The following is a 57,671-nucleotide window of genomic DNA, read 5'->3' on the forward strand; positions in this document are numbered from 1 at the left end:
GGTGGATCGAGTTAACCAGCGCTTCGCCGGTTTTGGGAAACATGCCGGCCAGCGTCGAGCCTTTCGGGAAAACGATGGTATGGCGATGGCGGTCGTACAGGTCGTTCACATGCGAGGAGGCACCCTCGACGTCGGACGCGATATCCTGGTACAGCGTGCCGCCGAAGCCCACATTGATCAGCTGGCAGCCGCGGCAGATGCCCAGCACCGGCTTGCCGGCGTCGACAAATTCATGCAGCAGCTCAAGTTCGTACAGGTCGCGCGCGCGGTCACCGCTCCATTCTGGCCGCGTGGCCGTCTCGGAATAGGTCTGCGGCGAGACATCGGCACCACCCTGCAGCACCAGCCCATCGAGGTGGCGCGCATAGTGGCGCAGGGTGATATTGCTGGGGTGGAGCAGGCCATTGGTGTTGACCGTCGGGATCATAAACACCAGCACATCGCGCGACATCACCCACTGCGCAATCGACTCTTCCAGATACTGCAGATTCTTGCTGCGCAAGCCGGTCGAGCCAGGCTCGGGATGAAAGATACGCGCTGAAATGCCGATGCGCAGCGTACGGCGCATAAAGTCGCGCCCAGCCCTGTCGCGCATTGCACGGTAGCGCGAAGTGAGAACGCGCCAGGCCAGCGCAAACGGCGTATCGCCCTCCTTCAGATAGCGCGGCGCGGCGTCGCGTGAACGGCGATCACGCTCGTCGGCGTCCGGCGCGCGGCCAACACGGTCGGGGCGAACAGGCGGCACGGCGGTCTGCGCTGGAGGCGGCGTCACAGGCGGGTTGGAAGCAACAACGGGCGGCTCTTTTTCGTCTGACATGGTGAGATTGAGACTTGCTCGATGACGGGGACGGTTCAATATAAACCTCCGTTCCGGAAAGCACGATTCAATTTTGTAACAAAAACGTGTAAACGGGGCATGTCTGCAACAGCAGCTATTGCCATTGCCTAAGGCTTTGGGCAGCTGGATAGTCGCTAAATTACTGCGGAATCGGGGTCTAGCCTGTTTTCAAGCCGCGCCCTGGAAAGCGCAACGGCCTCATGCAGTTTTTGCTCCAATACCTGTCTTGACGGCAGGCCGACCAGATATTCTGCAACATGAATCCCGCTCTGGTCGAGTTCCAGCAGTTCAATCTGTTCGCGGTTCTTCCCCGTACAAAGGATAATGCCCAGCGGCGGTGCCTCACCTGGTTCCTGCTCATACTTGGCCAACCAGCGCAGATACAGTTCCATCTGCCCCTTGTCGGCGGCCTTGAATTCACCCAATTTAAGCTCGATCGCCACCAGACGGCGCAGACGACGGTTATAAAACAACAAGTCGATATAAAAATCGTTATTGTCAATTTGCAGCCGTTTTTGCCTGGCCACAAAGCTGAAGCCGGCACCCAGTTCTAACAGGAAGTGTTCCAATTCGCGCAGAATCGCGTCTTCCAGATCCTTTTCCAGATACCGGTCGCGTAGCCCAAGAAAGTCCAGTACATAAGGATCCTTCAACACCAGGTTTGGGCTCAGCACTCCCTGGTTGCGCAGCGTGGCAAGTTCGCTTGTCAATAACTCGTCTGGCTCGCGTGAAAGTGCTGTTCGTTCAAACAGCATGGAATCCAGGCGGCCCTGCAAGGTACGGGTACTCCAGCCTTCGCTACGGCACATTTCCAGATAAAACTCGCGTTTCAGCGGATCGTCGATATAAATCAGACTACGCAGATGAGTCCAGCTCAATTGTCTACTCACTGCGTAGACAATCTTCTCGTCCTCGAATACCTCGGCAAAGCGCAGCATGTGGCGCAGGTTCTTGGCACCGAATCCCCGCCCCTGATCGGCTTCCAGCTGATGCGCCAGGGATACAATAATCTGTTCACCGTAGCTGGCCCGCTCTCCTTGCAATATCTCGCTGCGGATACGCCGGCCAACTCGCCAATACAATATGGTCAGGGCTGAATTTACCGTTGCTGCCAAGCCGGCCTTCGCCTCGCTGATCAGCGCATGAATATCGCTGACCAAGCTGTTTGCTGTCGCCCCGGCATACACATTCTTCGGTTCCAAGTACTGCTCCTTGATTTCTCGGCCTGGTTATTCACTGACTCCGGTATTATGCAATACATTCACTTTTTGACTGTGCAAGTGATCAAGCAGATAACTCATCCGACAGGCAAAAGCAGCGGTGCACAATATACATAAGCAGCATGCGCGCCGGTCGAAGGGGAACCAGCGTCCTCGACCTTAACCAAGGCCGGCTCCCTTTTCAATCAAACAAGGGATGCTGGCTCCGGCCAACGTACCCTTCAGAATATCTTGCTGACCGTCAGCACCAGCGCCGTCTTGCCCAGGAACTTGCCGTTGGCGGGCGACGCATACGCGCTTTCACTGGCATTGGTGCCGATGACCGCCAGCGCGCCAGTGACCACGCCGAAGTCGCGCGTCACGCCCAGCTTCCAGTCGGTATAGCTGGCCGCATCGTTATTGCGCACCTTCTGGTGGCCGATATGCAGGTTGCCGGTCCAGCCGCCTGTCAGATCGATATTCGCGCCCAGGTCAAGGTAGCCGCTGTTCTTGCTGTCGACGATGCCGAACAGGTTCGAGACGGCATGCGAATACTTGATGTACGCCGGGCCGTACGACAGCTGGCCGTACACTTCCTGGGTATCGGCGTTGGCAAAGCCGGCCACGCTTTTCAGGCCGTTGTCGGCATAGACATAGGCCAGCACGCCCACGTCGTAACCAAGATCGGATGTCAGCTGGCCGCGCTTGCCCGCATACAGGTCGACTTCCACGTCGCCGCTGCCGCCCGCATCTTTCGTCCATTTGATGGTCGAGGCCCATGCACCCGCATACAGGCCGGTGGGATTGTTGGTGTAATCGGCGCCGCCCTGCAGCGCTGGCTGCAGGCGGGTTTGCGAGATGCCGCGGTAGCGGTAGTCGGAAACACCGGCAACGTTGAAGCTCACTTCATTGTCCGGCTTGGCTTCCTGCGCGTGCAGCAGGCCGGAGGCAAGAGTGGCGGCGATGACAAACAAGATTTTTTGCATAATGATTTTCATTGGTGGTTTGGGCCTTTGCCGAGATGGCGCAGCTGGCCCCTTGCTGCAGGAATTTTGGGCAAAGCCTCCCCCTGGCGCGCGCGGCGCCTGTATTCACAACAGGGAAAGCAGAGTCAGTTCACAGCGGCAGCAGCAGCCGGTAGCCCACTGCCGTTTCCGTCAGCAGGTAACGGGGCTGGGCCGGATCGGCTTCAAGCTTCTGGCGCAAATGGCCCATATAGATGCGCAGGTAGTGGCCGTTTTCACTGTTCGACGGCCCCCACACTTCGCGCAGCAGTTGCGGATTGGTGATCACCCTGCCGGCATTTTTCACCAGCACCGACAGCAGGCGAAATTCGGTCGGCGTGATATGCACCATCTGACCGGCGCGCATCACCAGGCGGTTTTTCAGGTCAACGCGCACGTCGCCGAACTGCACCACGCCGTCGTCAAGCGCGCCGGGCTGGCGCTGGCGGCGCAGGGTGGCGCGCACGCGCGCCAGCAGCTCGCCCACGCCGAACGGCTTGGCCAGGTAGTCATCGGCGCCGGCGTCCAGTGCGCGGATCTTGTCCTGCTCGTCCACCCGCGCCGACAGCACGATGATCGGTACCGGCGACCATTTGCGCACATCAAGGATAAAGTCGATGCCGTCGCCATCGGGCAATCCCAGGTCGAGCACGACCAGGTCGGGCCGGCGCGTGCCGGCGTCGATCAGGCCGCGCTGCATGGTGGCTGCCTCGAACACCTGCCAGCCCTCGCCCTCAAGCGCGGCGCGCACGAAGCGGCGGATATGCGGTTCATCCTCGACCAGCAAGGCGGTCGGCACGGGTTCAGTCATGTTGTTGTCCAGTCTGGTTCAAATCGATTTCCAATTCTTCGGGCAGCGCCGGCGGCACGCCCAGCGGCAGCATCAGCACGATCGCCGCGCCCCTGGCCGGCGCCGGCGTCTGGGCGGCAATCGTGCCGCCATGCGCCTCGACAATCGCGCGGCAGATCGCCAGCCCCAGGCCCACGCCCGGCAGGTTCGATTCGCGCTCGCCGCGCGTGAATTTTTCAAAGATGGCCGCCTCGCGCCCCGGCGGCAGGCCCGGGCCATCGTCAAACACCGTCACCTGCAGCCACTGTTCCTGCACGCTGGCAGCGATACCGATGCTGCTGCCCGGCGGCGTGTACTTGGCCGCGTTTTCCACCAGATTGCACAGCACGCGCTCGACCAGCACGGCGTCGTAGCGCACCAGCGGCAAGCCAGGCGCCAGCTGCGTGCAGACGTGATGGCCCTGCAACTGGGTGGCGCTGGCGCGCAGCGCGCTGCCCACCACTTCTTCCAACGCCTGCCACTGCAAATTGAGCTGTACATGGCCGCTCTCGATGCGCGCCATATCGAGCAGGTTGGCCACCATGGCGCTCATGCGCACCGTTTCGGATTGCAGCAGGCGCGCCATCTCGAGCTGGTTGTCCGACAGCGCAGGCTTCGACAGCGCCAGCGATTCGGCCAGCCCGACCAGCGACGTCAAGGGCGTACGCAGGTCGTGCGACAGCGCCGCCAGCAGCGAATTGCGCAGCCGCTCGGACTCCATCTGCACCAGCGCGCCCTGCGCCACGTCGATATAGTGCACGCGCTCGAGCGCAATCGCGGCCAGCGCGGCAAAGGTGTCGAGCTGCTGGCGCTGTTCGGGCACCAGCAGCCAGCGCCGGTGTCCCGCCCCTTCCTGCGGCAGCAGCGCCAGCAGGCCGCGCGTGCGCATCGGCGCGACCAGTGGCAGGTAAAAAATGGCCGAGCCGGGCAAGGTATCGGTACCGGTGCCGGCTGCCTGCGCGCGGTCGAAGGCCCACTGCGCAATGCCGATATCGAGTTCGGCGGTGTCGATATCGCGCGTCTGCAAACGCCCGGCGTCATCGGGCAACAGCAAGGTGGCGCGCGCATGGAAAGCGCGTTCGATGGCGCTGCGCGTGATTTCAAAGACCTGCTCGGTCTGCAGCACGCCGGACAGCTCGCGTGCAAATTCATACAGTGCACGTGCGCGCTGTTCGCGGTGCGATGCCACGCGCGCCTGGAAGCGCAGCCCCGCCGTCAGGTGGCCGGTAATCAGGCCCACGGCCAGCATCACGCCAAACGTGATCACATACTGGAAGTCGCCGACGGCAAACGAATAGCGCGGCGGCACGAAGACAAAATCAAAACTGGCCACGCCCACCAGGCTGGCCAGCGCGGCTGGTCCACGGCCCAGGCGAACGGCCACCAGCACCACCGTCAGCAGGGAGAGCATGGCGATATTGGCCAGGTCGATATAGGGCGTCAGCGGCAGCGATACCAGCGCCGTGGCCAGGCTGGCGCCAGCGGCCAGCAGATAGCGCCAGTGGCGCGCCGGCCGCGCCGGCGCTTCGTCCAGCGGCGCCTTGTACCGGTCCCGCTCTTCACTGGCCTGGGCGATGGCAATCAGGTCGATATCGGGCGCCAGGCTGGCAATGCGTGCTGCCTGCGGCATATTGAACCACGGCCAGGAGCGCGACCAGCCGCTGCGCTCACTGCGTCCGACGATCAGCCTGGAAGTATTGGCCTCGCGCGCATGGCTGACCACGGCGGCGGCAATATCACTGGCAGCGACGATGGCCGTGCGTGCGCCCAGATCCTGCGCCAGCTTGAGTTCCTTCAGGATACGCTCGCGCTGCGAGGCTGGCAGGCGCTGCAGGCGCGGCGTTTCCACATACAGCGCATGCCAGTCGGCGTTGAGCTGGCTGGCCAGGCGCGCCGCGCTGCGGATCACCTGTTCGCCGCCGCGCGGTCCCACGCAGGCCAGCAGCGCAGCACCGGTCTTCCAGACCGGGTTGATCGACTTTTCCACCCGATAGGCCTGCACATCGTCCTGCACGCGGTCGGCTGTGCGGCGCAGCGCCAGCTCGCGCAGCGCGATCAGGTTACCCTTGCGGAAAAAATGCTGGGCGGCCCGCTGCGCCTGCTGCGCCTGATACACCTTGCCCTGTTTCAGGCGCAGCAGCAGTTCATCGGCAGGCAGGTCGACCAGCACCACCTCATCGGCGCGGTCAAACACGGTATCGGGCACGGTTTCAGCCACGCGCACGCCGGTAATGCCGCCCACCACATCGTTCAGGCTTTCCAGATGCTGCACATTGACGGTGGTAAGCACGTCGATGCCGGCCGAGAGCAGTTCCTCGACATCCTGCGAGCGCTTAGGGTGGCGCGAGCCGGCCACGTTGGAGTGCGCCAGCTCATCGATCAGTATCACGGCTGGCGCGCGCTCCAAGGCACCATCGAGGTCAAACTCGGGCAGGCTGCGGCCGCGATATTCGATATTGTGCAAAGGCAGCTGCGGCAGGCCGGCCAGCATGGCCGCTGTTTCCTCGCGGCCGTGGGTTTCCACCACGCCCACCAGCACATCGTGCCCTTCGCGTTCGAGCTTGCGCGCTTCGGCCAGCATGGTGTACGTCTTGCCGACGCCGGCCGAGGCGCCAAAATAGATGCGCAAACGCCCACGCGCGGCGTGCTGTTCCTGCGCCTGAAGCTGGGCCAGCAGGGTGTCGGGATTCGGACGGGACGGGTTCGGTGATGACATGGATATATTCTATTCTTACGGGACAGCGTAGGTCGGATTAGCGTGGCGAAGCCACGCGTAATCCGACACCATTGTTGGCGTCAGCCCGACAACTTTGTTGGCGTCAACGGTGTTGTCGGATTACGGCCCAAAGGGCCTAATCCGACCTACGCAATTATTTCTGCATCGCGTCAAGCGCCAGGTTCAGCTCCAGCACATTGACGCGTGCTTCGCCAAAGAAGCCAATATAGGCGGCCTTCTGCAGCTTGGCGATCAGATTTTCCACCTGGGCCAGCGGCACGCCACGCACGCGGGCGATGCGCGGCGCCTGGTACAGCGCGCCGGCCAGGCTGATTTCCGGGTCCAGGCCGCTGCCCGACGCAGTCACCAGGTCCACCGGAACAGCGCGCGTGTTGGCAGGATCAGCTTCTTTCAGGGCGGCGATGCGCGCTTTCACAGCGTCGACCAGCGCCGGATTGGTCGGCCCCTGGTTCGAGCCGCCCGAGCCGGCGCCGTTATTGGCCATCGGTGACGTGGCTGACGGGCGGCCCCAGAAGTATTTCGGCGACGTAAACGACTGGCCGATCAGCAGCGAGCCAACCGGCTTGCCGTCGCGCTCGACGATGCTGCCGGCGACTTCACCGGGAAAGGCCAGCTTACCGATGCCGGTGGTGGCCAGCGGATAGAGCACGCCGCAGATCACGGTCAGTGCGGCAAACATGACCAGTACGGGACGTATCAATGCATTCATGGTTTCTTCCTCAAGCCAGGTTAAGTGCCGACAGCAGCATGTCGATCAGTTTGATGCCGATAAAGGGCAGCACGATGCCGCCCAGGCCATATACGAGCAGGTTGCGACGCAACAGTGCGGCCGCACCCACGGCGCGGTAGGCCACGCCTTTCAAGGCCAGCGGAATCAGCACCACGATGATCAGCGCATTGAAGATCACGGCCGACATAATGGCCGACGAAGGGCTGGCCAGGTGCATGATGTCAAGCGCCTTCAGTTGCGGATAGGTGCCGACAAACGCTGCCGGGATGATCGCAAAGTACTTGGCGATATCGTTGGAGATCGAAAACGTCGTCAAGGAGCCGCGCGTCATCAGCATCTGCTTGCCGATCTCGACGATTTCCAGCAGCTTGGTCGGATTCGAGTCGAGATCGACCATATTGCCCGCTTCCTTGGCCGCCTGCGTGCCCGAGTTCATGGCCACGGCCACGTCGGCCTGCGCCAGCGCCGGCGCATCGTTGGTGCCGTCGCCCGTCATGGCCACCAGCCGGCCTTCTCCCTGGTAGCTGCGGATCAGCTTGAGCTTGTCTTCGGGCGTGGCTTCGGCCAGGAAATCGTCGACGCCCGCTTCGGCGGCAATCGCCGCAGCCGTCAGCTTGTTGTCGCCGGTGATCATCACGGTCTTGATGCCCATGCGACGCAGTTCGGCAAAGCGTTCGCGGATGCCGCCCTTGACGATATCTTTCAGTTCCACCGCACCGAGTACGCGCCCGGCGTCGACTACCACCAGCGGCGTGCTGCCGCGGCGCGCAATATCGTCGACCGCGCGCGCCACTTCTTCGGGATAAGCCTGGCCCAGCGCCTGTACATACTGGCGTACCGAGTCGGCCGCGCCCTTGCGCACCTGGCGTGTGCCATGGCCATCGACGATATCGACGCCGCTCATGCGCGTTTGCGCCGTAAAGGGCACGAACTCGGCCTGCAGGCTGACCAGGTCCTGCTCCTGCAGCTTGAACTGCTGGCGCGCCAGCGTGACGATGCTGCGTCCCTCCGGCGTTTCGTCGGCCAGCGAAGCGAGCTGCGCCACTGTGGCCAGCTGCAGCGGCGTCACGCCCGGCGCCGGTACAAAGGCGGCGGCCTGGCGGTTACCCAGCGTGATGGTGCCGGTCTTGTCGAGCAGCAGCACATCGACGTCGCCGGCCGCTTCAACGGCGCGGCCCGAGGTGGCAATCACATTGGCCTGCATCATGCGGCTCATGCCGGCCACGCCGATGGCCGACAGCAGGCCGCCGATGGTAGTAGGAATCAGGCACACCAGCAGCGCGATCAGCACCGTGATGGTGACCGGCGAGCCGCTGCCGGCGGCCGCCACCGAAAACAGCGAGAACGGCAGCAGCGTGACGGTCACGATCAGGAACACGATCGACAGCGCCACCAGCAGGATCGTCAGCGCGATCTCGTTGGGCGTCTTCTGGCGCTTGGCGCCTTCAACCATGGCGATCATGCGGTCGATGAACGCTTCGCCAGGGTTGACCGATACGCGCACCAGCAGCCAGTCCGACAGCACGCGGGTGCCGCCGGTAACAGCTGAAAAGTCGCCACCGGACTCGCGGATCACCGGCGCCGATTCGCCCGTAATGGCGCTTTCATCGACCGACGCCACGCCGGCGGTCACTTCACCGTCGGCCGGAATCACGTCGCCCGCCTCGACCAGCACCGTCATGCCTTTGCGCAGATCGGTCGCTGGCGTGGGCAGCCATGGCGTGCCGTATTTTGGCGTCTGCATTTTCTTGGCCATCACGGTCTGCTTGAGCGCGCGCAAGGATGCTGCCTGCGCCTTGCTGCGCCCTTCGGCCAGCGCTTCGGCAAAGTTGGCAAACAGCACCGTAAACCACAACCACACGGCGATGGCAGTAATAAAGCCGAACGGCGCCTCGCCCTGGCCGCCAAAGGCCTGGACCGCCAGCAGGGTGGTGATAATGCTGCCTACGTAGACCACGAACATCACGGGGCTGCGCCACTGGGTGCGCGGGTCGAGCTTTTTGAACGCATCGATGATCGCAGGGCCCAGCAGGGCCGGATCAAACAGCGTCAGGTTCTTGGTTTTCATGGTTGTGCGCTAAAGAGTTGGAGATGTTCGATAACAGGGCCCAGGGCCAGCGAAGGCACGTAGTTCAGGACGCCCACCAATACCACCACGCCGATCAGCAGGAAGATGAACATCGGTCCGTGCGTGGGCATGGTGCCGGCGTTGGCTGACAATCGCTGCTTGGCAGCCAGCGAACCGGCAATCGCCAGCACCGGCACGATCACGGCAAAGCGGCCAAACCACATGGCCACGGCCAGCATGGCGTTGTAGAACGGCGTATTGGCGGACAGGCCGGCAAAGGCGCTGCCGTTGTTGTTGGCTGCGGATGTAAAGGCGTACAGGATTTCGGAGAAGCCGTGTGCGCCCGGATTGGCCACGCCTGCCTTGCCCGGTTCAACCATGACGGCAATGGCCGTGCCGATCAGCACCAGCGCCGGCGTGACCAGGATCGCCAGCGAGACCATCTTCATCTCGTACGCCTGGATTTTCTTGCCCAGGTATTCCGGCGTGCGCCCGATCATCAGGCCGGCGATAAACACCGCCAGCATGGCGAACATCAGCATGCCGTACAGGCCCGTGCCGACGCCGCCAAAAATCACTTCGCCAAACTGCATCAGGAGCAGCGGCACCATGCCGCCCAGCGGCATATACGAGTCATGCATGGAATTGACCGCGCCGCACGATGCTGCCGTGGTGACGGCTGCAAACAGCGCCGACGAATTGATGCCAAAGCGCGTCTCCTTGCCTTCCATATTGCCACCGGCCTGCAGAGAACTGGCCTGCTGGTCCACGCCCAGCGCCTGCAGCGCTGGATTGGCCTGCTGCTCGGCCTGGAATACACCCGCCGTCATCAGCACGAAAATAAGCGTCATGGCGCCCAGCACCGCCCAGCCCTGGCGCAGGTCGCCCACCATGCGCCCGAAAGTGAAGCACAGGCCAGCGGGAATAATGAAGATGGCCAGCATCTGCAGGAAGTTCGACAGCACGCTGGGGTTCTCGTAGGGATGCGCCGAGTTGGCGTTAAAGAAGCCGCCGCCATTGGTGCCGAGCATCTTGATCGACTCTTGCGAGGCGACCGGGCCCATGGCAATCGTTTGCGTCTTGGCCACCTGCGCTTCCATCACCGGCTTGCCTGCAGCGTCCAACAAGGGCTGGCCGTCGGCGCCGGTCTTCGGCGTTTCATACGACACCTGATCGAGCAGCGCGACTTCCTTGTAGGGCGAAAAATTCTGCACCACGCCCTCGCCCATGAATACCACCGACAGCGCCAGCGACAGCGGCAGCAGGATATACAGCGTCGAGCGCACCAGGTCGACCCAGAAATTGCCGATCGATTTGTTTGATCGCGCGGCAAAGCCGCGCACCAGCGCAAAGATCACGGCAATGCCGGTGGCAGCCGAGAAGAAGTTCTGGCAGGCCAGGCCCAGCATCTGCGTCAGATAGCTCATGGTCTGCTCGCCGCTGTAGCCCTGCCAGTTGGTATTGGCGGCAAAGCTGATGGCCGTATTGAACGAGGAATCGGGGCTGACCGCGCCAAAGCCCTGCGGGTTGAACGGCAGGAAGCCCTGCAGGCGCTGCAGCGCATAGACAAACAGCGCGCCGACGGTGTTAAAAGCGATCAGCGCGATGGCGTAGCTTTTCCAGCCCATCGCCTTGTCAGCCGGCAGACCGGCCCAGCGATACAGTTGCTGTTCGCAGCGGTGCAGCCAGCCCAGGCCGCGTATCGGCGCGTCGCCCGCAACCCTGGCCATATACAGGCCCAGCGGATAGGCAACGGCCAGCAGTACCAGCAAAAAGGCGGCCAGCAGTAATCCGGCTTGCATCGTCATCACAGATCCTCCGCTTTCAGCAGCGCCACCAGCAGATACGCCAGCAGGCCGGCCGACACCACGGCGCCCAGCACATAAAATGCGTTCATTTGGCGCCTCCCAGCCCGAGCTTGTCGCAGGCGACCGCAAAGGCGGCCAGCACCACGAAAAACGCGGCAATCGCGCCGATATACACCATATCCATTACGAGATTCACTTCGCCCTCACTGCTGTTGTTATGACAGGATGAAGCTTAGAGAGTCGGGTCTAAAAAATTCGTAAAGACTCTGCGGGCCGGTGTAAACAAAGTGTAAAAATGCATGGAAGCGCCTGGCCGACGCCGTGTGCGGTGCACCATAGTTGCTCTGTAGTAGCGCTTTGTCATGCCGATCACGATAGAATGCGCAAGCGTCCGCACAAGGACGCCAGGCCTGCCATGCTGGCACGCACAGTGACGCCAGCGGCGAAATACTGTATATTCATACAGTTATCGTCGCTGCGCGCATTGCGCCGCACGCAGGCCTGGCGTTCCAACCCTTGTCTTTATTTAGCTTGAACACGTATGGCCACTAAAAAACCAGCATCCGACTACAGCGAATCATCCATCCGCGTCCTGAAGGGACTGGAACCGGTCAAGCAGCGTCCGGGGATGTATACCCGCACTGAAAATCCGCTGCATATCATCCAGGAAGTGATCGACAATGCTTCCGACGAAGCGCTGGGCGGGCATTGCACGCATATCGCCGTGACGCAAAATGTCGACGGCAGCATTACCGTCGAAGACAACGGGCGCGGCATTCCGGTCGGCCTGCACCCGGAAGAAGGCGTGCCGACGGTGGAAATCGTGTTTACGCGCCTGCACGCAGGCGGCAAGTTCGACAAGGGCTCGGGCGGCGCCTATGCGTTTTCGGGCGGCCTGCACGGCGTCGGCGTGTCGGTCACCAATGCGCTGTCGAAGCGTCTGGAAATTACCGTCTGGCGCAAGGAAAGCGACGGCAACGGCCTGCATCACCTGGTGTTTGAAAACGGCGATGTGGTCGAGCCTTTGAATTCGCGCCCGGCGCCGCGCGACGGCAAGAAGTCCGGTACGCGCGTGACCGCCTGGCCAGACCCCAAATACTTCGATACCCCGGCGATCTCGCAGCCCGAGCTGCAGCGCCTGCTGCGCTCGAAAGCTGTGCTGCTGCCGGGCGTGACCGTTACACTGACCAACGCCAAGACCGGCGACACGCAAACCTGGCTGTACGCCGAGGGCCTGCGCGGCTACCTGACCGAATCGCTGGCGCAGGTGTCGAACGGCGAAACCCTGATCCCCTTGTTCGAGGGCGCGCAGTACGCCACGTCCGAGTCGGAAGGCTTTGCCGAGGGCGAAGGCGCGGCGTGGGTGGTGGCGTGGACCGAAGAAGGCGCGGTGGTGCGCGAGTCCTACGTCAACCTGATTCCCACCTCGAACGGCGGCACCCATGAATCGGGGCTGCGCGAAGGGCTGTTTGGCGCGGTCAAGAACTTCGTCGAGATGCATTCGCTGCTGCCCAAGGGCGTGAAACTGCTACCCGAAGACGTGTTTGCACGCGCCTCGTTCGTGCTGTCGGCCAAAGTGCTCGACCCGCAGTTCCAGGGCCAGATCAAGGAGCGCCTGAATTCGCGCGACGCCGTCAAGCTGGTCTCGACCTACGCCAAGCCGCCGCTCGAACTGTGGCTGAACCAGCACGTCGACTACGGCAAGAAGCTGGCCGAACTGGTGATCAAACAGGCGCAGTCGCGTCAGCGCTCGCTGCAGAAAGTGGAAAAGAAAAAGTCGTCGGGCGTGGCGGTTTTGCCGGGCAAGCTGACCGACTGCGAATCGTCTGATATTTCGCGCAACGAATTGTTCCTGGTCGAGGGCGACTCGGCAGGCGGCTCGGCCAAGATGGGCCGCGACAAGGAGTTCCAGGCCATTTTGCCGCTGCGTGGCAAGGTGCTCAACTCCTGGGAAACCGACCGTGACCGCCTGTTTGCCAATAATGAAATCCACGATATTGCAGTAGCCATCGGCGTCGATCCGCACGGCGCCAACGATACACCCGACCTGTCGGGCCTGCGCTACGGCAAAGTGTGCATCCTGTCGGATGCGGACGTCGACGGCTCGCATATCCAGGTGCTGCTGCTGACGCTGTTCTTCCGCCACTTCCCGGCGCTGATCAAACGCGGCCATATCTGCATCGCGCGCCCGCCCTTGTACCGTGTCGATGCACCGGCGCGCGGCAAGAAGCCGATCCAGAAAATCTATGCGCTCGACGACGGCGAACTGGTCGCCATCGAAGACAAGCTGCGCAAGGACGGCGTCAAGCAAGGCGCCTGGTCGATCTCGCGCTTCAAGGGCCTGGGCGAGATGAATGCCGAGCAGCTGTGGGAAACGACCATGAATCCGGACACGCGCCGCCTGCTGCCCGTCACGCTCGGCGAGGTCGATCATGTCGATTCGTCGGCGCGCTTCAATATGCTGATGGGCAAAGGCGAAGCGGCCGGCCGGCGCGCCTGGATCGAAGAGCACGGCAACGAGGCAGAGGCGGATATCTGATGATCATCGGCATCGACCTTGGCACCACCAACAGCCTGGTTGCCGTCTGGCGCGACGGCCAGGCCTCGATCATTCCCAATGCGCTCGGCGAACACCTGACGCCGTCGTGCGTGAGCATCGACGACGATGGCACGGTGCTGGTCGGGCGCGCCGCGCGCGAGCGCCTGCAGACGCACCCGCAACTGACGGCGGCCGTCTTCAAGCGCTATATGGGCAGCGAAAAGAAGATCACGCTGGGCACGCAGCAGTTCCGTCCGGAAGAGCTGTCGTCGATGGTGCTGCGCGCACTCAAGGAAGACGCCGAAGCGTTCCTCGGCCAGCCGGTCGAGGAAGCCATTATTACCGTGCCCGCCTATTTCAGCGATGCCCAGCGCAAGGCCACGCGCGCCGCCGGCCAGCTGGCCGGGCTGCGCGTCGAGCGCCTGCTCAACGAGCCCACCGCTGCCGCACTGGCCTACGGCATCCGCGACAAGGAACAGGAAAGCAAATTCCTGGTGTTCGACCTTGGCGGCGGCACGTTCGACGTGTCGATCCTCGAACTGTTTGAAGGCGTAATGGAAGTGCGCGCTTCGGCCGGCGACAATTTCCTCGGCGGCGAAGATTTTGTTACCGTGCTGGTCGACGCCTTCATGCAGGAAAGCGGCCTGGCCGCGGCGCTGGGCAGCCGCCAGTTCGACGCGCGCCAGCAGCAACTGCTGCGCGACGAGGCCGAACGCGTCAAGCGGCTGCTGTCGAAGCAGTCGCCGGTGCGCATGAATATCCGCTTTGAAAACACCGAATACAACTGGGAGATCGGCGAAGAGCGCCTGGCGCAATTGTGCGAACCGCTGCTGGCGCGCCTGCGCCTGCCGGTCGAGCGCGCGCTGCGCGACGCCACCATCCGCGCCGCAGAATTGCACGAAGTAGTACTGGCCGGCGGCGCCACGCGCATGCCGCTGGTGCGCAAGCTGGTCTCGCGCATGTTCGGCCGCTTTCCGGCCACCCAGCTCGATCCCGATGAAGCGGTGGCGCTGGGCGCAGCCGTGCAGGCCGGCCTGAAAATGCGCGATGCGGCGCTCGACGAAGTGGTGATGACGGATGTGGCGCCCTACTCGCTGGGCATCGCCATTTCACGCCAGATCGGCCCGAACCAGTATGAAGGCGGCCATTATTTGCCCATCATCGAGCGCAATTCGGTGGTGCCGGTGTCGCGTACCGAGACCATCGTCACCATCCAGGACAACCAGAAGGAAATCAACGTGGCGATCTTCCAGGGCGAATCGCGCTTGGTGGCCGACAACGTTTTCCTGGGCAAGATCAACTTCCCGATCCCGGCAAAAAAAGCCGGCGAAATCGGCATCGACGTGCGCTTTACCTATGATGTCAGCGGCGTGCTGGAAGCCGAAGTGACGGTGCAGGCGACCCAGGAACGCCACAAGATGGTCATCAGCGACAACGCCGGCGTGATGACGACCGAACAGATCGAGCAGCGTTTCCTTGAACTGGCCGACCTGAAAATCCACCCGCGCGAACAGATGGAAAACCGCACCCTGGTCTCGCGCGCCGACCGCCTGTACGAACAGTCGCTGGGGGACGTGCGCCAGTTCCTGGCCGAACACACGGCGCAGTTCCAGGCCGCGCTGGAAACGCAGGACCAGTCGCTGATCCGCAAGGCGCGCCTGTCGTTTGAAAAGGTGTTGCACGACGTGGAAAGCGAGAGCTTCCTGTAAATGAGCGAGCGCGAACGCAGCCTGTGGGACATCCTCGGCACCGAGCCGACCGGCGACGAGCGCGCGCTCAAGCGCGCCTATGCAAAGCGCCTGAAAGTCACGCGCCCGGAAGACGATCCGGCCGCGTTCCAGGAGCTGCGCGACGCTTATGAGTATGCGCTGCGCAACGCTGCGGCAATCGCTGAATATGTGCAGCAGCAGGCCGAAGTACAGGGACCAGACGCTGAAGTACTGGGGTCAGACCCGGCGGCTCTGGCCCCAGCCATCACCAGCGTCCATGCCGACAGCGGCCCGGCAGAAGCCGTACCGCCAGAACCAGCAGAAGCCCCGTCAGCCGAACTATGGGGCGTGATCGCCCACGAAGAACTGCGCATGGTGCCGCCGCCTGCACGCGCGCCGGAGCTGTGGGGCGTGATCGATATCGATCCGGCTGAAGAAGCAGCAGACCTGTGGCAGGAGTGCCTGACACGCGCCAGCCGCTGCGATCCTGCAAAGCTGCTGACCGAACTGCTGCAGCGCGACGCGCTGCTCAAGTTCGATGTGCGTGAAGAGTTCGAACTGTGTGCGCTGCGCTATTGCGCCCAGCCCGGCTACGCGCTGCCGCTGCGCCATGCGCTGTTTGTGGCGCTGGGCTGGGACCATGACTTTGCCTACCTCGCGCGCAGCCATGGCGATCTGGTACGCGAGGCTGTACAGAGGCTGCGCGCCGACCGCTCGTTTGCGCATTTCAGCGAACAGCGCGACCAGTATCCGGGCCTCGATTGCATCATGTCGCAGCAGGAGCCGTCGGCCTATGCGCGCCAGCTGTTCGACAGGAAATTCACGCTGCAACTGCGCGCGCTGCTGCAGACCATCCGCTGGCAGCATGGCGAAATGCTGGCCTACAAGCTTGACGTGGCCCTGTTCGAACGCTGGGAACACGCCGTGTTTTCCAAGCGCTATTTCTCGCAGACGGCGCTCGTTTCCGCCGGCCTCGGCTTCGTGCTGCACTTTATGCTTTCCGGCGTGCTCGATGTGGCAGGCTGGCGCCTGGACGATATCGGCAGCAGCGCCAGCCTGCTGGGTTTCCAGGCGCTCGCTTTCGTGCTGCTGGCGCTGAACGCGTTCCAGCGGCCGGCGCCGGTATTTGCATGGTTTGCCTCGATACAGGAACGCGTGCAGCAGCGCTGGTCCGACCGCCCTGCACTGCCGCAACTTGGCTGGCTGGCGGCGTTTCTGGTGCTGGCCCTGTTGCTGTTCCTGCCCGCCCAATCTGAGGCGCTGCGCACGTCTCTTTCGGCAGGGCTGTGCATCACGGCCTTGATCGCAACTGCGGCCAACCATGCACTGCTGCGCGGCCGGCTGATCGGCTGCGTCATTACCGCCTTTGCCGTCACCATGCTGTTCGCGATCGACCAGCATGACAAGGGACTGGCGCTGATCGATGGCATGACGCTGGTGTACTGCGTGCAGGTGCTGGCGCTGCGCTCGATGGCCGGGATTTATGCCGATCTCGGTGGCAGCGAAACAGCCCTGCCGCGCTGGCGCGCCGGCTGGCTGATCGGCTGCCTCGCTGCGCTGCTGGCAGTGTATCTGCGTGCCGCGCCATTGCCGGTGCTCGGTGCCATCATGCTGCTACTGGCCGTCACCGGCATGCTGCTGTCGCCGTTCGAGCTGGCCTGGCGCGCTGCTTGGCCGCTGGTGGCCATGCCTGCGCTGTCCAGCGTTTTGCTGTCCAGCTGGCAAGGGGTGCCGACGGTGCCTGCGATGCTGCCACTGGTCAGGCTCGCTATCGTGCTGGCGCTGGCCGTGCTGTATTTCACCGTGCGTCATCTGTATCTGCTGCACCGCAGGTCTGCCAAACCCGATGGGCTGGCATAATCGGCCCCAAGAATTCAACCGCTATCACTCATAAAAGTCCGTACCATGTCCACACAATCGAATTTATTTGACGACGCCCAGCCCGAACCGATAACACCGGATCAACCGGACGAACCGGCATTTGACGGCGAAGCGCTGACTCTGTCCACCTTTGCCGAGCGCGCCTATCTCGATTACGCCATTTCGGTGGTCAAGGGCCGCGCCCTGCCCGATGTGTGCGACGGCCAAAAGCCGGTGCAGCGCCGCATCCTGTATGCGATGAATGAACTTGGCCTGAACGCCACGGCCAAGCCGCGCAAGTCGGCGGCGGTGGTCGGCGATGTGCTGGGCAAGCTGCACCCGCACGGCGATCAGTCGGTGTACGACGCGCTGGTGCGCATGGCGCAGGACTTTTCGCTGCGCTATCCGCTGATCGATGGCCAGGGCAACTTCGGCTCGCGCGACGGCGACGGCGCCGCCGCCATGCGTTACACCGAAGCGCGCCTGACGCCGATCGCCAAGCTGCTGATGGATGAAATCGGCATGGGCACGGTCGACTTCCAGGCCAACTACGACGGTTCAACCGAAGAACCCAAGCTGCTGCCGGCGCGCCTGCCAATGGTGCTGCTCAATGGCGCATCCGGCATTGCGGTCGGCCTGGCCACGGAAATCCCGTCGCACAACCTGGGCGAAGTGGCCAGGGCGGCCGTGGCCATGATCCGCGATCCGAAAATCTCGCACGCCGAACTGATGGCCATCGTGCCCGGCCCGGACTTCCCCGGCGGCGGCCAGATCATTACGCCAGCGGCGCAGATCCAGGACATGTATGCGAGCGGACGCGGCAGCATGAAGGTGCGCGCGCGCTGGAAGATCGAAGAGCTGGCGCGCGGCCAGTGGCAGGCAGTGGTGACCGAACTGCCGCCAGGCACCTCGTCGCAGAAGGTGCTCGAAGAGATCGAGGAACTGACCAATCCGAAAGTCAAGCTGGGCAAGAAAGCGCTGTCACCGGAACAGGTGGCTTTAAAAGCGCTGGTTCTCAATTCGCTCGACACCATCCGCGACGAATCGGGCCGCGCTGCACCGGTGCGCCTGGTGTTCGAGCCGAAATCGAAGAATCAGGATCAGACCGAATTCATGCTGATGCTGCTGGCCCATACGTCGCTCGAATCGTCGACTTCGATCAACCTGGTAATGATCGGCGGCGATGGCCGTCCGCGCCAGAAGGGCCTGAGCGATATCCTGAGCGAGTGGATCACTTTCCGCTTCGCTACCGTAACGCGCCGTACCGGCTACAAGCTGGGCAAGGTCAAGGACCGCATTCATATCCTGGAGGGCCGTGAAGCGATCCTGCTCAATATCGACAAGGTGATTCACATCATCCGCAACTCGGATGAACCGAAGGCGGCGCTGATCGAGGCCTTCAATCTGTCCGAACGCCAGGCCGACGATATCCTGGAAATCCGCCTGCGCCAGCTGGCGCGCCTGGAAACGATCAAGATCCAGCAGGAGTTGGCCGAGCTGCGCAAGGAGGAAAAGTCGTTGCAGGACCTGCTCGACAATCCCGGCTCGATGAAGCGCGCCATTATTCGTGAAATCGAAGCAGACGCCAAGCAGTTCGGCGACGCGCGCCGCACGCTGATCGAGGAAGCACAAAAAGCCGTGGCCGAGCAAAAAGTGGTCGATGAGCCGGTCACGGTCATCATCTCGGAAAAAGGCTGGGTGCGCGCGCGTACCGGCATCGGCCACGATGCCACGCAATTCACCTTCAAGGCCGGCGACAGCCTGCATGGCGCCTTTGAATGCCGCACGGTCGATACCTTGCTGGGCTTTGGCAACAATGGCCGTATTTACTCGGTGCCGGTGTCGGCGCTGCCTAACGCACGTGGCGACGGCGTGCCGATTACCACGCTGTGCGACCTCAGTGGCGGCACGCCCGGCAATGCCGTGCGCATCCTGCATTACTTTGCCGGCAATGGCGCCACCAATCTGCTGCTGGCCACCAGCGCCGGCTATGGCTTTATCGCCAATGCCGCCGACATGGTCAGCCGCTTGAAAGGCGGCAAGTCGTTTATCACGCTCGAAGCCGGCGACACGCCGCTCGAACCGAAAGTGATCCCGGCGCCCGCCAGCGCACTGGCCTGCCTGACCGACAGCGCACGCCTGCTGGTGTTCGGCCTCGATGAAATGAAGACCCTGACCAAGGGCGGCACCGGCGTCAAGCTGATTGAGCTTGAAGGCAAGGACAAGCTGCTGGCCGTGCAGCCGATTACCCAGCGCGGCGTGGTGGTGTCGGGCATCGGCCGCGCATCGAAGCCGCAGGAAGTGTCGCTGGGTGCTACTGCGCTGACCGAGCATTTCGGCAAGCGCGGTAGAAAAGGCAAGGCGCTGGCGTCAAAGGTCAAGCCGGTGTCGATGGCGGCGATAGCCTGAGGCTGAGGCATTGAGGCAGCGCAGGCCGGACGTAATCGGATAATGCTTTCATGCGCTAACCATGGTGTCGGATTACGCCGCTGCGCGGCCTGCGCGGCCCGGCTAATCCGACCTACGGAATAATTTTATTAATTCCCCGGCCTTCCACGTTATCCCTGCATATCATGCAAATAACCGGGAAGCGCCATGTCCAGTTTTACCGAAAATAATCCATCCTGCCAACGCCTGACGCCAGCCGAACGACAGGTCGCCTTGCTGGCGGCCGATGGCCTGCCCTACAAGATTATCGCCAGGCGGCTCGACAAGTCGCCCGCTACCGTGCGCAACCAACTCCATGCGGTGTACCAGAAGCTGGCCGTGGCCAACCGCGCGGCACTGGCGGGGTGCCTGCACCAATGCTGCTCAGCCAGTGACATCGTTAGCGGCGCACCAGTCTGAGAATGGCAGGAGTTGCTTCGATAATGTTGAAAGCCGGCGGCGCCACGGCGCGCGGGCGGTCGTCCGGGCCGCTTTGCAACGCAGTCACGGAAGCAATCTGGTCGTCGCCAACCGAAAACTGCAGTACGGTACGCCCCCTGCGGCTGGGCGGAAAGGCAAACGTGGCCGTCGGGCGGTAGACTTCGACGCCATCGATATCCTCTTCAAAAGAATGCGTCCAGCTGCCTTCGAGGCCGCCAGCGGCTTCAATCACGCTCATGCCGGTATCCCGTTCAAGGACACGCTGCTCCACCGGCCCATGCTGTCACGCGGGCCGTCGAGGCAGGCCTGCATGCGCGCCACCTGGCCGGTGCTGAACATGAACATGGCGGTGTCATCGACATAATCCATATAGTTCATGAACATGTCGCCATGCGGGCCGTTGTTGCACGACACCTGCGGAAATACCGGCTGGCCGGCATTCGGTCCACCCTGGTTGGGCGTATCGGCCACGTTGTCGGTGCCGCTGCAGCCGGTGCCGTCGTCGCCCCAGATATGATTGAGATTGAGCCAGTGCCCCACTTCATGGGTGGTGGTGCGGCCAAGGTGAAATGGCGGTGCGGCCGTGCCGACCGTGCCGAACGCCGACTGCAGTATCACTACGCCATCGGTCTCGGGCGGACCGCCGGGAAACTGCGCATAGCCGAGCAGTCCGTCGCCAAGCGGGCAGACCCAGATATTGAGATAGTCGTTCGCGGGCCAGGCGTCAAGGCCGCCGCTGGCGCGTGACTTGACGCCGTCATCGGAGCCAAACGATGACACCTCACTCTGGCGCCGCTCGATACCGCTGGTGGGTCGGCCTTGCGGATCGACGCTGGCCAAGACGAATTCAATATGCGCGTCGGCTGCCAGTGGGCGGAACGGCGCCGGTATCTGTTCGGCATCGGGATTGCTGCGCCGGAAATCCTGGTTGAGGACGGTAATCTGGCTGGCAATTTGCTCGTCCGCGATATTCTCGTGCGGCTCGTGCCAGAGCACATGCACCACCACCGCAATTTGCGTCACACCCGTCAAACCGGCCAGACCATGGTTGGCCTCGTACAGCATGGCCTGGTTTTCAATATCGTCGCGCAGGCGCGCATACGCCGGGTCGGTATTGAGCAGATGGCGATGTATCTGCATGGTGGCACAGGTGCGCGTTTGAGGGGTGCCCGCCTGCTGGCCCGTGGTGTCGATGCCCATCATGCCTCCTCGTCGTCTGCCAGAAAAGCACTATGGCACGGCAGGAAGGCGCGTATTTGAGGCACATCAAAGGTGCGGAAGGAATGGGGAAATACGGAAAAGGCGTAGGTCGGATTAGGCCGAAGGCCGTAATCCGACAAACACCTGCAGCGCCAACAATGTCGTCGGATTACGGCCTTCGGGGCCTAATCCGACCTACGCGACGCCAAAACAGCGGGAATTACTTGGCTGCAGCAGCTTTCACTTCAGCGTCAGCCTTGGCCTTGGCTTCTGCAGTTTTGGTTGCAGCCTGTGCCATGTCGGCGTTGGCTTCCACTTTTTCCTTGGCGACTTTCTCGTCGGCTTTTACAGCAGCTTTGTGGGCTTTGGCGTCAGCTTTGGCCGCTTTTTTGTCAGCCTTGGCTTGTTCCTTCATTTTGTCTTCTGGATCAGCCTTGACGACATCTTCATGTGCCTTGGCTTTGGTTTTGGCAGCTTTGTGCTGAGCGTCAGCTTTCTTTTCAGCAGCTTTGGCTTCGGCCTTGGCGACGTCTTCGTTGGCGTTGGCATCAACTTTGGCTTCCTTGTTGGCAGCCTTGTTCACATCTTTTTGTGCGGAAGCCTGGGCTTTCGCGACGTCGTTGGTGGTAGCGGTTTGTGCCATGGCGGCGGTAGCAAACACGGTAGCGATCAGAGCGGCGAGCAATTTGTTCATGATGTGGACCTTTCAATATGGTTTAGATTTATTGTTACTAAAGGCGGGCAAAATGTTCAAAATTTGCCAGGCATCGGGTTGTCTGTGTCAGCAACGCGATGGCATGACTTCATAGTAGCGATAAAGCCAAAACCACACTGTGCGGTATCGCACCCATGGAGAAAAAGCACTGCAAAAAGGAAATTGTTCTCCATGGGCGCGTATGTCGTCAGTGCATTACTCGGACACCGCCAGCGCCGCATGCCGGGCCGCTACCCATTCCTCATTGGCCGGCTCCACGCCTACCACGATGCGGCTGTCATGGCTGGAAATCACGCTGGCGTTGCGTGCATTGGCGTCGGCGTCGAGCTGCGGGCCGATAAAGCCCAGTTGCGCACAGATGCGCTGGCGCAGTTCGGCACTGTGCTCGCCGATACCGGCAGTAAACACCAGCAGATCGAGGCCGCCCAGCACCGCCGTCAGCGCGCCGATTTCGCGCACGATGCGCCGCACGTACAGCGCCAGCGCGGCGCGGATGCGCTCGCCGGTAGCGTCATCGCGCTCTTCCTGCGCCAGCAGCACCGGCGGGTCGGCCGAGACGCCCGACACGCCCAGCAGCCCCGATTCGTGATACAGCACATGCGCGACTTTTTCCAGCGACAGCTTTTCGATCTCCATCAGATAGATCACGGCCCCCGGATCGAGCGCGCCGCAGCGCGTACCCATCATCAGGCCATCGAGCGCGGAAAAACCCATGGTGGTGGCCACGCTGGCCAGGCCGTCCATCGCGCACAGGCTGGCGCCGCTGCCCAGATGCGCGACAATGACCTTGCCGCGCGCGACCGGGCCAAAGCGCTGCTCAAGCACCAGCGACTGGTATTCATACGACAGCCCATGAAAGCCATAGCGGCGCAAGCCGCGCTCCCAGGCGTCGTAGGGCAGCGCCAGCATCTGTTCGACCTGCGGCACGGTATGGTGAAAGGCCGTATCGAAACACGCCACCTGCGCAATATCGGGCCGCTCCTGCAGCAGCACCTCGATCGCTTCGAGTGCAAACGGCTGGTGCAAGGGCGCCAGCGGCACATAGGACTTGAGGTCGGCCAGCACATCGAAGTCGATGCGCACCGGCGCAAAATACTTGCTGCCGCCATGCACCACGCGGTGCGCCACGGCGAGAAGGTGGCGACCGGCCAGGTGTTCGACCACTTTTTCGCGAATATGCGCCAGCGCTGCATGATGCGCTTCCGCTGGGTCCAGCTGCAGCGTCTCGGCCGGCAGGCCGCCGGCGCGGTAAATGGTGCGCTCGCGACCGATGCCCTCGATCTTGCCGCTCCATTCGGCCTGCTGCGCCATACCATCGGGGCCGCCCTCAGCGTTTGCTTCAAACAGGGCGAACTTGATGCTCGACGAGCCGCAGTTAAGCACCAGAATCAGATTGCTGTCGTGATGGCTGGCGTTCATGGCGGCGCGCTCCGGTAGCGCGCCGCCAGCAGCACGGCCAGCGCGCACGAGGCGATACGGCTGGCGCGCGAATCGGCGCGGCTGGTCAGGATCACCGGCACTTTGGCGCCCAGCACGATGCCGGCACTGTGCGCGTCGCCCATGTATTCAAGCTGCTTGGCCAGCATATTGCCGCTTTCCAGGTCCGGCACCAGCAAAATGTCGGCGCGCCCTGCCACCTCGGACACGATGCCCTTGACGGCCACGGCCGCCATCGACACCGCATTGTCAAACGCCAGCGGACCGTCGAGGATGGCGCCGGTAATCTGGCCACGGTCGGCCATCTTGCACAGTGCCGCTGCATCCAGCGTGGCCGGCATGCTCGGGTTGACCGTTTCCACGGCCGCCAGGATGGCCACGCGCGGCTGCGCCACGCCGATCACGTGCGCCAGGTCGATCGCATTGCGCACGATATCGGCCTTGATCTCGAGGGTTGGCACGATATTGACGGCGGCATCGGTAATGATGAAGGGACGTGGATAGGCCGGCGTCTGCATCAGAAAGCAATGGCTGATACGACGCTTGGTGCGCAGGCCAGCGCTCGACGCCAGCACCGCCGACATCAGTTCGTCCGTGTGCAGGCTGCCTTTCATCAGCGCTTCGACTTCTCCTTTGCCGGCCAGTTCGGCGCCGCGCGCCGCCGCCGCATGGCTGTGCTCCACATCATCGATTTCAATGCCGTCGAGGGACAGGCCAGCCGCTTCGGCCACCGCTTCGAGGCGCGCGCGCGGCGCCACCAGCAGCGGGGTGATCAGGCCGGCCCGGTACGCATCGAGTGCACCGGACAGGCTCAGTTCATCGCATGGGTGTACGACTGCCACCCTGATCGGCCCCTTGCTGCGCGCCTGGTCCAGCAATTGCCACTGGCCTTCGCCCGTATGCAGCCGCACTTCGGGCAGCGTGGCGCGCACACGCTCTATGGACTGCTTGGGCGCAGTCACCTGCGCCTCGCCTTCGAGCACCACCGCGCCGTGCTGGTTGATGCAGCGGCAGGCCAGCGTCACCACGCCGCTGGCCGCATCGCGTTCGGTCACCGTCACGCTGATATCGAGCGTGTCGCCGACGCGAACCGGCTGCAAAAAGCGCAGCGTCTGGGCCTGGTAGACGGTACCGGCGCCAGGCAGGCGCGTGCCCAGCACGGCCGAAATCAGGGCAGCGCCCCACATGCCGTGCGCGATCACGCCCTGGTACTGGCTGGCCGCGCCGAATTCGGCGTCCAGGTGCTGCGGATTGTCGTCGCCGGACATCACGGCAAACAACGCGATATCGTCCATGGTCAGGGTGCGTACGATGCTGGCCGTGTCGCCGATGGCGATTTCATCGAAGATACGGTTACGCACCAGATTGATCTGTTCAGGTTTGTTCATGTGAGCTTATGCTTTGCTGGTGTTTTTCTTCGGTTTGGCCGCCTCGGCCGCCGGTGTGCCGGCCACCGGAACGCCGGCTGCCGGGATGCCGGCCGCCTTGTCGAACACGGCCAGCATTTGCTGCAGGCTGGCTTCTTCATCCGGGGTCGGTGCATCGGATGCATGCAGCAGCTGCTTGAGCGCTGCGCCCAGGGCGCGGATCTCGTCCGGCTTTGCGCGCGACAGCAGCTGCGGCATGGCGGCCATGGCAGCGTCGAAGTCATGCTGCAGCAGGCGCGACTGCTGGCGCACGATGGCGCGGAACTGCTCCATGTGCAGATCCTGGTCGAACAGCGGCTGCAGCAGTTTCAGGGTCAGGTTAACGCGGCGCTCGTCGGCCACCATGCGGAAGCGATGGATATAACACTGCGCGCGCACGCCCGCTTCAACCAGGCCGCCCTGATAAACGTCATCGTCCAGGCTGACTGATTCACGGCGCGCATCATCGCTGTGCCCGGGCGCCACGCCCGGATGGGGCCGCGGCGCCGTGCCTGTGCCCTGCCCCGTCAGCGCCTGCACCAGCGGCGAGCCGTAGATCAGGTCGAACATCTGCTCATCGGCGCGATCACGCCAGTCGCGCCAGCTATCCAGTCCTGCCGTCACCGCGCTTGAAAATGCCTGCTGCATGGCCAGGAAAGGATTGTCGGGCGCCACCGGCGCGCGCGCCGCGCGCACCTTGTCGGCCTCTTTCGCCACCAGCCGGGCCAGCGGATTATGATCGGTCCAGCGCTCGTACGACACGCGCAGCGGATGCATCAGCTGCAGCATGCGCGCCGACTGCGGCGTGACGACAGCGCGCACCCATGGCTGCATGAAGTTGCGGTACAGCGCCAGATTGGTTTCCGATACGCGCCGGGCGGCGGCAAACTTGCGGTCGTTTTCCTCGCTCGGCTGCACGATGGCGCGCACGTCGTCGAGCGTGCGGTGCTCGACCGACAGCACATAGTCGCCGCTGGCCAGGTCGGCATTGGGCGTCTCAAGCGTCTTGTCGACGATCAGCGCCTCGTACAGGCCAGCCGGCAGCAGGTTGATCAGGTCGATATTGCTGGCAAACTTCTGATGCTCCTTGTGGCCCACCTTGCCCGAGACGAAAATGCCCAGGTGGCCGATGCTGGCATGCACCGCATAGATGATGGTCTGGTCGTGCAGCAGCAGTTCGCTGTCGTCGCGGTACAGGTCGGTGATCCAGCCCAGCGCCTGCGGCGGCGGCGTGATATTGTCGCCGTTCGAGCAGAACACCACGATGGGCGAGCGGATATTGCGCAGGTCCAGCCGCACGCCGGTCGAGGTAATCAATTCGGCCGTGGCCAGGCGGTTGCCGATAAACAGATTGTCGACGATGTACTGCATTTCTACCGCGTTCAAAAATACATGGCCGCCCCAGTATTTTTCAAACTCCAGGTAGCGCGGCGCTTCCGTATCGATATTGGCGTACAGGTTGTACTGCTTGCTCCACAGCGTATTGGCCGGGTTGAGCTTTTCAAAGTTCTGCACCAGATTGGCGCCGTCGAAGCGGCCGTTGCCCAGGTCGCCGGCCAGCGCCGTGGCCCAGCTGCCGCCCATCAGGCCGCCGCCATAGCGCATCGGATTGCGGCCATGCCAGCCGGCCCAGTACGACACGGGCGCGCCAGCCACGATAATCGGGCCGAACAGGTCGGGGCGCATGGCGGCCGTCATCAAAATCTGCCAGCCCGCCTGGCAGTTGCCGATCACGGTCGGCTTGCCTTCGCTGTCGGGATGCAGCGCGATGACTTTTTCCAGGAACGCCACTTCGGCATGCATTACGTCTTCCACCGTCTGGCCTTCCACCGGATCGGGCAGGAAGCCGACGAAATAGCAGGGGTGGCCGGCGCGCAGCGCCACGCCGATTTCACTTTCGGCCTTGAAGCCGCCGATGCCCGGACCGTGGCCGGCGCGCGGATCGACCACCACGAACGGACGCTTCGACGCATCGGGCTCGGGCAGGTTGGGCGCCAGGATGCGCACCAGGCCGTAGTTGACGGGGCGCGGCAGGTCACGCCCGCTCATCACCAGTTCGGCCGGAAAATCAAGCACATTGGGCACTTCTTCGTGCAGATGCTGCTGGTACTGGTTGCCGCGGCGGCGCATCACGTCGGCGTACAGCACGATGCGCTGCCACGAGTCGCGCGCATAGTCGCCGAATGCACCGAGCGAAGGCACGCCACCAGTAGAGAAAAATGGTGCAGATTCTATTTTCATGACACTCCTTTGTTTCCGGGGAGGCGCGCGCATGGCGCGCCGGTGATCAGTTGAGGATGTTGTAGCCGCCGTCGACATACAGCGTGCCGCCGGTAATGGCGCGCGCGCCGTCGCCGGCGAGAAAAGCGCACAGGGCACCCACGTCGTCGATGCTGGCCAGGCGGCGCAGCGGCGAGCGTGTCTCGGCGTCGGCCAGCAGCCGGTCAAAATGGGCGATGCCGGAAGCGGCGCGGGTAGCCAGCGGCCCTGGCGAAATGGCATTGACGCGGATGCCGGCCGGTCCCAGCTCGGCGGCCAGGTAGCGCACCGACGCCTCCAGCGCCGCCTTCACAGGCCCCATCAGGCCATAGTCCGCGATTACCTCTTCGGCGCCCAGATAGGTCATGGCCATCAGGCTGCCGCCCTGCTTCATCAGCGGCTCGGCCAGCTTGGCCATGCGCATGAAAGAGTGACAGGAGATATCCATGGCCTGCGCGAAGCCGGCGGCCGAACTGTCCGTCACGCGCCCGTGCAGGTCCTGCTGCGGCGCATAGGCGATCGAATGCACCAGGAAGTCCAGACCGCCCCATTCTCGCTCGATGCGTGCAAACAGCGATTCGAGCTGGCCCGGCACCGATACGTCGAGCGGCGCCGTGATGGCAGCCTGCAGTTGCTGCGCCAGCGGCTCGACATGCGGGCGCGCCTTGTCGTTCAGCCAGGTCAGCGCCAGTTCGGCGCCAGCCGCGCTCAGGGCGCGCGCGCAGCCCCAGGCGATGCTCTGGTCATTGGCCACGCCAACCACCAGGCCGCGCTTGCCCTGCAGGCCGAACAAGGGCCGCGTCATGGGCACGCTCGCGGCAAGAGCGGTGTCAGAACGGGAATAGTGGGAAAAAAGCGGCCGGGTAAATCTGCTGCGCTGTCATGCATTGTCATGTCGGTGGTTCCGTCTGAATTCCAGGCCGGCGGCACAGCAGAGGGCCGCGCGGGCGATGACTCAGGCAACCAATAACACACGGTCAGGCTGCCTTGAAACGGGGCAACTATAAGGTGATTTGCGGCAATGCAACATTGATATGGATCAAATTCTACCGTAATCCTTCTGGATGCATGCCACTTCCTCTATCGTGTGCGCGGATCGGGAGATGAACATGAAACTAATGGCTCTGTCAGCGATAAATAGGGGAACGTGCCTGAACCGGGCAGGTCTAACGGTCTGAACCCACCGTCAGGAGCACATCATGTCCCCCTCGCAATGGCAGTCTTTTATCAGCCAGTTCGCCCAGCTGTCGCAACACCAGCGCAGTACCACCATGGAACTGCTCGGTGCAGCGGCGGGGACGGATGCCACCCTGGCCTTGATCGAGCAGGCGGCGCAGGCGCATCTGGCCTGTCCGACCTGCCGTTCGACGCATTTTCACCGGCATGGCCATGCACAGGGCCTGCAGCGTTATCGCTGCGTGGACTGTGGCAGAACCTTTAATGCTCTGTCCGGCACACCACTGGCGCATTTGCATTACAAGGCCCGATGGCTGACCTATGCCGGCTGCATGCTTGAATCATTTTCGGTGCGCAAGGCGGCACGGCAGCTCGCTATCCATCGCAATACCAGCTTTCGCTGGCGCCACCGCTTCCTCGAGCTCGCCAGAACTGATCGGCCACTGTGCCTGCACGGCATTGCCGAGGCCGACGAGATGTATCTGCTGGAGTCAGAAAAAGGTTCGCGTCACCTGACCCGGCCAGCGCGCCGACGTGGCGGACACGCGCACCAGCGCGGCATTTCCAGCGAGCAGGTCTGTATCCTGGTGGCGCGCGACCGTACCGGCCAGACGCGCGATTTTGTCACCGGCAAGGGGCAACTGACTGCTGCCAGACTACATACCTGGCTTGAACCGGTGATCGACCGCGATGTGCTGCTCGTTACCGATGGCCACCCGGCCTACCGTGCCTTCGCACGCGAAGCCGGCATCAGCCATCAGGCGGTCAACCTGCGTGCTGGCATCCGCGTCAGGGGCGCGATGCATGTGCAGAACGTCAATGCCTACCACAGCCGATTGCGGCAATGGCTGGCGCCGTTTCATGGCGTGGCCACGCGCTATCTGCCCAACTATCTGGGCTGGCGCTGGATACTCGATGCCAGGCGCATCCGTTCAGCGACCAGTCTGCTTAACGCTGCACTGGGGCAATTCCCACATTTGGCGGTGACATAGCCAAACTAATTAATAATGACATCAATATCTTCCGCCATGCGATGAAATATCTCGGGCTCGGGACCATTGCTGATGACCCACGGCGCCAACCGGCCATGTTCGATGATTTCCTTTTTTGAATACAGCAGGCTGAAATACTCGCTACGCTGGAACTGCTCATTTGGCACCGGCTGGTTTTTGTGCGCGGCAGGAAGCTCTTCAAAATAATAGCGCGATGTATTCAGGGCAGGATATTTCGCCTTCAGATAATCATTGAGCACATACGGTTCACTGTCCTTGCGATACAGGTCTTCACGCAGAATACCCGTCACGGCCAGGCTATTGATGGTTTTTTTCAGGGCCTGGTAGTCGTGTTCGGTGGTGGAAAAATCGGACTGCAATGGTTTTCCCGCCTCGCTCAATTGGCGCACCACCGATAAACGTACATGGTCGCCATTAATTTCGGTAACCTTGAAGATAAAGTATTTCCTGACCGTCGACTGGCTGCCATTGCTCGCCCGGTAATTGGCAAAGATCGTGCTGCCCGGTTTCAAGGCATGCTCAGGGCTCTTCATCGCCTTTTTCCACATGAACGGATCATAGGCCCAGATTTTAAACGCATATAAAGCCATCGCGGCCAGCACCACGATTAACAGCATCTTTTTCATTGAGGCTCCAGAAAAATGGCCGCGCAAGCGCAGCCATAGTTGATGCATCACGCAAGCTACGCGCTATTTAACGTTTTGCCGGCCCGGCATACAGGTCAATAATCGTGCTGATACCGTCCTGGCAGACCGAGCAGAAGGTATCGCTGCGGTCAAACATGATGCACTGCATCTCGGGACGATAATAGCCTTGCGATTCGTAGTTGGCGCCTTCAAAGGCGCCCACCGCGTGGCGCTGCGGCGCCTTGGAAAACAGCTGGGCATTGTAGGCCAGGTCGGACTCGAACAGCGCACTCATCTCGCTTTCCGGGCGATTGGCCGTGCGCAGGGCAGCGCGCTGCTGCTGGTACTCGCGCGCATGTGCGTCATACGCTTCCTTGGGCCAGGGCGTGGGCAGCGGTGTGCCGGGTTTCACGTGGTTCTTCCATTTCAGTTTGGCCGGGTCGCGCAGCGCCGTGGCGTTCGGCTCCCACGGCTCCTGGCGCTCGCCATTGGACTGGTAGGCTACGGGCGAAGTGTAGTATTCATCGGCCAGGCCGGCAAAATGGTGGCCGAATTCATGCACGAACAGGTAGTTGGCCCAGTCGTTATTGGCCGCCGCCGTGCTGAACTGGCCAAAGATGCCGCCACCGCCATAGGTGTCGTTATTGACCAGGATTTCGATGAATTCGTAAGGCGCGTACTGGGCCAGGTCGCGCAGTGCGCGGTTGTCGGTGGTCAGCACATAGCGTTCGCTGCCGAAGATATCGTAGCGCGTGCCCAGCGGCGAGGCATGGTGCACGCCGGTCGATGGGCGCGAGACGCCCGACTCCTGGGTCGGCGCGGCCATCGCCCAGACATTGAAATCGCTGGCGCGCTCGCGGAACGGCGAGACCGTAAACAAATGATCGGCCAGCTTGCGCGCAGTAGCCTCGAATTTACCCATTTCAGCAGCCGTGTAGCCGTCGCCGAGGATCAGCAGATCGACCTTGTCAGGCGACGGGCCGCTGACGCGAATCGGAATCGGCTTGACCGCGCCTGGTGGCTGCTTGCGGATCACATCCTGCGCATTGGGGTCGACGTCATGGCTCCAGACCACCGAAAACAGCCCCCGCTCATCACGCTTGAGGATGCGCACGCGTACCGGCTGCTCGGGCTGCGGGAAGCGCACCGACTCCTGGAAGGCACGCGAGCTGGTCCTGGCCTCGTCGGTACTGCTCCACTCGCCGAAGATGGTGGAAAAGCCGCGCGAATAGAGCACCTTGCCGGTCTTGATATCGACCACTTCCACCATATTGACGCCCCGGTTGCTGTCGTCGATGGTGCGCGCCATATTGCCCGGCCACGGCAAGGGCTCGACCAGCACGCGCTCGGCCGCGTAATGTTCGCCCAGCGCATTGCCGCTGTGCTGGTAGTCGAGGCGCATAGTGGCCGGCTGCGCGGCTGCAGCCTGCACAGCGGGAAAAAGGCAGGCGGCCAGCGCCAGCATACGAAAGAAAGAAGGAATGGCAGTAGACCGCATGGTAGTCCTGGAAACGGGGTTGGGCAAAAGCGAACAGACAGCGTTCGCTACGGTACATTGTAGCGACAAAGGCAGGTGTTTTGAGTGAAGAGCTTGCTACAATCGCATGGCACTGGCCGGTTGCAGGCCGTTTGAAACTGAAAGGTAATCACGTGACGCAAACGCACTGGTCAAACAAGGCGCCACCGGGTTTTCTGGCTGGCGGCGGCGAAATGGGCGCCCTGATGCGCGAACACGACTGGGCAACCCATCCGATGGGCGTTCCGGAACTCTGGCCATCGCTGCTGAAATCGACGCTGCGCCTGCTGCTGACCAGCAACCATCCGATGTTTATATGGTGGGGCGACGAGCTGTATCAGTTCTATAACGATGCCTACCGCCGCACCATGGGTGCCGAACGCCACCCGCATGCCCTGGGCCAGCGCGGCGAGGAATGCTGGGCAGAAGCCTGGCATATCATCGGCCCCGAGATCGCTGGCGTGATGGCCGGCCATGGCGCGACCTGGCATGAAAATGCGCTGGTGCCGGTGACCCGCCACGGCCAGCGCGAAGATGTGTACTGGACTTATGGCTGCAGTCCCATCGAGGACGAAGAAAAGGTACAGGGCGTGCTGGCCGTCTCTACCGACGTCACTGGTGAGATGCGCGTGCGTGAAAAACTCAGGCAGTCCTATGTGACGGTGATCGATTCCATGGACGAAGGCCTGGCCGTGATCCAGATCATCGTTGACGATAGCGGCAAGCCGGTCGACTACCTCTTCCTGGAAGTCAATCCCGCGTTCGAACGGCAGGCCGGACTGGTGGACCCCGTCGGCAAGACGGCACGCGAGCTGGTGCCGGACCTGGAAGAGCGCTGGTTCGATATCTACGGCAAAGTGGCATTGACGGGTGAACCGGTACGCCTTATCGAGGGCTCGGAAACGATGAAGCGCTGGTTCGATGTCTATGCGATCCGGGTTGACCAGCCCGAGGAAAAAAAGGTAGCACTGATGTTTCGCGACGTATCCGAGCGTATCCGCACCGAACAGGCGCTGCGCGATGCGGACCGGCGCAAGGATGAATTCCTGGCCATGCTGGCGCACGAACTGCGCAATCCGCTGGCGCCCATTTCGGCGGCAGCCAACCTGCTGCAATTGGCCGGCGCTGACCCGGCGCGGGTGCAGCAGGCCAGTGCCGTGATCGGGCGCCAGGTACGCCATATCAGCGGCCTGATCGACGACTTGCTCGATGTCTCGCGCGTCACGCGCGGCATGATACCGCTGGTGAAAGTGCGCACCGATGTCAAGCACGTGGTGACAGACGCGATCGAGCAGGTACGCCCGCTGATCGAGAGCCGAGGCCATCACCTGAACCTGCAGACACCCGTCACTTCTGCGCTGGTGCTGGGAGACTCGAAACGGCTGGTGCAGGTGGTGGCCAATCTGCTCAACAACGCCGCCAAGTACACGCCGCACGGCGGCCAGATCGACCTGCACCTGGACGTGGTGGACGGCCAGGTGCGGCTGGTGGTCATCGATAACGGCATTGGCATGACGGCCGAGGTGCTTGAACATGCTTTTGAACTGTTCGTGCAGGCCGAGCGCGAAGCCGACCGCGCCCAGGGTGGACTTGGCATCGGCCTGGCGCTGGTGAAAAGCCTGGTGGAACTGCATGGCGGCGAGGTGGCAGCCAGCAGCGCCGGCCTGGGCCTGGGCAGCCGCGTGAGCATCTGCCTGCCGCACTTTCACGAGGAAGTGGAACAAGTCCCGGCACCGGCGACCAGGCAGGCGCGCGGCGCCGGTTGCCGGGCGCTGCAGGTGATGGTTGTCGACGATAACGTCGATGCGGCGCAGATGCTGGCCATGTTTTTGGCCACCACGGGCCATCAGGTCACCACCGAGCACAAGGCACTGGACGTGGTCAAGCGCGCGCAAGGACTGTTGCCTGACGTGTTCCTGCTCGATATCGGCCTGCCCGACCTGGACGGCTATGCGCTGGCGCGCCAGATCCGCGCCGTGCCGGCCCTGGCGGGCGCGGTGCTGATCGCCGTCACCGGCTACGGCGACGAGCAGGCCAGGCAGCAGGCCATCGCCGCCGGCTTCGACCACCATTTCGTCAAGCCAATCGAGACAGCCCAGTTGCTGGCGCTGCTCGATACGCTTGGATAGCGGCGCTTATTTGTAGCGGTACAGCGGCTGGCGCAACTGGATCGGACGGATGTCGAGGCGAAGTTTCAGTACCGAATACGCTTCCGCTTCGGTCGAGCTGTAGCCCACGCTGTTGACCGTCTTGCTGAACCTGAATTCAAAGCCCAGATCCGGATACGGATCGCGCGGGTTACCAAAGGCGATGCCGATCGCTTCCTGCTGGGCGTTGTCGATCAGGTTGCCCATCAGGTCCAGTACCGCGTTATTGCCGAGGATATCGTTGGTAAATACCGGCTCGCGCATGTCGGGCTGGTTGGGATCGAGCTTGTTGTCGGCCTTGTCGGGCGACGGCGTAAAGGCGCGCGTGACGAGGTTGAACTTGTCGCCGCGATCAAGGTAGCTGATGGCCGCATTGCTGATATTGAAGTTCTTGATGCCGCGGTCGGTAATCGCACCGGACAGGTCGATCAACAGCGCACCGCTGTAGCCGATGACTTCCACGTCGCGCTTGGCGTCGACAATCATGGCGCTGTTCTCATCGATGCCGAGACCAATGTGGTAACCCTTTTTCAGCATCACCGGGATCATGCGCGCAAAGCGCCCGCGCACCAGCAAGTGCTGGTCGACAAACACGTCGCTGCCGATAAAGCCCAGGCCAGGGGCGATCTCGCGACCATCGGTCACGCCCATCTTGAGCATGTCGAGCACGGGCCGCGCATCGTAGAACATGGTGGTGCTCATAATGGCCGCGCCGGCGCTGGAGCCGGCAATCACGCCGCCGTTGCGGTACACCGACCAGATGGCTTCCAGCGCCGCCGTGCGGCTGCCGTCCGGGCGCAGCAGCGCCTGGGTAATGCGGCCCTGGTCGCCGCCGGCAAAGTAGATGCCGGTAGCGGCCTTGATCTGGGTCACGATGGCCGGATCTTCGGCCGCCTTGCGGTAGTCGCTATTGGCCAGCTTGACGCCGAGCGGCACGAAAAACGCGTCGGCGCCGTACTGATTGAGCTTGGCCATGATGCTGGCGCCCGATTTTTCCGGGTTGATCGAGGCCGAGGCCAGCACCGCAATGCGGGCGCCCTTGCCGCCGGACAGGTCGACGATGCGCTGCCAGACTTCGGCGTTATCGGCGCGCAGGCCGCCGCCGATAATCACCAGCGTGCCTTGCGGCGCGTTGGGGTTGACGGCGCTGGCCGTCGGCGCTGCATGCAGCGCGCTGCTGAACAGGGCCAATGCCACCAGGACCACCGTGGCGAAGGCGGCATACAATTTTTGAGGTGCGATTGCGTTCGATTTCATGGTGCCTTTCAAATACTGGAAAACCGGCGCACGGCTGGCGTGCGCCGCAGACAACACTTACTTGAAGCTGTAGTTAGCCGATGCGTAGAAGCGCCGGCCGCGTGGATCAGTGTAGCTCGGGTCGTAGCCCGAGATAAAGAAAAATGCCTGGTTCGAGTATGGCGGGCTGGTATTGAACAGATTCTGGATGCCGGCGCGCAGCTTGAACTGCTTGCTGACCGCATAGGCGCCCGACATATCCCACAGCGTATAGGCTTTCACGCGGTTGGCTGCCACCACGCTGCCATCGTCCACATTGATGGCCGAGTTCTGGTCCTGGTAGCTGCTCGAATAGGTGTTCGACAGGCTGGCCGAGTACGGCCCCTGATCCCAGTCAAAGGTGATGGTATGGCGCCAGCGCTGCACTACACCGTCGGTGACGAAGCGATTGAGGTTGCTGATGAAATCGTCGCCCGGGCTGGTCTGGATTTTCGAATTGAGCACATAGGTGCCGTTCAGTCGTGCGCCAAAGCGGCCCCACGCGGTTTTTACGCCATGCAGGTCGGCTGTCAGGTCGATGCCGGAGGCCTTTTGCGCGCCACGGTTTTCCTTGCGCAGCTCGATATAGTCGATCAGGCCGTCTTCGTCGCGGTGTACCAGGTCGCCGTATTTGTTCAGGTTGGCCAGGATAATATCATCGCCGATTTCGCTGATCAGGTTGGTGCGCTTGATGTTCCAGTAGTCGGCACTGAAGGTCCAGTGCTGGCTCGGCTCGAGCACCAGGCCGGCCGAGAACTGGCGGCTGCGCTCGGGTTTCAGCTTGTCGTTGCTGTAGCGGCGCGTATCCCAGTTGTCGGCGCAGACCGAGTAATCGTTGCCTTCGCTGGCGCAGTAGACCGGGTCCGGCAGCGTGGCCGTGCTGCTGTAGACGGTCGGGCGGTGCAGGTCCGACAGCGACGGTGCGCGAAAACCCTTGCCGGCCGAGGCGCGCATCAGCACCTGCTTGCTGGGCATATAGGTCAGGCCGATCTTCGGACTCAGTGCGCCGCCCACCTGTTCATAATGGTCGTAGCGGCCCGACAATTGCGCCGACCATTGCTTGGTAAACGGCATCAGCAATTCGCTGTAGATGGCTTGCGTCTTGCGGCTGTCGCTGGTGGCCACGCCGCCTTCGGGCGCCGCGTCGTTATTGATGTTATCGCTCATCAGCAAGGCCGATGGACGGAACTCGGTGCGCTCGCGCCGCATTTCGCCGCCGATGGCAAAACCCATATCGCCGCCGGCCATTTTCATCAGGCTGCGCGACAGCTTGAAGTCGAGCGAGTCCATCACGCCGCGCGCATGGCGCACTTCGTCGTTGACCTGGATGCTGTCGAGCAGCGCCTTGCCGTCTGCGCTAGACGGACCGAAAGGATTGATACGGCCATCTGCAATACCGGCCAGCAGCTGGTCGTACAGCACATAGCCGTGCGTATCGCGGTCCTTGACCACATTCACGCTGTGATTGAAGCCCACGTCATAATCCCAGGCACCGACCGTACCGGTGGCGCCGACCACGTAGCGCTGGCTTTCGCTGGTCAGCTCGCTGGTGCGCATGCCCGCTTCATTCAGGCGCATGCGCAGCTCCAGCTCGCGCGAAACCGGTTCGCCGTCTTCGTCAAGCGCCGTATCGAAACCGGCGTTGGCCAGTTGCGGCACGCGGCTGTAATCGAGATAGCCGATCACGCGCGCCGAAGAGCCGACATAGTAGGTACGCGAACGGCTCAGCGCCGCTTCCGCATACAGCTGGTGATTCGGGCTTACCTGCAGCACGCCGCGGGTCAGGAAGTTCTGCTTGTCCGACTTGGGATAAAGCTCGGTATCGCCCATGTAATCGTAGGTGCAGCCATCGACGCCGCCGGTGCCGTTAGGCAGGTAGAGGTTGGCCGGCGGCGCGCAATTGGGGATGGCAAAGTTGATCTGGCGGTTGGTGATCGGCTGGCCGTTGAGCAAAAAGCCGTTGTCCTGCAGGTGCGTGCGCTGGGTCGACGTGAGACGGATATTGGCCGGGCTGGTAAAGCTCGACAGCAAATGGCCAAGCCGCTGCGGTATCTGCAGGTTCGGGATGAACTTGCGCTGCGCCGTGCTGAGACGGTCGGTTTTCTGCGCATCGAACACGGCAAACACATTGTAGCCATCTTCGGCAATATTGCCGATGCCGGCCGTGATGCTGGCGGTACGCTTGCCGCCGCCGCCTTCATCGGTCTTGCCGCCATAGACATTGAGTTCCACGCCCTGGTAGTCCTTGCGCGTGATGAAGTTGATCACGCCACCGATCGCATCGGTGCCGTACAGGGCCGAAGCGCCGTCGAGCAGTACTTCCACGCGCTGCAGCGCGGCGGCCGGGATATTGTTCAGGTCCACACCCGTGTCGTCGCCCGGGGACGCAAAGTTGGCCATGCGCCGGCCATTGAGCAGCACCAGCGTCGACGACGTACCGATGCCGCGCAGGTTGGCGCTGTTGAAGCCGCGCTGGTCGCCACCGACGTTGATGCTGGCGCCATCGGTCAGGCCGCCCACGTTGGACGACACACGCGCCAGCAGCTCGGCCGCCGTGGTTACGCCGACTTTTTCAATCTCGGCGCGTGTGATGACCTGCACCGGCAAGGCCGTTTCCGACTCCAGCCGCTTGATGGCCGAACCGGTGATTTCCACCCGCTGCAGCTTGGGATTGATCTCTTCCTCCTGCGCCCAGGCGCTGTTGCCCAGCGTGGCCATGACGCCGACGGCCAGCGCAACCGAGCGCGCTGCCAGCGATAAGACAGGCAAGGCGCGTGCCGGCTTGTCGTGTTGATTTTGCATATGCATGACAATACTCCCGTATGGTGTTAACCCTGATTTTTAATTGGACTGCTTTTTTTGGACTGGCTACTGCTTTTTGCTTGCTGAATACTGAATTTGCGCGGACCCTGCCCGCCATGCTCACCGCCCACCAGATAGGCGGCAATGATATCGCTCAGGCGCGCGGCTTTTTCCACGTTGTCCTTGTTCGACACCATCAGCGCCACGGCCAGCGCCTCGATCATGGCCAGCGCCGTGCTGGCGCTGCTGGGCAGCACCGGATGCGTGCTTTGCGCATACAGCGCATGGTCGGCCAGCGCTGCCAACGGCGAAGCCGGCGCATCGGTCAGCGCCACGATGCAGGCGCCACGATCGCGTGCAAAACTGGCCAGGCCGATGCAATCGAGCGTATAGCGCGGGAAGGAAATAACCACCAGCACGTCGTGCGCCGTCAGGTTGACCAGATGGCCAGCCGCCACTTCCGAGCCGCCGATACCGACCACTTCCACCACATGCTGGCAGAACGGCTGCAGGTGCTGCACCAGCATGCCGGCCAGGTTGGCCGACAGGCCAAAGCCCATCACATAGACCACCTTGGCGCGCGTGAGCTGCGCCACCACCGCCTGCATATCGGCCAGCACCAGTGCGCTGGCGGTGGCGGCGATATTGGCGGCCGCGTATTCAAGGCTTTCGGTTACGGGCGAGGTGGCGCGCGTGCGATGCAGGATGGTGTGGCGCAGTTTGTCGACCGGCTGCAGCAAAGCCTGCAGCGTCTCGGCCATGGCGCCGCGCATGGCCGAATAGTTTTTATGGCCGATATCGCGCGCAAAGCGGCTGATGGTGGCGGTCGACACCTGGCAGCTGTCGGCCAGTTCGCCGATGCCCAGCGCGGTGACGCGCATCTGGTTACGCAGCAGGTAGTCGGCGATCTGGCGCTGGGACGCCGAACCGGTGGCCAGCACCCGCTTGAGGGTCTGCCCCAGGCTGGAAGCGGCAAATGCGGCATCTGGCGCCGACAAGGTGCTTGCAACAGGACTGGCGGATGGCTTCATGACACTGGCGGCCCGGGCTGAGATAGAAAAAACAACAAAAAGTAACTATGGCAATCCACTTTACGCATAGTAAAAACAAAACTCAATGATTTTCTGTAAAAGGATTTTCATTGATTTACTTCGTGAAAATAATGCTACATAATCGACCGAAATCCACCCACCATGCGCCATTGCGGGGCACGTCCATCATGCAAGCACAACAGCATCCGATCTCCACGCCGCACGCCAGCACCAGCTACCAGTTGAGCAGTTTTCACTTCGGCGAAAAAGCGGCTGCCAGCCGCAGCGGCAAGAAAGTCTATATCCAGGCGGCGCTGCATGCCGACGAAGTGCCGGGCATGCTGGTAGCGCAATTCCTGCGCCGCGAACTGCTGGTGCTGGAAGCGGCCGGCAAAGTCCACGGCGAAATCATCCTGGTACCGGCCGCCAATCCGATCGGCCTGGCGCAGGCGATTCATGGCGCGCCGTTCGGCCGTTTCGACCTGTCGACCGGGATCAACTTCAACCGCGCCTACCGCCATGTGGCCGAAGAGCTCAAACTCACGCTCGACGGCCAGTTGGGCGCCGACACCGGCGCCAACGTGGCGCTGATACGCGAACAGTCGCGCGCGGCAATTGCAGGCTGGCAGCCGCGCACCGATGCCGAGACGCTGAAAAAAACGCTGCTGGGCATGGCCATCGATGCCGATATCGTGCTCGACCTGCATTGCGATAACGAGGCAGCGCTGCACCTGTACGCGGGCACGCCGCTGGCCGCGCAGGTGGCGCCGCTGTCGGCGCTGCTGGGCGCGCGCGCCGTGCTGCTGGAACTGGCGGCTGGCGAAGAGCCGTTCGACGAAGCGTGCAGCCGTCTGTGGTGGGACCTGGACACGCACTTCCAGGGCCGCTATCCGATTCCTGCCGCCTGCCTGGCCGTCACGGTGGAGCTGCGCGGCGAAGTGGAAGTGGAGTACGCGCTGGCCGAGCGCGATGCGCGCGCACTGCTGCGCTTCCTGGCCATCGAAGGCGTGCTCGAGATCGACGGCGCCGCCGACAACCTGCCAGCGCCACAGTGCGAACCGACACCGCTCGCTGGCGTGGAACCGATCCTGGCGCCGCACGCGGGCGTGCTGGTCTACCTGCGCCAGATGGGCGACGTGCTGGCCGCCGGCGACGCGGTGGCCGATATCATCGACCCGGTCAGCGGCAGCAGCACCACCCTGCGCTGCACCGTGGCCGGCGTATTTTTCGCCCGCAGCGCGCACCGCCATGTACTGCGCGGCATGAACGTCGGCAAGGTCGCCGGCGCCATCGCCTACCGTGGCGGCAGCCTGCTGAGCCAATAAAGATCGCTCCATGAAAAAATTCAGGCTACCCAATACTTTTGTCCTGCTGTGCGCCATACTGGCCATGATCGCGCTGGCGACCTGGCTGGTTCCGGGCGGGAAATTCGATACGCAACTGGTCAACGGCAAACAGCTGATCATCCCCGGCACCTTCCACTACGTGGAAAACAAGCCGCAAGGGCTGGCCGCGCTGATGATGTCGCCCATCAAGGGCTTTGTCGACGCCAGCCTGATTATCGGCTTCGTGCTGATTGTCGGCGGGGCTTTTTCGGTGCTACAGAAAACCGAAGCCTTCGACGCCATGATCAAGTCGATCGCCAAGGCCCACACGCACTCGCGCTTCGTGCGCGCGGCGATCATCCCGGTATTTTTCACCATGTTTTCGCTGGGCGGCGCGACCTTCGGCATGAACGAGGAAGCCATTCCCTTTATTCTGATTTTCGTGCCGCTGGCGCTGGCCCTCGGCTATGACACGATTACTGGCGTATCGATCCCGTTCCTGGGCTCGCAGGTGGGCTTTTCAGCAGCTTTTCTCAACCCGTTCAATGTCGGCATTGCGCAGGGCATTGCCGGCGTGCCGATCTTTTCAGGCATCGGCTACCGCCTGATCGTGTGGAGCATTGCCACTGCCGTCAGCATCATGTTCCTGATGTGGTATGCGGCGCGCATCAAGCGCCATCCCGAGAAAAGCCCGACCTACCAGCTCGACCTGGAAAAGCGCAGCGAACATACGCTGGACCTGGACAGCTTTGCCGGCATGACTGGCACCCATCGCGCCGTGCTGTGGATCTTCCTCGGCACCCTTCTGACGATGGTGGTTGGCGTGGTCAAGTACGACTGGTTCATCGATGAAATCGCCGCGCTGTTCCTGGTGATGGCCATCGTGGTGGGCCTGGTGGGCCGCCTCGACGCCGACAGCCTGGTGGCGTCGTTCGTGCACGGCGCGCGCGACATGGTGGGTGTGGCACTGGTGATCGCGCTGGCCCGCGCCACCATGATCCTGGCGCGTGACGCGCAGATTATCGACACCATGCTGCATGCGCTGACGCCGCTGGTGGCCTCGTCAAGTCCCGTGTTCGCCGCGCAGAAAATGTTCTTCATGCAGTCGGTGATCAACTTCTTTATTCACTCGGGCAGCGGCCAGGCCGCATTGACCATGCCCATCATGGCGCCGCTGGCCGACCTGGTGGGCGTCACCCGCCAGACGGCTATCCTGGCGTTCCAGTTCGGCGAATTCACCACCCCCATGATTCCCACTTCCGGCATCACCGTCGGCGTACTAGCCCTGGCGCGCGTGCCCTGGATTACCTGGGCCAAATGGATGATCCCGCTGCAGCTGATCTATCTGGTACTGGCCCTCTTGCTGCTGATACCGCCAGCCTTGATGCAGTGGCAGTAGCAAAAACGGGGTCAGGTCGGCCATTGCTACACAAGCTCAGCACTGCTGCCGTCATCTGCCGCCGCCGGTCCTTTGCTTCCTTACAGCGATGCTTTTTCTTCTGCGCTCAAGCGCTTGGCACTGACATACACAACATGGGTGGTCACGATATCGGCGGCTGGCTGGACAGCGCTGAACTTCGGCACCGCAGCGGTCGCCATGCTGGCGGCAGCAGCGACGGCGATGACAGCGATAACGATGGCTTCCATGTTTTTGGCGATGTTCATGATCAGGTCCTTTAGGTAATCAGTTCAAGTGGTTTGCGTGCTGCGATGATTGAACTTTAGACATATCAGGCTGACATCGCCATCGGATTGCGACCAACTGCAGAAAATACGGAACAGAATACCGGCAGACGCGATAAAACGCCGAGGTGTCGGGAGACATGGGCAACACATCGGCCATTCCCGGCCGACTCGCTCTAGCGCTGATAAAGCCCCGGCACATACTTTTCCATCAGCGACGCAGGATGCAGCGGCGCCGTAAAGCCGTAGCGCGCGTACAGCGTGTGCGCGGTGCTGGTGGCGAGCATAAAGCGGCGCAAACCCTGCAGGTCGGGATGCGCGATCACGGCAGCGATCAGTTGCTTGCTGTAGCCATGCCCCCGGAAGGATTCAAGCACATACACGTCCACCAGATAGGCGAACGTGGCAAAGTCGCTGACGACACGGGCGAAGGCGATCTGGCGGCCTTCGAGATAGCCGCCAAAACACAGAGAATGATCGATGGAGCGCTGCACGGTGGCCAGCGGAATGCCGATGGCCCATGTCGATTGCGTGCTCAGGAAGTGATGGATGGCCGGAACATCGAGTTCGGCCTTGTCGGTACTGATCTGGAATGAGGGCATTGCATTGTCCGCCGCTGGCTGTAAAAAGCCATCATCGGCGATTTTTTACGCGCTGTCAGCAAAGACAGTAAAGCTTGCTGCGCTTTTACAGCCCCGCTTTTTCTTCCGCGCTCAGGCGCTTGGCGCTGACGTAGACAACATGGGTAGTCACGGCTTCGGCAACTGGCTGGGCAGCGTGAAATTTCGGTACCGCAGCAGTGGCCATGCTGGCAGCAGCGGCAACAGCGATGACGGCGATAACGATGGCTTCCATGTTTTTGGCGATGTTCATGATCAGGTCCTTTAAGTAATCAGTTCAAGTGGTTTGCGTGCTGCGATGATTGAACTTTAGACATATCGGGCTGGCATCGCCATGGCATTGCGACCAACTGCATAAAACGCGGCACAGAATACCGGCGGACGCGATGGAATGCGCGCTGAGATCATGCTGATGAGGCCGTGTAGCAATGGCCGACCTGACCCCGTTTTTATTATCGAAAAAATCGAATATAACTTGGCATTCTTTCCGTTTTAATTTTTGGAAACCATGCTTCATACTGCATAGCACTGGCCCAGCAGACACAAATACTGCAGCAAGCCTGGCACTACAGATCAAGTTTTTACACATTTTTATTATTCAATTTTTTCGACTAAAGGGAACCTATCATGCCTATCGCAACCGCCAAAGCCGCTCAAAAACTGCTGACCCCGAACGACCATACCCTGATCATGATCGACCACCAGTCGCAGATGGCGTTTGCCACTCGCTCGATCGACCTGGCGCTGCTGCGCAATAACGCGGCGCTGGTATCGAAAGCGGCAGCAGAATTCAAGGTGCCGACGATACTGACGACGGTGGCAGAGAAATCGTTCTCCGGTCCGATCTTTGGTGAAATCCAGTCTGTGTTCCCGGACCAGGCGCCGATCGACCGCACCACCATGAATACCTGGGAAGACCCGCGCATCGCCGAGAAGGTCAACGGCTACGGCAAGGGCAAGATCGTGCTGGCCGGTTTGTGGACGTCGGTCTGCATCGTGGGCCCTGCGCTGTCGGCGCTGGAACAGGGTTTCGAGGTATATGTGATTGCCGACGCCAGCGGCGACGTGTCGGACGAAGCGCACCAGATGGCCATGCAGCGCATGATACAGGCAGGCGCACAGCCAATGACGTCGGTTCAGTATCTGCTGGAACTGCAGCGCGACTGGGCACGCGGCGAGACCTACAACGAAACCGTGGCTACGGCAGTGGCGCATGGTGGCGGCTATGGCCTGGGCCTGATCTACGCCAAGACCATGTTTAACGCCAGCGAAGGACATTGATGGCGGCAGGACCGCGCATAACGCGGTCCGACGGTGAAACCCAATAGATTGTTGACTCAGTCAACAATCTATTCCAGAATAAGAGCCTTCTTGTTACTGGAGCCGTGATGTCCCTGCCTGCTTTCCACGACCGCATCGCCAAGGTGCGCTCGTTCAACCGCTTTTTCACGCGCAAGATCGGCGTGCTGCGCGAAGGCCATCTGCAAAGCGAATTCACGCTCACCGAGTTGCGCGTGCTGTACGAACTGGTCCACCACGGCGACCAGCAACCGGCAGCACTGTGCCGCGACCTCGGGCTCGACAGGGGCTATCTGAGCCGCCTGGTCAGCAAGTTCGAGCAAGCCGGATTGATCACCAAAGTACCGATGCCCAATGACGGCCGCGCCAAACTGCTGAGCATGACGGCGCATGGCCGCGCAGTCTATGAACCGCTGGATCGCCGTTCACGCGACGAAGTGGGCGAGATGCTGGCACGCCTGGACGACACCGATCAGCTGTACCTGCTCGACGCCATGCGCACCATCGAAACCCTGCTCGACCAGCAGGGCGACCTCAAATTTTCCGAACCCTTTGTGCTGCGTCCTTTCGGCCCCGGTGATATGGACTGGATCACGCAGCGCCATGGCGACCTGTATGAAAAAGAACAGGGCTGGGACAGCAGCTTTACCGCGCTGGTTCGCCAGATCTGCGCCGACTTCGAGCGCGATTTCGATCCCGCCCGCGAACAGTGCTGGATCGCCGAGATGGCCGGCCAGCGCGTCGGCTCGATTGCGCTTGCGCGCAGCGAAGACGACGACGTTGCCAAGCTGCGCCTACTGCTGGTGGAAGATGCAGCGCGCGGCTATGGCCTGGGCGCGCGCCTCGTCGACACATGCCACCGCTTTGCCCGCCTTGCCGGCTACCGCAAAATGCGTCTGTGGACTACCAGCAGCCAGCAGGCGGCACGACGCATCTATATGAGCAAAGGTTATACGCTACTATCCGAAGAAGCAGTGCATGCCTTCGGCAAGGAGATGGTCAATGAGATATGGGAGATGGAGCTGTAGGTTGCTGGAGTGAAAATACCTGCGTTTGACGCCAAGTTAGCGTCCCAGCGCCACAAGCACACCAGTAAAAGGTGACAATACTCCAGGCGCCAGCACAGGAGCACCGGGCCAAGCGGGGCTGAAAAATGTCGAGGGCAAGGCGCAGCGACGAAGACAGTACGAATGGTCGGCGAGGAGCTGCAACGCAGCCATCGGCATTTTCTCAGACCTGCGTCTCCGGCCCGCCATTTTTCGCCTGGCGCACTTGATTTACGTCTCCCCCAAGGGTTTGCCTTAGGGGAGAAATGAACAAATCAGCTCGGCGTGCTAGCTTCCGACGTCGAACGGATATCTTCCGCTTTGGCGTCTTCAAAGATCTGCTTCACAACCTTGACCTGATCCGAATTCTCGGTGTGAACCGAGATCAGGATATTGCCGCTACGGACCTTGCCGTCATACAGCTTGGCTTCGTATTCAGGAATACCCATGCCGACCAGGCCACCGATAATGCCGCCGGCTGCGCCGCCGACTGCTGCACCGCCCAGTGCGGCCATGATCGGGCCGGCAGCGATGAACGGGCCGACGCCAGGAATGGCCAGGGTGCCGATGCCGGCCAGCCAGCCGAGAATCGCGCCGGTGCCCATGCCGGCGACGCCGCCGGTGGTGGCGCCTTCCGGCATTTTGGTGTTTTGCTCGTGCGCGAAGTCACGCGTGCCGCCCTTGTCCGGGAACAGTACCGAGATATCGGACGACGGGAAGCCGGCGCCTTTCAGGCGGTCAACGATGACTTCGGCGTGTGGGTGGTCAAGTGCGATGCAGTAAACGGCGTTATTCATGGGAGCTCCTGATTAGTTGGTTTTGATATCGAGATGATTTTCTACCGAGGTCACGCCGGCTACCTGCTTGGCCAGCGACTCCACCTTGGCTTTTTCTTCTGCTGACTCGACCGGGCCGCGCAGCGTCACCACGCCACCGGTGGCCATGATCTTGACGTTGTGGGCGGTGGTCGACAGCGATTTGTCCTGCACCACGGCGCGGCGCACGGCGGCGAGCGTTTCACGGTCGCCTTTGGCGTTCGACTGCGCTTGCGCAGTGTCCTGCGTATCGTGCTTGTCGCGGTGGTTCATCTTGGTATTGTCGGCAACCGGCGTAGCCTGGCCTGCTGGTGCGTTCTGCGCAGTGGCAGCGCCACCAGCCAGGGCAAGCGCCAGTCCTAAAGTCATTGCAACGTGTCGCATACGATCTCCTTGAAGGTTTTGACGCATGTGGTGCATCAGTGAGTCCATCGTAGCCAACACGACATCGGTCGTATGTACGTTTCCTAACCCTGAACGCATGGGCAGGGGAAGATGCGGCAAGGAGAAAAACAGGCTGTGCCGGGAGAGTCGATGGCACAAGGACGACCACGCCAGGTCGGCATGTCGGGGGGGAAGGCGGTTAGTGAGGCTGGAGAGAACCGGGGGCGCCGCCCGTTTCAATCGCCTGCTGTAACACAGGACAACAACGACAGTCTGGTACTACGGGAAACTGCAAAATGCATCACAAGGCGATTTTTTCTTCTGCGCTCAAACGCTTGGCGCTGACGTGGACGGTGTGCATCACGGCAGCATCGGCGCTGGCAACAGTGGTCACGGCAGCGGCTGGCGCGGTGCGAAAAGCTGGTACAGCGGCGGTGGCGATACTGGCGGCAGCGGCGACGGCGATGATGGCGACGAAGATGGCTTCCATGTTTTTAGCGATGTTCATTTTGTTCTCCCTGGGGTGGTTGTGGGTGGTTGTGGTGTCTTGCGATGATTGAACTTTAGGCTGATCCATCCCGCATCGCCATCGGATTGCGACAAAATGCGCAAAACGCGGCACAGAATACAAAGCGGCGCGATGGAGCGCGAAAAAATGCGATGCGGTTCAAATCAGGCGCCAATGTGATGCAAATCTGCGCCATAGGCGGCATTTTCAGGGCGCAAAGCAGCCTGAAAACGGCTGGCGCCCCCTAACCTTGTTTATAATCGCCGTACTCTAAAGGACCTCTTTCATGACTGATCAATTCTCCAAAAAGGCCGAAGCCTGGTCGGCCCGCTTTTCCGAGCCTGTCTCCGACCTCGTCAAGCGCTATACCGCATCTGTGTTTTTTGACAAGCGCCTGGCGCTGTTCGATATCGAAGGTTCGCTGGCCCATGCGGAAATGCTGCATGCGCAATCGATCATCAGCGCCGGCGACTACGCCGAGATTAAGCGCGGCATGGCGCAAATTTCGCAGGAAATTTCCAGCGGCCAGTTCGAGTGGCTGCTGGACCTGGAAGACGTCCACCTGAATATTGAAAAACGCCTGACCGAACTGGTGGGCGACGCCGGCAAGCGCCTGCACACGGGCCGTTCGCGCAACGACCAGGTAGCTACTGATATCCGCCTGTACGTGCGTTCGGCCATCGATGACATCACCGCCCTGCTGGCCACGTTCCGCGGCGCCCTGACCGATCTGGCAGAGCAGCATGCCGACACCATCATGCCGGGCTTTACCCACATGCAGGTAGCCCAGCCGATCACCTTTGGCCACCATATGCTGGCCTACGTGGAAATGTTCGGCCGCGACGCCGAGCGCATGGCGGACTGCCGCAAACGCGTCAACCGCCTGCCATTGGGCGCCGCCGCGCTGGCCGGCACCACCTTCCCGATCGACCGCCTGCGCGTGGCCAAAACGCTGGGTTTTGACGACGTTTGCCACAACTCGCTCGACGCCGTGTCGGACCGCGATTTCGCCATCGAGTTCTGCGCCGCTGCTGCCGTGCTGATGATGCACGTGTCGCGCATGGCCGAAGAACTGGTGATCTGGATGAGCCCGCGCATCGGCTTTATCGATATTGCCGACCGCTTCTGCACCGGCTCGTCGATCATGCCGCAAAAGAAAAACCCGGACGTACCGGAACTGGCGCGTGGCAAGACCGGCCGCGTATACGGCCACCTGACCGGCCTGCTGACCCTGATGAAAGGCCAGCCGCTGGCCTACAACAAGGACAACCAGGAAGACAAGGAGCCGCTGTTCGACACGGTCGACACCGTGATCGACACGCTGCGCATCTTTGCCGACATGGCCGGCGGCATTACCGTCAAGCCGGAAGCAATGCGCGCCGCTGCCCTGCAAGGCTACGCCACCGCCACCGACCTGGCCGACTACCTGGTCAAGAAAGGCCTGCCGTTCCGCGACGCCCACGAAGCCGTGGCGCTGGCCGTGCGCGCCTGCGTGGACGCCGGCTGTGACCTGGCCGACCTGTCTTTGGAACAGCTGCAGGCGTTCTCGCCGCTGACCGAATCCGATGTGTTTGAAGTGCTGACGCTGGAAGGCTCGGTTGCCGCGCGCGACCACGTGGGCGGCACCGCGCCGAACCAGGTGCGCGCAGCGATTGCCCGCGTACGTACGCAGCTGGAAAAGTAATACCATTTGCCGCCCCTTCTCCGGAGGCGGCTGCTATCATGCCTGCCTTCGGAAACCTCTTTGGAGCAGGCATGAACAGCGGCATCAACACTGGCATCGGCATCGGCGGCAAATCCGCCGAAGAAGCACTGGCATCGCTGTCAGGCATGACAGACGGCCTGGCCCCCATCGGCAAGGACGAACATGCGCAGCGCATCGCCAAAGCGCAAGCGTTTATGTGCCAGCAGGGCATCGCTGCCATCTACCTCAATGCCGGCGCCAACCTCACCTATTTCACCGGCACCAAATGGTATGCAAGCGAACGCATGGTCGGCGCCATCCTGCCGGCTCAAGGCGCACTCGAATATATCGCCCCGGCCTTTGAAGAAAGCACGCTGCAAGGCTTTATGCTGATCGAAGGACGCGTCAACTGCTGGGAAGAGCATGAAAGCCCGTACCAGCTGTTTGTCGACGTGCTGGCACGGATCGGCATCGCGCAAAATGCGGCGCAGCCGCCGCGCATCGGCATCGATGAAAGCGCCGCCTTCTTTATTGCCGACGGCATCAAGCCGCCGGCAACCGGCTATGCGCTGGAAAACGCGCGCAGCGTGACGGCGTACTGCCGCAGCCGCAAATCGCCGGCCGAGATCGCGCTGATGCAGCGCGCCATGGACATGACGCTTGCCGTGCACGTGGCCACGGCCAGCATGCTGCACGAAGGCATCACCACAGTCGAAGTGGACGAATTCATCCAGAAGGCGCACCGCAAGGTGGGCGCGCCGCGCTCGTATTTCTGCATCGTGCTGTTTGGTGAAGCAACCGCCTATCCGCATGGCGTCAACTACGTGCAGACCCTGAAAGCGGGTGACACGGTGCTGATCGATACCGGCTGCCAGGTGCTGAACTATATTTCCGACATTACCCGCACCTATGTATTTGGCGCCATCAGCGAGCACCAGCGCAGCGTATGGAACAGCGAGAAAAAAGCCCAGGCGGCAGCGTTTGCGGCGGCGCAGCTCGGCGTGCCTTGCGGCGACGTCGACCGCGCCGCGCGCGCATCGCTGGAAGAAGACGGCTTTGGCCCCGGCTACAAACTGCCCGGCCTGCCGCACCGCACCGGCCACGGCATCGGCCTTGATATCCACGAATGGCCCTACCTGGTCGGCAGCGACACCACGCCGCTCGACGTGGGCATGTGCTTCTCGAACGAGCCGATGATCTGCATTCCCGGCGAATTCGGCATCCGCCATGAAGACCACTTCTACATGACCGCAAACGGCCCGCGCTGGTTTACGCAGCCGGCGCACAGTATTGATGATCCGTTTGGATTGGGCGTAGGTCGGATTAGCGCATAGCGCGTAATCCGACAACATTGTTGACGCCAACAGATCGTAGGTCGGATTAGGCCGCAGGCCGTAATCCGACAACACCGCCGACAACACCACCATCGCGCATTTATTCCCGCTTCGACACCAGCGTCAAAATGTCATAACTGGCCACCAGCTCATCGTTCTGGTTGGTCACCTGCACGTCCCACGCCACCACGCCCTGGCCGACGCCAAACACGTCCTTGCGGTTGCGGTCGACCTTGCGTTTGCAGGTCAGGCGCGCGCGGATAGTGTCGCCGATGGCCACCGGCGCCACGAAGCGCAGGTTGTCGAGGCCATAGTTGGCCAGCACCGGACCCACGCCCGGCGAGACAAACAGGCCGGCAGCGGCCGACAGCACGAAGTAGCCGTGCGCAATGCGCTTGCCGAACTGGGATTCTTTTGCCGCGATTTCATCGAAGTGCATATAGAAGAAGTCGCCCGAGATGCCGCCAAAGGAGACGATATCGGCTTCGCTCACGGTACGGCGATGCGTCAGCAACGAGTCGCCCGTTTTCAGGTCTTCGAAGTGCTTGCGGAACGGGTGGATCGGGCTTTCATTGACAGCGGCGCCACGCACGTATTCGCCGGTAATGGCAGCGAGCATGGTGGGCGAGCCCTGTACTGCCGCGCGCTGCAGGTAGTGGCGCACGGCGCGCACGCCGCCCAGTTCTTCGCCGCCGCCAGCGCGGCCAGGACCGCCGTGTTTGAGTTGCGGCAAAGGCGAGCCGTGACCGGTCGAGTCAACCGATGCCTCGCGTTCAAGCACATGCACGCGGCCATGGGTGGCGGCCACGGCCGGCACCATGCGCGCTGCCGTTTTCGGATCGCGCGTGACCAGCGTGGTCACCAGGCTGCCCTTGCCACGCGCGGCCAGCGCCAGCGCTTCGTCGATATCGTGGTAAGGCATCATGGTGCTGACCGGGCCAAACGCTTCCACGTCATGCACGGCGTCGTTGCCGAAGCCGTCGCGGCACAACAGCAGCGTCGGCGAGAAGAAGCTGCCATCATGCGCGCCGTCGCCGAGCGGATTGAAGCCGTCGGCTGCGCCAAACACGACTTCATTGCCTTGCGAGAGCGTGGCCACGCGTTCGGCTACATCGCTTTGCTGTTCTTTCGATGCCAGCGCGCCCATGCGCACGCCGTCGATGGACGGGTCGCCCACCACCACCTTGGCCAGGCGTTCGCGCAGGCGCGTGCCGACGGCGTCCATCAGGTGTTCAGGCACGATAATGCGGCGGATCGCCGTGCATTTCTGGCCCGATTTGCCCGTCATCTCACGCACCACTTCCTTGACGAACAGGTCGAATTCCACGTCGTCGGGCGTGACGTCCGGCGCCAGGATGGCGCAGTTGAGCGAATCGGCTTCGCCGTTGAACGGCACCGACTGCGCGATCAGGTTCGGGTTGGTGCGCAGCTTGGCGGCCGTGGCGGCCGAACCGGTAAAGGTGACAAAGTCCTGGCCATTGAGGCGATCCAGCAGGTCGCCGGTCGAACCGATCACCAACTGCAGGCTGCCTTCGGGCAGCAGGCCCGATTCATGCATCATGCGCACCACGGCCTGCGTCAGGTAGCTCGTGGCGGTGGCCGGCTTGGCGATGCACGGCATGGCAGCGAGAAAGCTCGGGGCAAATTTTTCCAGCAGGCCCCAGATCGGGAAGTTGAACGCATTGATATGCACGGCCAGGCCGCCGCGCGGTACCAGGATATGGGTGCCGGCAAAGCCGCCCTTCTTGCCCAGTGCAATGGCCGGGCCTTCATGCAGCACGTTCGACGACGGCAGCTCGTTGCTGCCCATGCTGGCATAGGCAAACAGGGTGCCGGTGCCACCTTCGATATCGACCCAACTGTCGGCGCGCGTGGCGCCCGACAGGTGCGAAATCACGTACAGTTCTTCCTTGCGCTCGACCAGGTACAACGCCAACGCCTTCAGGCGCGCCGCGCGCTGCTGGAAGTCCAGTGCCATCAGTCCCGGCACGCCGGTCTTGCGCGCATAGCTGACCGCTTCCTCGAAATCGATCTTCTCGCCGTGGGTGTGATAAATCACGCTGTTGTTCAAGGCGCTGTGCAAGGGCACGCTAGCCGATTCGCCCAGCCAGCGGCCGGCGATCAGGCTTTGTAAGGTTGAAACATGAGCCATAGTTTGTCCTCCTATATTGGTTATTGCGCGGCGGCGTTTTTGTGCAGATGCAGCGGCAGCGCCGATTCAAAATTGAGCCGCTGGCGATCCGCTTCGACTTCCGTCAGCGCCTCGACTTCACGCATCGTGTGCATCGAGCGCACGGCCAGTTCGTGGTACTGGCTGGTGCCCGAGGTTTTCCATTTGACTTCGTCTTCGGTCAGCGCGCGGATGATTTTCGCCGGCGTGCCGACCACCATGCTGCGTGGCGCGACGATCATGCCGGCCTTGACGAAACTCATGGCGGCCACGATGGACTCTTCGCCGATCACGGCGTTGTCCATCACCACCGCATTCATGCCCACCAGCGCATTGCGCCCGATGCGGCAGCCATGCAGCACGGCGCCATGGCCAATATGGCCGTCGACTTCGACCACCGTATCGCAGCCGGGAAAGCCGTGCATCACGCAGGTATCCTGCAAATTAGCGCCCTCTTCCAGGATCAGCCGCCCGAAGTCGCCACGGATCGAGGCCAGCGGCCCGATATAGCAGCGTGGGCCGACGATTACGTCGCCGATCAGCACCGCGCTCGGATGCACGTAGGCGCTGGGATGAACGACGGGGGTGACGCCGTTGATTTCGTAGACTTTGACCATGGTGTTTTCCTTTTAACTATCGTGCCATGGGCGTAGGTCGGATTAGCCGGAACGGCGTAATCCGACAAACACCTGTAGCGCCAACAATGTTGTCGGATTACGGCCTGCGGCCTAATCCGACCTACGTCCTTCGTTACATGCCCAGATAGGCGCTCTGCACCTGCTCGTTATGCAGCAATTCCGGTCCCGGCCCGGACAGGGTGATGGCGCCGGTTTCAATTACGTAGCCGACATCGGCAATCGACAGCGCGGCGTGCGCGTTCTGTTCGACCAGGAAGATGGTGATGCCCTGGTCGCGCAGTTCGGCCACGATGCGGAATATCTCGGCAATCAGCAGCGGCGCCAGGCCCATGCTCGGCTCGTCGAGCAGCAGCAGTTGCGGGCGGCCCATCAGCGCGCGCGCCATGGCCAGCATCTGCTGCTGCCCACCTGAGAGCGTACCGGCCAGCAGCAAACGCTTTTCCTTGAGGATCGGGAACAGGCCGTACATGCGCTCCATGTCCGCCGCCACTTCCTGCTGTGGGCGGGTAAAGGCGCCCAGGCGCAGGTTGTCTTCCACCGTCATCGGGCCGAACACCTGGCGCCCTTCCGGTACCTGGCAGATGCCGGCGCGCACGCGCTTGTCGGCGCTCATGCGCGTCACATCCTGGCCGCCGAACGCAATCGCGCCGGCGCTCATCGGCTGCACGCCCGAGATGGTGCGCAGCAGCGTGGTCTTGCCGGCGCCGTTGGCGCCCACCAGCGCCACCAGCTGTCCCTGGCGCACCTGCAGGTCGATGCCGTGCAGCGCCTGGATGCGGCCATAGTGGCTGGTCAGCCCCTTGATATCGAGCACCAACGGTGCCTGAGGTTTTTCCGTCATCATCATGCCGCCACTCCCAGATACGCCGCCACCACATCAGGATTGGCGCGTACTTCGGCGGCCGTCCCTTCGGCCAGCTTCTTGCCATAGTCGAGCACCAGGATATGGTCCGACAGATTCATCACCAGCTTCATGTCATGCTCGACCAACACCACCGTCACGCCCGACTGCGCCACCTTGCGGATCAGCGTTTCGATCTCGCCCGTTTCGGTATGGTTCAGGCCAGCGGCCGGCTCATCGAGCAGCAGTACCTTCGGCTTGGCAGCGAGCGCACGCGCAATCTCCAGGCGCTTCAGCGCGCCATACGACATCTGCCCGGCTTCGTCGTCCAGATGCCGTCCCACGCCGACAAACTCCATCAGGCGCGCCGCTTCGTCACGGCACTCGGCATCGGCACGGCGCACCGACGGCAGGCGCAGCATCGAGGCAAACAGATTCTGGTTCAGGCGCAGATGCGCGCCCACCATCACGTTGTCGATCGCCGTCATGTTCATGCACACCTGCAGATTCTGGAAGGTGCGGCTCATGCCGCGCCGCGCCAGCGCATCGGGCGACATGGCGGCCACGTTTTCACCATTGAGCAAAATCTCGCCTTTGGTCGGTGTATAGACGCCCGTGATCAGATTGAACAGCGTGGTCTTGCCGGCGCCGTTCGGGCCGATCACGGAATGGATGTTGCCTTCCTTGACGGTAAAGCTGACATCCTGCACCGCATGCACGCCGCCAAAGCTCTTGCTCAGGTTTTTAATCGTCAGCATCTCAGGTCTCCTTTACCGATGGCTTGGTCGGCGCCTTCGGCGTGCCAGCGCGCTTGCGCGAACGGCTGGCCAGGCTCGGCACCAGGCCCTTGGGCATAAAGATCATGGTGGCCATCAGAATCACGCCGAACACCACCGTCTCCCAGCCCTCAAAACTCGACAGCAACTGCGGCAAAATCGTCAGCAGCGCGGCGCCGATAATCGAGCCGAAAATCGACGCCATGCCGCCCACCACCACCATCGTCACCAGTTCGATCGAATGGAAGAAGCCGGCCAGGTTGGGCGTGATAAAGCCGATGTAATGGGCACTGATGCTGCCGGCAATACTGGCAATCACGGCCGACAGCACAAACACGCGCACCTTGAAACGGGTAGTATCGACGCCGACCACGCGCGCCGCCACTTCCGAGCCGTGGATCGCCTGCAGCACGCGGCCCACCGGCGAATCGATCAGGTTCAGCGCCAGCCAGGTCACCAGCAGCAGCAACACGGCGCATACCAGGTACCACGATTTTTCACCGGCGATTTCCAGCCCGCCCAGCGTAAAGGCCGATACGCCGATGCCGTCCGGACCACCGGTCCACTGCGTCTCGTTGTTGATCACGATGGAGATAATGATGCCCAGGCCCAGCGTGGCCATGGCCAGCGTATGGCCCTTGAGTTTGAGTACCGGGCGCGCCAGCAGCAGCGCCAGCAAACCGGTGGCAACGGCGCCCGCCGCCAGTGCGGCCAGCGGCGGCCAGCCGTAATGCGTGGTCAGCACGGCCGAAGCATACGCACCCAGGCCGTAAAAACCCGCGTGGCCCAGGCTGATCTGGCCGGTATAGCCCATCAGCAGGTTCAGGCCGATCACCACGATGGCGTTCAGCGCTATGCGGATCGCCACGTCATAGTAAAACGCATTGGTCAGGAACAGCGGCAGGATGGCCAGCACCAGCGCCAGTACCAAGAGGCCCGCGTAGCGCGAACGATTGAACAGGGTCTTCATACACGCTCCGAATTCTTGGCGCCAAACAGGCCTTGCGGCATAAAGAACAGGATCAGCAGGATCAGCACGAACGGCACCGCATCCTTGTAGGCCGACGAGATATAGCCGGCCGTCATGGCTTCGGCAATGCCGAGGATCAGGCCACCGGCAATCGCGCCCACGCCGCCGCCCAGGCCGCCCAATACCGCCGCCACAAAACCTTTCAGGCCCAGCATGATGCCGGCGTCATACGAGGTATAGGTAATCGGCGCAACCAGAATGCCGCCGGCCGCGCCCAACAGAGCCGACAGGCCGAACGAGAACAGCAGGACCTTGCGCGTGTTGATGCCCACCAGCTGGGCGGCAAGCTTGTTGTGCGAGGTGGCCAGCATGGCTTTGCCCATCAGCGTGCGGCCGAAGAACCAGCCGAGCACCAGCACGATCAGCACCGACACGCCCATCACCCACAGGCTTTGCGGCAGCAGGCTGGCGCCCAGGAACTCAATCGGTGCATCACCCGAAAAGGCCGGCAGCGAATGGGTATCCTTGCCGAGGAAAATCTGCACCAGGCCGCGCAGCACCAGCGAAGCGCCGATGGTAATGATCAGCAGCGTAATGACCTGCGCATTTTGCGCCGGTTCGATCACGGTTTTTTCCATGATCAGGCCGACCAGGCCGGTGGCGATCACGGCCAGAATAATGGCCAGCGGCAGCGGCACGCCGGCGGCGGCCATCACGGCGGCCAGCATGCCGCCCAACATGATGAATTCGCCCTGCGCGAAATTGATCACGCCACTGGTGTTGTAGATAATGGTAAAGCCCAGTGCGGCCAGCGCGTAGGCCGAACCGACGGTCATCCCGGAATACAGGAACTGCAGAAATTGTGCGACGTGCATGGTGTCTCCAAGTGTCATGGCGCGGGCGGCTCTCAAGGCCGCCTCGCGCAGCGGTCTACTACCCTGTCATTATTTCAGCAGTTGCCAGTCGCCGTTCTTCACTTCGACCATGCGGAAAGCCGACAGGTCCAGGCCCATATGGTCCTTGGCCGACATATTGAATACGCCGGTGGTGCCCACAAAACCCTTGGTCGATTCCAGCGCCGCGCGCACCTTTTCACGGTCGGTGCCGCCGGCGCGCTTGATGGCGTCCACTGACAGGTTCAAGGCGTCCAGCGCATAGCCGCCGAAGGTCGACGGGTCGATCTTGTAGCGGTCCTTGTAGGTCTTGTCGTAGCCGACCACGATGGCTTTCTGCGCGTCGCTGTCAGGCAGCATGGCACCGATCAGCAGCGCCGGCGTAGGCAGGCGCACGCCTTCGGCCGACTTGCCCGACAGCTTCAGGTATTCATCCGAGGCCACGCCGTGCGACTGGTACATTGGTAGTGCGCTCATGCCCAGTTGGCCGTAGTTCTTGGTGGCCACCGCCGGGCCCTGGCCCAGGCCGAATACGAATACGGCCTGCACGCCGGCTGTGTTCTTGATGCGGGTCAGCTGCGCGGTAATGTCGGTGTCTTTCGGGCCATAGGTTTCATCGGCCACCAGCGTGATGCCGTATTTGGAGGCGACAATCTGCGACTCCTTGCGGCCCGACGCGCCAAAGCCGCTGGTTTCGGACAGCAGGCCAACCTTGGTGATGCCGCGCTTTTTCATGTCTTCAAACACCTTCTCGGCCGCCATGCGGTCGGTATGCGGCGTCTTGAATACCCATTTCTTGACCGGGTCGATCACCACCACCGCGCCGGCCAACGAGATGAACGGCATGCTGGCGCGGTCAACCAGCGGCGCCATCGCCATGGTGGCGCCAGTGGTGGTGCCGCCGATCAGCACATCGACCTTGTCCGACTCGATCAGGCGCTTGGTAAAGCCGTTGGCTTTGGCCGCATCGCTGCCGTCGTCGTAGTGCACCAGTTCGAGCTTGCGGCCAAGCACGCCGCCTGCCGCATTGATCTTCTCGATATACAGCTGCAGCGTTTTCAGTTCAGGGTCGCCCAGGAACGCCGCCGGACCGGTCACCGACAGCACCGAGCCGATCTTGATATTGTCGGCCGCATAAGCGCCCGCAGCAGACATGGCCAGTACGCCGGCGATCAGGGTTTTCTTGAAGATATTGGCAATCATTGTGGTCTCCACCAGGTTGGCACTACGGTCAATGGTCAGCGCTTTTTTTACTGCGCATTTTTTAATTTTTTACACTCGTTCGATAATCACGGCAATGCCCTGCCCCACGCCGATGCACATGGTGCACAGCGCATAGCGCCCGCCCGTACGTTCGAGCTGGTTCAGGGCGGCCATCACCAGGCGCGCCCCCGAGGCGCCCAGCGGATGGCCGATGGCAATCGCGCCGCCGTTCGGATTCACATGCGCGGCGTCGTCGGCCAGGCCCAGGTCGCGCGTAACGGCCAGCGCCTGCGCGGCAAACGCCTCGTTCAATTCAATCACATCCATCTGCTCGATGGTGAGGCCGGTCTGCGCCAGCACCTTGCGCGTGGCCGGCGAAGGCCCGAAACCCATGATGCGCGGCGCCAGGCCGGCCGTAGCCATGCCCAGCACTTTGGCGCGCGCCTTGAGCTTGTATTTATCGACCGCCGCACCGGAGGCCAGCAAAATGGCGCAGGCGCCGTCGTTCAGGCCCGAGGCATTGCCGGCCGTGACGGTGCCATCAGGCTTGACCACGCCTTTCAGCTTGGCCAGCATTTCCAGTGACGTATCGGGGCGCGGATGCTCGTCGGTGGTAACCATTTTCGGATCGCCTTTTTTCTGCGGCACGGCCACCGGCACGATTTCGCTGTCAAACACGCCGGCAGCATG

48 protein-coding genes (2 of these 48 cut by a window edge) are annotated in these 57,671 nt (G+C 62.1%); 13 read left to right on the forward strand and 35 right to left on the reverse strand.

The window, feature by feature from the left end:
- From GCM43_RS05780 to kdpF, 9 genes are all read right to left on the reverse strand, one after another.
- A protein-coding gene (locus GCM43_RS05780; protein ID WP_226929338.1) for a gamma-glutamyl-gamma-aminobutyrate hydrolase family protein crosses the window boundary here: on the reverse strand, positions 1-817 show its 5' portion. The gene continues 212 nt to the left of window position 1, outside the view; only the first 817 of its 1,029 coding nucleotides appear in the window; it begins with the start codon at positions 815-817; its stop codon lies off the left edge, out of view.
- 155 nt (positions 818-972) lie between these two features.
- Entirely contained in the window at positions 973-2,040 is a 1,068-nt protein-coding gene (locus GCM43_RS05785; RefSeq protein WP_226929339.1) for a PDDEXK nuclease domain-containing protein, read from the reverse strand.
- A gap of 239 nt (positions 2,041-2,279) precedes the next feature.
- On the reverse strand, positions 2,280-3,023 hold the full coding sequence (locus GCM43_RS05790; protein ID WP_152242588.1) for a TorF family putative porin: 744 nt from the start codon (positions 3,021-3,023) through the stop codon (positions 2,280-2,282).
- A gap of 130 nt (positions 3,024-3,153) precedes the next feature.
- A complete protein-coding gene (gene kdpE / locus GCM43_RS05795; protein ID WP_152242589.1) occupies positions 3,154-3,852 on the reverse strand; it encodes a two-component system response regulator KdpE in 699 nt (232 codons plus the stop codon).
- The gene (locus tag GCM43_RS05800) at positions 3,845-6,586 is read right to left on the reverse strand and encodes a DUF4118 domain-containing protein (protein WP_152242590.1); all 2,742 of its coding nucleotides are present in this window, start codon (positions 6,584-6,586) and stop codon (positions 3,845-3,847) included. Before GCM43_RS05800 ends, kdpE begins: the two co-directional genes overlap by 8 nt.
- 154 nt (positions 6,587-6,740) lie before the next feature.
- Entirely contained in the window at positions 6,741-7,316 is a 576-nt protein-coding gene (gene kdpC / locus GCM43_RS05805; protein ID WP_152242591.1) for a potassium-transporting ATPase subunit KdpC, read from the reverse strand.
- Positions 7,317-7,326: 10 nt separating this feature from the next.
- On the reverse strand, positions 7,327-9,405 hold the full coding sequence (gene kdpB / locus GCM43_RS05810) for a potassium-transporting ATPase subunit KdpB (RefSeq protein ID WP_152242592.1): 2,079 nt from the start codon (positions 9,403-9,405) through the stop codon (positions 7,327-7,329).
- Positions 9,402-11,213, reverse strand: coding sequence for a potassium-transporting ATPase subunit KdpA (gene kdpA / locus GCM43_RS05815; protein ID WP_152242593.1), 1,812 nt, complete (start codon positions 11,211-11,213; stop codon positions 9,402-9,404). The genes kdpB and kdpA overlap by 4 nt, the downstream gene beginning before the upstream one ends.
- Entirely contained in the window at positions 11,213-11,302 is a 90-nt protein-coding gene (gene kdpF / locus GCM43_RS05820; protein WP_152242594.1) for a K(+)-transporting ATPase subunit F, read from the reverse strand. The genes kdpA and kdpF overlap by 1 nt, the downstream gene beginning before the upstream one ends.
- A 452-nt stretch (positions 11,303-11,754) precedes the next feature.
- On the opposite strand from kdpF, the gene GCM43_RS05825 reads away from it, so the two are divergent.
- The 5 genes from GCM43_RS05825 to GCM43_RS05845 all read left to right on the forward strand — a co-directional run bounded on the left by GCM43_RS05825 (position 11,755) and on the right by GCM43_RS05845 (position 20,168).
- On the forward strand, positions 11,755-13,752 hold the full coding sequence (locus GCM43_RS05825; RefSeq protein WP_152242595.1) for a DNA topoisomerase IV subunit B: 1,998 nt from the start codon (positions 11,755-11,757) through the stop codon (positions 13,750-13,752).
- Positions 13,752-15,461 (forward strand): molecular chaperone HscC, encoded by a 1,710-nt coding sequence (locus GCM43_RS05830; RefSeq protein ID WP_152242596.1) that lies wholly within the window; start codon positions 13,752-13,754, stop codon positions 15,459-15,461. Before GCM43_RS05825 ends, GCM43_RS05830 begins: the two co-directional genes overlap by 1 nt.
- A complete protein-coding gene (locus GCM43_RS05835; protein ID WP_152242597.1) occupies positions 15,462-17,321 on the forward strand; it encodes a J domain-containing protein in 1,860 nt (619 codons plus the stop codon).
- 45 nt (positions 17,322-17,366) lie between these two features.
- Entirely contained in the window at positions 17,367-19,730 is a 2,364-nt protein-coding gene (gene parC, locus GCM43_RS05840) for a DNA topoisomerase IV subunit A (RefSeq protein ID WP_152242598.1), read from the forward strand.
- A gap of 186 nt (positions 19,731-19,916) precedes the next feature.
- Complete coding sequence (locus GCM43_RS05845) at positions 19,917-20,168, forward strand: helix-turn-helix domain-containing protein (RefSeq protein ID WP_152242599.1); 252 nt, start codon at positions 19,917-19,919, stop codon at positions 20,166-20,168.
- Here GCM43_RS05845 and GCM43_RS05850 read toward each other — a convergent pair.
- The 7 genes from GCM43_RS05850 to fabI all read right to left on the reverse strand — a co-directional run bounded on the left by GCM43_RS05850 (position 20,149) and on the right by fabI (position 28,011).
- Complete coding sequence (locus tag GCM43_RS05850; protein WP_152242600.1) at positions 20,149-20,427, reverse strand: hypothetical protein; 279 nt, start codon at positions 20,425-20,427, stop codon at positions 20,149-20,151. The two genes, GCM43_RS05845 and GCM43_RS05850, sit on opposite strands and share 20 nt — an antisense overlap.
- The gene (locus tag GCM43_RS05855) at positions 20,424-21,392 is read right to left on the reverse strand and encodes a zinc metalloprotease (protein ID WP_226929340.1); all 969 of its coding nucleotides are present in this window, start codon (positions 21,390-21,392) and stop codon (positions 20,424-20,426) included. The genes GCM43_RS05850 and GCM43_RS05855 overlap by 4 nt, the downstream gene beginning before the upstream one ends.
- Before the next feature lie 217 nt (positions 21,393-21,609).
- Complete coding sequence (locus GCM43_RS05860; protein WP_152242601.1) at positions 21,610-22,083, reverse strand: hypothetical protein; 474 nt, start codon at positions 22,081-22,083, stop codon at positions 21,610-21,612.
- A gap of 216 nt (positions 22,084-22,299) precedes the next feature.
- Positions 22,300-23,523, reverse strand: coding sequence for an acetate/propionate family kinase (locus GCM43_RS05865; RefSeq protein WP_152242602.1), 1,224 nt, complete (start codon positions 23,521-23,523; stop codon positions 22,300-22,302).
- Positions 23,520-24,929 (reverse strand): bifunctional enoyl-CoA hydratase/phosphate acetyltransferase, encoded by a 1,410-nt coding sequence (locus tag GCM43_RS05870; RefSeq protein WP_152242603.1) that lies wholly within the window; start codon positions 24,927-24,929, stop codon positions 23,520-23,522. The genes GCM43_RS05865 and GCM43_RS05870 overlap by 4 nt, the downstream gene beginning before the upstream one ends.
- A 6-nt stretch (positions 24,930-24,935) precedes the next feature.
- The gene (locus tag GCM43_RS05875) at positions 24,936-27,188 is read right to left on the reverse strand and encodes a DUF3141 domain-containing protein (protein ID WP_152242604.1); all 2,253 of its coding nucleotides are present in this window, start codon (positions 27,186-27,188) and stop codon (positions 24,936-24,938) included.
- A gap of 46 nt (positions 27,189-27,234) precedes the next feature.
- Positions 27,235-28,011, reverse strand: coding sequence for an enoyl-ACP reductase FabI (fabI, locus tag GCM43_RS05880; RefSeq protein ID WP_152242605.1), 777 nt, complete (start codon positions 28,009-28,011; stop codon positions 27,235-27,237).
- Between the two features lie 394 nt (positions 28,012-28,405).
- On the opposite strand from fabI, the gene GCM43_RS05885 reads away from it, so the two are divergent.
- Positions 28,406-29,374, forward strand: a complete 969-nt coding sequence (locus GCM43_RS05885) for an IS1595 family transposase (RefSeq protein ID WP_152242606.1) — start codon at positions 28,406-28,408, stop codon at positions 29,372-29,374.
- A 5-nt stretch (positions 29,375-29,379) separates the two neighbouring features.
- Here the strand turns inward: GCM43_RS05885 and GCM43_RS05890 are convergent, their stop codons facing one another.
- Together GCM43_RS05890 and GCM43_RS05895 are read right to left on the reverse strand one after the other, a co-directional pair.
- Entirely contained in the window at positions 29,380-30,021 is a 642-nt protein-coding gene (locus GCM43_RS05890; protein WP_152242607.1) for a hypothetical protein, read from the reverse strand.
- A 67-nt stretch (positions 30,022-30,088) separates the two neighbouring features.
- Complete coding sequence (locus tag GCM43_RS05895; protein ID WP_413770927.1) at positions 30,089-31,519, reverse strand: IgA Peptidase M64; 1,431 nt, start codon at positions 31,517-31,519, stop codon at positions 30,089-30,091.
- A 152-nt stretch (positions 31,520-31,671) separates the two neighbouring features.
- On the opposite strand from GCM43_RS05895, the gene GCM43_RS05900 reads away from it, so the two are divergent.
- The gene (locus GCM43_RS05900) at positions 31,672-33,666 is read left to right on the forward strand and encodes a hybrid sensor histidine kinase/response regulator (protein ID WP_152242608.1); all 1,995 of its coding nucleotides are present in this window, start codon (positions 31,672-31,674) and stop codon (positions 33,664-33,666) included.
- Positions 33,667-33,672: 6 nt separating this feature from the next.
- On the opposite strand, the gene GCM43_RS05905 is transcribed toward GCM43_RS05900, so the two are convergent.
- Genes GCM43_RS05905 through GCM43_RS05915 form a run of 3 tightly spaced genes read right to left on the reverse strand, consistent with a single transcriptional unit; the run spans position 33,673 to position 38,792 of the window.
- Positions 33,673-34,941, reverse strand: a complete 1,269-nt coding sequence (locus tag GCM43_RS05905) for a cyanophycinase (protein WP_152242609.1) — start codon at positions 34,939-34,941, stop codon at positions 33,673-33,675.
- Between the two features lie 57 nt (positions 34,942-34,998).
- The gene (locus GCM43_RS05910; RefSeq protein ID WP_413770928.1) at positions 34,999-37,767 is read right to left on the reverse strand and encodes a TonB-dependent receptor; all 2,769 of its coding nucleotides are present in this window, start codon (positions 37,765-37,767) and stop codon (positions 34,999-35,001) included.
- 20 nt (positions 37,768-37,787) lie between these two features.
- Positions 37,788-38,792 (reverse strand): MurR/RpiR family transcriptional regulator, encoded by a 1,005-nt coding sequence (locus GCM43_RS05915; RefSeq protein WP_152242610.1) that lies wholly within the window; start codon positions 38,790-38,792, stop codon positions 37,788-37,790.
- A 188-nt stretch (positions 38,793-38,980) separates the two neighbouring features.
- On the opposite strand from GCM43_RS05915, the gene GCM43_RS05920 reads away from it, so the two are divergent.
- Entirely contained in the window at positions 38,981-40,117 is a 1,137-nt protein-coding gene (locus tag GCM43_RS05920; RefSeq protein ID WP_152242611.1) for a succinylglutamate desuccinylase/aspartoacylase family protein, read from the forward strand.
- Positions 40,118-40,127: 10 nt separating this feature from the next.
- The gene (locus GCM43_RS05925) at positions 40,128-41,516 is read left to right on the forward strand and encodes a YfcC family protein (RefSeq protein WP_152242612.1); all 1,389 of its coding nucleotides are present in this window, start codon (positions 40,128-40,130) and stop codon (positions 41,514-41,516) included.
- Between the two features lie 80 nt (positions 41,517-41,596).
- Here GCM43_RS05925 and GCM43_RS05930 read toward each other — a convergent pair whose 3' ends face one another.
- From GCM43_RS05930 to GCM43_RS05940, 3 genes are all read right to left on the reverse strand, one after another.
- Positions 41,597-41,782, reverse strand: a complete 186-nt coding sequence (locus GCM43_RS05930; RefSeq protein ID WP_152242613.1) for a hypothetical protein — start codon at positions 41,780-41,782, stop codon at positions 41,597-41,599.
- A gap of 194 nt (positions 41,783-41,976) precedes the next feature.
- Positions 41,977-42,402: a GNAT family N-acetyltransferase gene (locus GCM43_RS05935; protein ID WP_152242614.1), complete on the reverse strand. Its 426-nt coding sequence runs from the start codon at positions 42,400-42,402 to the stop codon at positions 41,977-41,979.
- Positions 42,403-42,487: 85 nt separating this feature from the next.
- A complete protein-coding gene (locus GCM43_RS05940) occupies positions 42,488-42,673 on the reverse strand; it encodes a hypothetical protein (protein WP_152242615.1) in 186 nt (61 codons plus the stop codon).
- Positions 42,674-43,047: 374 nt separating this feature from the next.
- On the opposite strand from GCM43_RS05940, the gene GCM43_RS05945 reads away from it, so the two are divergent.
- Both GCM43_RS05945 and GCM43_RS05950 read left to right on the forward strand, forming a co-directional pair.
- Positions 43,048-43,701: a hydrolase gene (locus GCM43_RS05945; RefSeq protein WP_152242616.1), complete on the forward strand. Its 654-nt coding sequence runs from the start codon at positions 43,048-43,050 to the stop codon at positions 43,699-43,701.
- A 107-nt stretch (positions 43,702-43,808) separates the two neighbouring features.
- Positions 43,809-44,747 carry a bifunctional helix-turn-helix transcriptional regulator/GNAT family N-acetyltransferase gene (locus GCM43_RS05950; protein WP_152242617.1) on the forward strand — a complete coding sequence of 313 codons (939 nt, stop codon included), beginning with the start codon at positions 43,809-43,811 and terminating at the stop codon, positions 44,745-44,747.
- 293 nt (positions 44,748-45,040) lie between these two features.
- On the opposite strand, the gene GCM43_RS05955 is transcribed toward GCM43_RS05950, so the two are convergent.
- The 3 genes from GCM43_RS05955 to GCM43_RS05965 form a co-directional block, all read right to left on the reverse strand.
- Positions 45,041-45,562 carry a hypothetical protein gene (locus GCM43_RS05955; RefSeq protein WP_152242618.1) on the reverse strand — a complete coding sequence of 174 codons (522 nt, stop codon included), beginning with the start codon at positions 45,560-45,562 and terminating at the stop codon, positions 45,041-45,043.
- A 12-nt stretch (positions 45,563-45,574) separates the two neighbouring features.
- A complete protein-coding gene (locus GCM43_RS05960) occupies positions 45,575-45,964 on the reverse strand; it encodes a BON domain-containing protein (RefSeq protein WP_226929341.1) in 390 nt (129 codons plus the stop codon).
- Between the two features lie 301 nt (positions 45,965-46,265).
- Positions 46,266-46,472 carry a hypothetical protein gene (locus GCM43_RS05965; RefSeq protein ID WP_152242619.1) on the reverse strand — a complete coding sequence of 69 codons (207 nt, stop codon included), beginning with the start codon at positions 46,470-46,472 and terminating at the stop codon, positions 46,266-46,268.
- 286 nt (positions 46,473-46,758) lie between these two features.
- Between GCM43_RS05965 and argH the strand changes: the two genes are divergently transcribed.
- Together argH and GCM43_RS05975 are read left to right on the forward strand one after the other, a co-directional pair.
- Positions 46,759-48,156 (forward strand): argininosuccinate lyase, encoded by a 1,398-nt coding sequence (argH, locus tag GCM43_RS05970; protein WP_152242620.1) that lies wholly within the window; start codon positions 46,759-46,761, stop codon positions 48,154-48,156.
- A 71-nt stretch (positions 48,157-48,227) separates the two neighbouring features.
- On the forward strand, positions 48,228-49,490 hold the full coding sequence (locus tag GCM43_RS05975; protein ID WP_152242621.1) for a M24 family metallopeptidase: 1,263 nt from the start codon (positions 48,228-48,230) through the stop codon (positions 49,488-49,490).
- Between the two features lie 100 nt (positions 49,491-49,590).
- Here GCM43_RS05975 and paaZ read toward each other — a convergent pair whose 3' ends face one another.
- The 8 genes from paaZ to pcaF form a co-directional block, all read right to left on the reverse strand.
- Positions 49,591-51,642 (reverse strand): phenylacetic acid degradation bifunctional protein PaaZ, encoded by a 2,052-nt coding sequence (paaZ, locus tag GCM43_RS05980; RefSeq protein WP_152242622.1) that lies wholly within the window; start codon positions 51,640-51,642, stop codon positions 49,591-49,593.
- Positions 51,643-51,662: 20 nt separating this feature from the next.
- Complete coding sequence (gene paaY, locus GCM43_RS05985; protein WP_152242623.1) at positions 51,663-52,277, reverse strand: phenylacetic acid degradation protein PaaY; 615 nt, start codon at positions 52,275-52,277, stop codon at positions 51,663-51,665.
- Positions 52,278-52,410: 133 nt separating this feature from the next.
- On the reverse strand, positions 52,411-53,142 hold the full coding sequence (locus tag GCM43_RS05990) for an ABC transporter ATP-binding protein (protein ID WP_152242942.1): 732 nt from the start codon (positions 53,140-53,142) through the stop codon (positions 52,411-52,413).
- Complete coding sequence (locus GCM43_RS05995; protein WP_152242624.1) at positions 53,142-53,897, reverse strand: ABC transporter ATP-binding protein; 756 nt, start codon at positions 53,895-53,897, stop codon at positions 53,142-53,144. Before GCM43_RS05995 ends, GCM43_RS05990 begins: the two co-directional genes overlap by 1 nt.
- Before the next feature lies 1 nt (position 53,898).
- Complete coding sequence (locus tag GCM43_RS06000; protein WP_152242625.1) at positions 53,899-54,885, reverse strand: branched-chain amino acid ABC transporter permease; 987 nt, start codon at positions 54,883-54,885, stop codon at positions 53,899-53,901.
- Positions 54,882-55,760: a branched-chain amino acid ABC transporter permease gene (locus GCM43_RS06005; protein ID WP_152242626.1), complete on the reverse strand. Its 879-nt coding sequence runs from the start codon at positions 55,758-55,760 to the stop codon at positions 54,882-54,884. The genes GCM43_RS06000 and GCM43_RS06005 overlap by 4 nt, the downstream gene beginning before the upstream one ends.
- A 69-nt stretch (positions 55,761-55,829) precedes the next feature.
- Entirely contained in the window at positions 55,830-56,981 is a 1,152-nt protein-coding gene (locus tag GCM43_RS06010; protein WP_152242627.1) for an ABC transporter substrate-binding protein, read from the reverse strand.
- A 69-nt stretch (positions 56,982-57,050) separates the two neighbouring features.
- A protein-coding gene (gene pcaF, locus GCM43_RS06015) for a 3-oxoadipyl-CoA thiolase (RefSeq protein WP_152242628.1) crosses the window boundary here: on the reverse strand, positions 57,051-57,671 show its 3' portion. Its footprint extends 585 nt past the window's final position; the window shows 621 of its 1,206 coding nt (coding positions 586-1,206); its start codon lies beyond the right edge, outside the window; it ends in the stop codon at positions 57,051-57,053.

Source organism: Janthinobacterium aquaticum (assembly GCF_009208565.1).
Lineage (GTDB): Bacteria > Pseudomonadota > Gammaproteobacteria > Burkholderiales > Burkholderiaceae_D > Janthinobacterium.

Coding starts and splice junctions, on each gene's coding strand:
- GCM43_RS05790 (WP_152242588.1), bottom strand. CDS start 3,023: ATGCAAAAAATCTTGTTTGTCATCGCCGCCACTCTTGCCTCCGGCCTG.
- kdpE (WP_152242589.1), bottom strand. CDS start 3,852: ATGACTGAACCCGTGCCGACCGCCTTGCTGGTCGAGGATGAACCGCAT.
- GCM43_RS05800 (WP_152242590.1), bottom strand. CDS start 6,586: ATGTCATCACCGAACCCGTCCCGTCCGAATCCCGACACCCTGCTGGCC.
- kdpC (WP_152242591.1), bottom strand. CDS start 7,316: ATGAATGCATTGATACGTCCCGTACTGGTCATGTTTGCCGCACTGACC.
- kdpB (WP_152242592.1), bottom strand. CDS start 9,405: ATGAAAACCAAGAACCTGACGCTGTTTGATCCGGCCCTGCTGGGCCCT.
- kdpA (WP_152242593.1), bottom strand. CDS start 11,213: ATGACGATGCAAGCCGGATTACTGCTGGCCGCCTTTTTGCTGGTACTG.
- kdpF (WP_152242594.1), bottom strand. CDS start 11,302: ATGAACGCATTTTATGTGCTGGGCGCCGTGGTGTCGGCCGGCCTGCTG.
- GCM43_RS05825 (WP_152242595.1), top strand. CDS start 11,755: ATGGCCACTAAAAAACCAGCATCCGACTACAGCGAATCATCCATCCGC.
- GCM43_RS05830 (WP_152242596.1), top strand. CDS start 13,752: ATGATCATCGGCATCGACCTTGGCACCACCAACAGCCTGGTTGCCGTC.
- GCM43_RS05835 (WP_152242597.1), top strand. CDS start 15,462: ATGAGCGAGCGCGAACGCAGCCTGTGGGACATCCTCGGCACCGAGCCG.
- parC (WP_152242598.1), top strand. CDS start 17,367: ATGTCCACACAATCGAATTTATTTGACGACGCCCAGCCCGAACCGATA.
- GCM43_RS05845 (WP_152242599.1), top strand. CDS start 19,917: ATGTCCAGTTTTACCGAAAATAATCCATCCTGCCAACGCCTGACGCCA.
- GCM43_RS05850 (WP_152242600.1), bottom strand. CDS start 20,427: ATGAGCGTGATTGAAGCCGCTGGCGGCCTCGAAGGCAGCTGGACGCAT.
- GCM43_RS05855 (WP_226929340.1), bottom strand. CDS start 21,392: ATGATGGGCATCGACACCACGGGCCAGCAGGCGGGCACCCCTCAAACG.
- GCM43_RS05860 (WP_152242601.1), bottom strand. CDS start 22,083: ATGAACAAATTGCTCGCCGCTCTGATCGCTACCGTGTTTGCTACCGCC.
- GCM43_RS05865 (WP_152242602.1), bottom strand. CDS start 23,523: ATGAACGCCAGCCATCACGACAGCAATCTGATTCTGGTGCTTAACTGC.
- GCM43_RS05870 (WP_152242603.1), bottom strand. CDS start 24,929: ATGAACAAACCTGAACAGATCAATCTGGTGCGTAACCGTATCTTCGAT.
- GCM43_RS05875 (WP_152242604.1), bottom strand. CDS start 27,188: ATGAAAATAGAATCTGCACCATTTTTCTCTACTGGTGGCGTGCCTTCG.
- fabI (WP_152242605.1), bottom strand. CDS start 28,011: ATGACGCGGCCCTTGTTCGGCCTGCAGGGCAAGCGCGGCCTGGTGGTT.
- GCM43_RS05885 (WP_152242606.1), top strand. CDS start 28,406: ATGTCCCCCTCGCAATGGCAGTCTTTTATCAGCCAGTTCGCCCAGCTG.
- GCM43_RS05890 (WP_152242607.1), bottom strand. CDS start 30,021: ATGAAAAAGATGCTGTTAATCGTGGTGCTGGCCGCGATGGCTTTATAT.
- GCM43_RS05895 (WP_413770927.1), bottom strand. CDS start 31,519: ATGCGGTCTACTGCCATTCCTTCTTTCTTTCGTATGCTGGCGCTGGCC.
- GCM43_RS05905 (WP_152242609.1), bottom strand. CDS start 34,941: ATGAAATCGAACGCAATCGCACCTCAAAAATTGTATGCCGCCTTCGCC.
- GCM43_RS05910 (WP_413770928.1), bottom strand. CDS start 37,767: ATGCATATGCAAAATCAACACGACAAGCCGGCACGCGCCTTGCCTGTC.
- GCM43_RS05915 (WP_152242610.1), bottom strand. CDS start 38,792: ATGAAGCCATCCGCCAGTCCTGTTGCAAGCACCTTGTCGGCGCCAGAT.
- GCM43_RS05920 (WP_152242611.1), top strand. CDS start 38,981: ATGCAAGCACAACAGCATCCGATCTCCACGCCGCACGCCAGCACCAGC.
- GCM43_RS05925 (WP_152242612.1), top strand. CDS start 40,128: ATGAAAAAATTCAGGCTACCCAATACTTTTGTCCTGCTGTGCGCCATA.
- GCM43_RS05930 (WP_152242613.1), bottom strand. CDS start 41,782: ATGAACATCGCCAAAAACATGGAAGCCATCGTTATCGCTGTCATCGCC.
- GCM43_RS05935 (WP_152242614.1), bottom strand. CDS start 42,402: ATGCCCTCATTCCAGATCAGTACCGACAAGGCCGAACTCGATGTTCCG.
- GCM43_RS05940 (WP_152242615.1), bottom strand. CDS start 42,673: ATGAACATCGCCAAAAACATGGAAGCCATCGTTATCGCCGTCATCGCT.
- GCM43_RS05945 (WP_152242616.1), top strand. CDS start 43,048: ATGCCTATCGCAACCGCCAAAGCCGCTCAAAAACTGCTGACCCCGAAC.
- GCM43_RS05950 (WP_152242617.1), top strand. CDS start 43,809: ATGTCCCTGCCTGCTTTCCACGACCGCATCGCCAAGGTGCGCTCGTTC.
- GCM43_RS05955 (WP_152242618.1), bottom strand. CDS start 45,562: ATGAATAACGCCGTTTACTGCATCGCACTTGACCACCCACACGCCGAA.
- GCM43_RS05960 (WP_226929341.1), bottom strand. CDS start 45,964: ATGCGACACGTTGCAATGACTTTAGGACTGGCGCTTGCCCTGGCTGGT.
- GCM43_RS05965 (WP_152242619.1), bottom strand. CDS start 46,472: ATGAACATCGCTAAAAACATGGAAGCCATCTTCGTCGCCATCATCGCC.
- argH (WP_152242620.1), top strand. CDS start 46,759: ATGACTGATCAATTCTCCAAAAAGGCCGAAGCCTGGTCGGCCCGCTTT.
- GCM43_RS05975 (WP_152242621.1), top strand. CDS start 48,228: ATGAACAGCGGCATCAACACTGGCATCGGCATCGGCGGCAAATCCGCC.
- paaZ (WP_152242622.1), bottom strand. CDS start 51,642: ATGGCTCATGTTTCAACCTTACAAAGCCTGATCGCCGGCCGCTGGCTG.
- paaY (WP_152242623.1), bottom strand. CDS start 52,277: ATGGTCAAAGTCTACGAAATCAACGGCGTCACCCCCGTCGTTCATCCC.
- GCM43_RS05990 (WP_152242942.1), bottom strand. CDS start 53,142: ATGATGACGGAAAAACCTCAGGCACCGTTGGTGCTCGATATCAAGGGG.
- GCM43_RS05995 (WP_152242624.1), bottom strand. CDS start 53,897: ATGCTGACGATTAAAAACCTGAGCAAGAGCTTTGGCGGCGTGCATGCG.
- GCM43_RS06000 (WP_152242625.1), bottom strand. CDS start 54,885: ATGAAGACCCTGTTCAATCGTTCGCGCTACGCGGGCCTCTTGGTACTG.
- GCM43_RS06005 (WP_152242626.1), bottom strand. CDS start 55,760: ATGCACGTCGCACAATTTCTGCAGTTCCTGTATTCCGGGATGACCGTC.
- GCM43_RS06010 (WP_152242627.1), bottom strand. CDS start 56,981: ATGATTGCCAATATCTTCAAGAAAACCCTGATCGCCGGCGTACTGGCC.